This is a genomic window from Hymenobacter sp. UYAg731 (assembly GCF_054061335.1).
The window spans coordinates 403,701-459,453 of sequence record NZ_JBSSEC010000001.1 but is presented as its reverse complement, the minus strand read 5'-3'; the positions used below and the strand labels follow the sequence as shown (position 1 = coordinate 459,453).

Genomic DNA, 55,753 nt, shown 5'->3' with positions numbered 1-55,753 from the left:
ATGCGCCCCTGCCCAGCACCGGCACCGGCGTGGGCCTGAGCTACGATGCCACTACGGACGCCTACCAGTTGGTCCGCATCGTGGGGCGTGAGCTGCGCCGCACGGAGCTGAAGGTGGCGCAGTAGGTGGTGGGGTGGATTTGTGGGTTGGCGAATTCGCAAGAACACCATCAAGAACGTCATGCTCATCTGGCGTCCGCGCAGTCGAAGCATCTCTACCGCTTCGTTGCAGTCGTCATTGATTACTTGCGCGGTAGAGATGCTTCGACTGCGCGGACGCCAGATGAGCATGACGTTCTTTTAACCCGCCAACCCGCCAACCCGCCAACCCGCCAACCCATGACCACACCATCCCCCCGCACCGGCCTCATCGTTGGCAAGTTCTGGCCGCCGCACCGGGGGCACCAGTTGCTGCTCGAAACGGCCGCCTCTCAGGTTGCGGAGCTGCTGGTGCTGGTGTACGCCAATCCGGACTCGGAAACCACGCCCGCGCCCGTGCGCGCCCAGTGGCTGCGCGAGCTGTACCGGGGCGACAACCTGGCCGACGGCCCGCGCATTGGCACCACGCCGCTACGCATTTTTGCCCTCACGAAACAGGCCGACGGGGTGCCGCCCGACGCGGCCGACGACGACACGCAGCGCAAGTTTGTGCGGCAATGGCTGGTCCGGCAGGGGTTGAGGGTGGATATTATATTCAGCAGCGAGGACTACGGGCCGGGCTTCGCCGAACACCTGGGCGCGGCCCATGTGGCCGTGGATACAGCCCGCCAGCGGGTGCCCGTATCGGGCACGCGGGTGCGCCACAACCCGATGGAATATGCCCGCTACCTGCACCCGCTGGTGGCCGCGCAGCTGGGCGTGGTGCCGCCCGCCGAAGTGCCGCGCGTGGTGTTTCTGGGAGCCGAGAGCAGCGGGAAATCAACGCTGTGCGCGGCGCTGGCTGAGGTCTGCGGCACCGTGTGGGTGCCCGAATACGGCCGTACCCTGCACGAGCAGAAAAACGGCAACCTCGACTACGAAGACTTGCTATACATTGCCCGCCGCCACGCCGAGCTGGAAGACGAAGCCGCTCCCCAGGCCCACGGCGTGCTGTTCTGCGATACCAACGCGGCCACCACGGCCCTGTATTCCTACTACTATTTTCACCGCTGCGACCCGGTCCTGCGGGCTATGGCGGCCATTTGCGGGCAGCGCTACGCCCACACCTTCGTGTGCGCCCCCACCGTGCCCTTCGAGCAGGACGGCTGGCGCGGCCCCGAGGCGCTGCGCAGCTTCCAGCACGGCATGATACTGATGCAGCTGGATTACTTCGGCATCCCGTACACGCTGGTGGAGGGCACGGTGGCGGAGCGCGTGGCGCAGGTGTTGAGTCATTTAACAGTTAGCAATTAACATTTAACAGTCGTTCAAACGGCCCTGATTGAGCAGTCTGAACGGCTGTTAAGTGTTGCTTGATAATTGTTAAATGAAAAGCTACCGGTTAGTCAGCCAGCCCTTGCGATAGAAGTAGAAAAGCTGCGTGGCCACCACCAGGCACATCACGATGAGCACCACGGGGTAGCCGTAGGGGCTGTAGAGCTCGGGCATATTATGCACCAGAAAGTGGCCCTGGTCGTCGTGGCGCTGGAAGTTCATGCCGTAGAGGCCCACCACGAAGCTGAGGGGGATGAAGATAGTGCTGATGATGGTGAGCACCTTCATCACCTCGTTCATGCGGTTGCCCTGGTCGGAGAGGTAGAGGTCGGTGAGGGAGGAGATGTTGTCGCGGTAGCTCTCGGCCAGGTCCAGGGCCTGAATGGCGTGGTCGTAGGCATCGCGGTAGAAGATTTTGAGGGTTTCGGGCATGATTTCCTCGGGCAGGCGCAGGATTTCCGCGATTTTATCGCGCTCCGGATACACCAGCCGGCGGAAGCGCACCACGTCTTTTTTGATGCGCAGGATGCGGTTGAGGAGGCGGCGCGGGCGCTTATCGGCGAAGATGGCCTCTTCCAGGTCCTCGATGTAGTCGCCGATGGCGGCCATGGTGGGGTAGTAGTGGTCAAGCACCACATCGGTGAGGGCGTATGCCAGGTAAAGGACCGGGTGGCGGCGCAGGGTGCTGAAATTGGCCCGGATGCGGGTGCGCAGCGAATTGAGGCAGTCGTCGTAGTCGTCCTGAAACGTAAGCACGTAATTCGGGCCGGTGAAGATGGAGAGCTGGTCGTCGTCGATTTCCAGGTCGCGGGTGAAATCCGTCATACGCGACACCATGAAGAGGCGGTTGTCGTCGAACACGTCGATTTTAGCCCGCTGGTAGTCATTCAGCACGTCTTCCATTTGCAGCGGGTGCAGGCCGAACTCCTGCATCATGCGCTCAATCAGGGGCAGGTCGCCGTAGCCGCGCACGTCAATCCAGTGCTTGAGCTCGGGGTGCTGGCGCAGCTCGTCGAGCAGGTCGTCGTAGCGGTCGGTGTATTCGGCTTCGGTGAAGGTATTGTCGTCGTACGACATCAGGAACAGGCGCGGCTTGAGCGCCCCGGGGCGGATGTTGAGCGTGCCGGGGCGCTGGCCCACCTGCTGCTCGCGGGCCTGCCGGGTGGCCTCCCGGTCGATGATGGTGTAGGGGGCCGCCCCGGCGGGCTCGGAGAGGGCCGGCGAGCGGTTGGGGGTGGCCTGCGGATTGGAGCTGAGCGGATTCATGCAGCGGGGAAGTAGCAAAAGCAAGGCGCAATGTTGGCCCTTACGCGTGGCGATAGGATGAAGATGCCTTCACCGGGCCGGTTGAACGGGCCGTGCCGGCATCGGCCCCGGCGGCGGGCGCTCAATCTGTGCCGTACTTTGCCGGGAAAGCCACACGTTTAAGCGTTGAAAAGTACGGATTCTCTGGTTGCAATGAATGCGGGCGCGGCAGGCCACGCGGCGGCGCTGGTGGTGGCCGTGGCCGAAAGCGGCCCCCTCGGCCCGGCCGAGCCCCGCCTGCCGCTGGCCTTCGAGTCGTTCCTGTACCTGCGGCCCGCCCACCAGGCCCTGCAGGAAGCGGCCGGCCCGGTGCTCAGCTTTTACCTTGAAGACCCCGCCGCCGGCCGCACCGTAGCGCAGCTGCACGTAGCGCTGGGGCCAGCGGCCGATGCGGCCCACAGCCCCGCGCAAGCCCCCTTCGGCGGTGTGCAGCTGGTGCCGGGCCTGCCGCTGCCCGCCCTGCACCAGCTGCTGGACGCGGCCGAAACCGCGCTGCGCCAGCGCGGCGTGCGCCGGCTGGGCCTGCGCGGCTACCCCTTCGCCTATGACCCAAGCGGGGCCGCCGCGCTGGCCGAAGTGCTACGCCAGCGCGGCTACCGCGTGGCCCTGGCCGAGCAGAACTACCACCTCGACCCCGCACTGCCCTACGAAGCCCACCTGCACCCCTCCGAGCGCCGCCGGCTGCACAAGTGCCGCCGCGCCGGCCTGCACTTCGAGCAGGAGCCGCCGTTTCTGCTGCCGGCGGCTTACGATTTTATTCAGGCCTGCCGGCAGGAGCGGGGGCAGGAATTGTCCTTGCCTTTAGCGCGGGTGCAGGAGTTGTTTCGGCGCTTCCCGAAGGAGCATTTCCTGTTCTCAGTGCGCAAGCCTGGTGGCGAGTGGGCGGCGCTCACGGTGGCCATTCAGGTTGATAAGCGGGTGCTGTATAATTTCTATCCGGCCAGCCCGTTGCGCTGCAATTCCTTCAGCCCGGTGGTACTGCTGAATGAGGGCCTGCACGCCTTCGCCCGGGCCAGCGGCATGGCGGTGTTGGACCTTGGCACTTCAACGCTGGATACCGGGCCTAATGCTTCGCTGCTGCGGTTTAAGCGGCATCTGGGCGGCGTGGCGGGACTGCGCCTGAGCTGGGAGCGGGAGCTATAGGGGGGGGCGGAATGCCGTAATTAGTCGTCCATGTTCGCTTTGCAAACCTGCCTGTTCTTCCTGCTAACCATCTTCGGACTGCTGGCCCCGGCTGCTTCCGGTTGGGCGCAGGCAGCTTCGGGAGCAGCCACAGTAGCCGGTAGCCTTCTCGAAGCCACGGCTAGGGCGCAGTATGCCGCCGAAGACGAGATGGTCCGGCGGGGCATTGTCCGGCGGGCACCCGGCGAAGCGGATTCGGCCTTTTTGAAGCGAATATTCCCGGTGTCGTTTGCTGCTGAGCGCCTGGTTGCCTATGCCTGGCGGCCGAGTGCTTTCGGCAAGCAGCTGTTTTTTCCGCTCCTCGAAGTCAACGAGTACCGCCGGGAAGGGGAGGATGCCGCGCTGTTTGTGCTCGACCCCTTTCAGCCCAATACCTATGCCGTGCAGAAGCTGTTGCTGGAGTCCATTGGCGATATAACCAACCTGTCAGCCTTCTTTTTTGCCGATGTGGACCGGGACGGGCAGAAGGAACTGCTGGCCGTGGTTTATGCCGAAGTGCAGGAAGTAGCAATACTGGAACTCGGGCACGGTAAAACGGAAAGGGCTGTCGGGCGCATGTCGCACCAGCACACCTACGTGTTCCGCTGCGCTGGCCTGAGCAGTGCCGGGCGGCCCCGGTACCGGGCCGATATCGTCTCCCGTCCTTATCTCAACGAGCTGCCCACGGCCGCCGCCGTCCGGCGGGCACTGGCGCAGCATCAGGCGCAGCGGTAGCGCGCCCGATGGAATGAGCATGCCGGGCTTAGGCCGCGCACCGACGCGGCCCGTTCTTTGTGCCCTTATGTCTGCCACTTCACCAGCTCCGCCGCCCAGTACTTCCCCCATTCGCGGCTTCGTGCGGGGCTCGCTGGGCACGGGCGTGGCGGTGGCGGCGCGGGCGGCGGGCTCGCTCATCGTCAACAAGCTGTTTGCCACATACGCGCCGGCCGGCGGCCTCACCCTGCTGGCTCAGTTCCAGAACCTGATGGCCCTGCTCACCACCCTGCCTTACGATGGCGTGCAGGTGGGCCTGGTGAAATACCTCGCGCCGCTGCAGCCGGGCAGCCCCCGCTACCGTGCTTGGCTGGGCGCGGCCACCGTGCTGAATGCGGCGGCGCTGCTGGCCGGGGCCGGGGTGCTGGCCACGCGTGGGCTGCTGGGCTGGGGCTGGGGCAGCACGGCGGTATTCATGCTGGGTATTGGGCTGATTACCGGGCAGGCCATGCTGGGCAGCGCGCTGCTGGCGGCCGGCCGGCTGCGGGTCTACATTGGCCTCACGGTGACGTTGGCGGTGCTGGGCACCGCCGCCACGGCCGTCACGCTGCTGGGCGGTTGGTCGCTACGGGTGGTGCTGCTGGCCTATCTGACGGCGCAGGGCCTCACGCTGCTGCCCGCGCTGGCGCTGGCGGCGCGGGCCGGGCTGCTGCGTGGGCTGCGGCTGGCCGCGCCCGTGAGCCGGCTGGCGCTGCGGCGGCTCAGCCAGTTCCTGCTGATGTCCGTGAGCACGCTGCTCTTCGGCAAGGCCGTGGACTACGTGCTGCGCGATTACCTACTGGCCACCTTCGGCCCGGCGCGCACCGATTTGTGGCAGGCCGTGGCCAAGCTGTCGGATAACTACACGATGGTATTCGGGGCGGTGATGAGCAGCGTGTTTTATCCCCGGCTGGCGGCGCTGGCGGGCCAGCCGCTGGCGGCGCGGCGCTACCTGCGCGGCGTGCTGGCGCTGCTGGCCCCGGTGCTGGCCGGGGGCCTGGGGCTGATTTTCGTGTGCCGCAACTGGCTGCTGCCGCTGCTCTTCGCGCCCCGGCTGCTGGAGGCGCGGGTATTTCTGGCCCCGCAGCTGCTCGGCGACTGGGCCAAGCTGCTGAGCTGGCTATTCATCTTCCAGCTCACGGCCCGGGCGCGCACGGGGCCGTACGTGGCGGTGCAGGCGGGCTCGGTGGTGGTATTCGTGGCGCTGCTGGTGGGGCTGCTGCCGCGCCTGGGGCTGGCCGGGGCGGTGTGGGCACACGCGGCGCGGTATGGGTTGCTGCTGCTGGCGTGCGGGGCCTTTCACTTGATGAGGAATGAGGAATGAGGAATTAATCTTGTGCTTCCGTTTGCCGCTTGCCGTTTATGCCCAATTCTTCCTTCTTCATTCCTCACTCCTCATTAAGCGCAACGCCCAGCGTCACCATCATCGCGCTGTGCCATAACCACGCGCCGTTTCTGCGCGAGGCCTTGGATTCCATTCTGGCCCAAACCTACCCGCACCTGGAAGTGTGGCTCGTGGACGATGCCAGCACCGACGGCAGCCCCGAAATCCTGCGCGAATACGCGGCGCGGCACCCCGCCTGGCACCTGCTGCTGCTGCCCGAAAACGTGGGCAACTGCCGCGCCTTCGACACCGCTTTCTTTAAAAGCAAAGGAGAATTCGTGATTGATTTTGCCACCGATGACCTGCTGCTGCCCACGCGGGTGGCGCAGCAGGTGGCCCAGTTTCAAGCTTCTGTGCCGGAGGTGGGCATGGTGTATTCCAACTGCGAATTGATTGACGAGGCCGGTCACTCGCTGGGCCTGCACCACCGGCCCGATGGCCCCGGCCGGCTGAAGCCCGCGCCCGCCAGCGGCTGGGTCTTTGCCGAGGTGCTGCGGCGCTACTTCATAAGCACGCCCACCATGATGATGCGCCGCGTCTGCCTTCAAAGCCTGGGCGGCTACGACGAAACCCTGGCCTACGAGGACTTCGATTTCTGGGTGCGCGCCAGCCGCGACTGGCAATTCCTGTACCTCGACGAAGCGACGACTCGCAAGCGCAAGCACCCGCGCAGCATGAGCGCCAAAGCCTACCAGCGCCACGACCCGTACCTGGCCTCCACCATTCGGGTGTGCGCCAAAGCCCTGGCCCTCGTGCGTACCCCCGCCGAGCGGGCCGCCCTGGCCGTGCGCATCCGCTGGGAGCAGCGCCAGGCCCTACGCCGCCACCGCTACGCCGAGGCCCGCACCCTGGGCCAGCTGCTGGGCCAAACCACCCGCCTCACGCTGCTCGACCGTGCATTGGCTGCGTGGAGTGGGCTGTTGGCGTAGAATTCGTGTTAATTTTGACCACTCTTACCCAAGCGCAAGCCAAGAGCCCCCTCTACCACGCCATGACCCCGACCGACCCGGCCGCCGACGCCACGCCCTTCGACCGCCTGCACCTCGACGGGCAGCCCGTGGCCTACCGGGTAGAGGGCGCGCCCGTGGCCGAAACCAGCGAGAAGGTGCTCCTGGCCCACGACACCGACCTGAGCGCCCAAGCCCCGTGGGCTGCGGCAGGCTTTGCCGTGGTGCCCGGCCTGCCCGGTCCCGCCCAGCAGCAGCTGCAAGCGGGCCTGGCCAAGCTGCTGCGCGAAGCCCTGCGAGCCGCCGGCTGCCCCGTAGCCCCCGATTTCGACATCACGCAGTACCACCACGCGGTGGGCGACGACTCCGCCCGCCACCTGGCCGTCATCGCCCAAACCAAAGCCTACGACCTGGCCCGCCTGCCCGTGGCCCCGGCCCTGCTGGAGCAACTGGTGAGCGCGGCCTGCGGCCAGGCCGTGCGGGCGCACAACCCGAACGTGGATGAGGCGGTGTTCCACCTGCGCATTGTGCGGCCCCACCGCTCCGACCAAAACCCCCTGCACCGCGACGCCTGGTTGCCGCGCTACCGCAACGCGCTGAATATTTATCTGCCCGTGGCGGGCAGCACTGCGCAGTCGTCGCTGGTGCTGGTGCCCGGCAGCCACCATTGGCCCGAAAGCGCCGTGGAGCGCACGGCCGGCGGGGCCATCTACCACGGCGTGGCCTATACCGTGCCCGGCGTGCTGCGCCCGGTGCGCCCGCTACATCCCCTGCGCCCCAACCCCGGCCCCGACGAGGTGCTGGTGTTTTCGCCCTACCTGCTGCACGGGGCCGCCGCCAATCTGAACGACGACGCCACCCGCGTATCGCTCGAAATGCGGTTTTGGCCGGCCTGATGGGGCGGCGCGCTGTTTCTTAGCGGCTTCATTCGCTTGATTTCATGCCTATTCACTCCCGAACTGCCATTTTCCTGCGCGTGCTGCTACTGCCGCTGGTTTTGGTGGCAGGCACCGTGGTTGGCCTGGGCAGCTATTACGAAGCCAACGACGACGCCTCGCTGGGATGGCTCTTTGCCGGGGTGCTGTCGCTGAAGCCGGTGGTTTCGGTGCCGTTATACTTCCACGGCTACGGCCACTTGCTGGCGGCGGCCTACGCGGCGGCCCCCGGCGTGCCGTGGTTTGGGCTGCTGCTGGGGCTCGGGCTGCTGGCGGCCACGGGGCTGGCGTTTGCGGTGCTCGATAAGCTGCTGCGCCCGCACCTGCGGCCGGGAGTGGTGGCCCTGGTGCTGGTGGGCTTTTTCGGGGTGGCGTGGCTGGAGCACTGGCTGTGGTTCAGCTACGTGCGCGGTGCGCTGCTGCTGGCGGCGCTGGCAGTGCTGTTCGCGGCCCAGCGGCCGGGGCGTTGGGGGGCGCTGGGGGTGGGCCTGGCCGGCCTCCTCGCGGCCTGGCTGATGCGCCCCAGCCTGGGCGTGCTGGGTCTGGTGGCGGCCCTGCCGGGAGCGGTGTGGCTGGCGGGCGAGTGGCGGCGGGCCGTGCCGGTGCTGGCGTGCGGGGCCGTGCTGCTGGCGCTGGCCACGGCCGTAGCCGCCGCCTGGCAAACCTCCGCCCAGGCCCATACCCAGGTGCGCGACCGCTACTTTGCCCGCATCCTCGACTTCGACCAGCTGCGCCCCCGGCCCCGCACCCCGGCCGACAGCCTCGGCACCGCCGCCCTAGACCTGTGGCTCATGGGTGATGCCACGGTGGTGAACGAAGGCCTGTGCCAGCGCGCCTACGTGTTTGATACCGCCGATTTTGTGGGGCGTGAGCTGCCCGCCAAGCTGCGCCTGCGGGCCACGCTGGTAGTGCGCGACTATTTTCCGGTGCTACTGGCGCTGGCGGCCACGGCCGTGGTGGTGGCCCGGCGCGGCGGGCGCGGCCGGTGGTTTTTCTGGCTGGCGCAGCTGGGCTTTGCTGGCGGGCTCGCGCTGTTTGCGGGCCTATATAAGCTGCCGCCGCGCCTAGCTTTGCCGTTGCTCGATGTATGGCTGCTAACCAATCTGGCTTTTCTGCTGAAATCGGCCGACTATGTTCCCTCCCGCGAGCTGGGCTCTGAATCCGTCGCCGGACGTTCGGTTACGCCCCCGATGCGTCGGGTGGGAGCGGGGCTGGCGCTGGCTGTCGGGCTGCTGTACGGGTTTAAAACGTGGCACCGCCACCAGGTCCTGAACCAGGAGCAGCACCGGAATGAAAATGCCCTGCGCTACATCCGGCAGCAGGGCGACAGCCGCGTTCGCATCCTGGCCGGCACCAACGACTTCCTGAAAAGCCTTTCGCCCTTCCGCGTCTATTCCCCCGGCTCCGGCCCGGTGCTGCTGCTCAGCGGTTGGCCCTCGCACGATGACTCACAGGCCCGCCTGCGCTACGCCCTGACCGGCACCACCGACCAAACCGAATGCCTCCGTCGCCTGGCCCGGCCGCCTGCTTTTGGCCAACTGCCCCCGGCCCTGTGGGTGCTCACGCCCGAAACGGCGCATTGGCTCAGCCGCCGTTTCCGCTTCGATGGGCCGCGCCTGCTACTCGCGCCCGAACACGTTGCGCCATCCGATGGCTCCGTTTCGCGGGTGTGGGTGTACCACGTTCAGCCCTGGCCGGAGCATTGATTTTGGGGCGCTCAGGGCTTATTTATGCCCAATTGGCCCGCCCAATGCCATAATCTTATACCCGGCCCCCTACGGTTCGGGCAGACCTTTGTTGCGCGAAAAGCGTTTCTTCATAACCTCCTCACGTTTTTCCGCCTTTTAAATTATGCAAACCTCCATATCGATAACCCGCGGCGAAGTTCTGCAACAGATGGAAGGCTTCGTGAAATCGAACATGAGCACCTTCCTCAAAAGTGTGGAAGAGAGCTGGCAGCCCGCCGATTTCCTGCCCGACTCGCGCCACGACACGTTTTTTGACGAAGTAAAAGAGCTGCGCGAAAAAGCCGGCAGCCTCAGCTACGACCTGCTGGCCGTGCTCATCGGCGACACCATCACCGAAGAAGCCCTGCCCAACTACGAAGCCTGGTTTCACGAGCTCGACAACATCAACCGCGACCGCAACAATGGCTGGGCCGAATGGATTCGGGGCTGGACGGCCGAGGAAAACCGCCACGGCGACCTCCTCAACCGCTACCTCTACCTCAGCGGCCGCGTCAACATGCGCGAGTTCGAAGTCTCGACCCAGTACCTCATCAACGACGCCTTCGACCTCGGTACGGCCAACGACCCGTACCGTGCTTTCGTGTACACGAGCTATCAGGAACAGGCCACCAACATCTCGCACCGCCGCGTGGGCCAGCTGGCCCGCACCGCCGGCGACGACCAGCTCTCCAAAATCTGCGGCATGATTGCGGGCGACGAAAACCGCCACGCCCGCGTGTACAAGGCTTTCGTGACCGAAATCTTCAAGGTTGACCCCTCGGAAATGATGCTGGCCTTCGAGGACATGATGCGCAAGAAAATTGTGATGCCGGCCCACTACATGCGTGAAATGGGTGTGGAAATGGGCAAAACCTTCGGCCATTTCACCGACGCCGCCCAGCGCCTGGGCGTGTACACCAGCAACGACTACACCGACATCCTGGACTCGCTCATCGCCGACTGGGACATTGAGCACCTCAAGGACCTCACCGGCGAGGCCGAGAAGGCCCGCGACTACGTGATGGCCCTGCCCAACCGTCTGCGCCGCGTGTCCGACCGCATGCCAGTGCCCAAGTTGGAGTACAAGTTCAAGTGGATTTCGTAGCCTGAGCTTTCATCCATCGAGCAGTTTGTGCCCCACCTGGTTTCGCCGGGTGGGGCGCTTTGCGTCAAGCGGTTGCCAGTGCTTGCGGCGCAAGTACATTTACCAGCCCTACCCAAACCTTTCCAAGGCTATATGAAGCTATCCGTTACCCTGTCCACCTGCTGCCTTACTACCATTTTATCGCTGGTGGGCCTGTTAACCAACGCGCAAAGACTTACTGTAATCGGTGCGGCCCTCAGCCCGGCCCGCAATGCGCGGGCTGCCAGCCGCACCGCTCCGGTGATGGTTCCCTTTTCGCATGTTATTAATCCAGCTACGGCAGGGACCATCAAAATATTCTCCTCTCAATACGGCGGCCAACGCACGGCGGTGGCCAGTGTCAATGGAAGCACCGTCACGCTTGCGCCCACGGCCCCGGCCGGGCAGTCGGCGGCCTTCAGGCCAGGTGAAACCGTGATGGTAACCGTGCCCGCCACGGTGCAGAGCGCTGCAAACGGGGCCGGGGCCGTGCCGTTTGTGTATCAGTTTACCGGGGCTGCCACCGGCGGCTCGGGCATTTTTGGTCTAGGCTCTGAAGTAAGCGTCGTCAGTGGAATAGCACTGACAGAGGATGTGAAAATAGGCGACCTTGATGGCGACGGTGACCTGGATTTCGTTTCGACAAATTTTTACGGCAGTGCCATCAATGTGCGGTTCAATAACGGCAACGGCAGCTTTTCTGGCACTGGCAGCGTCCCCGCCGGCGCAAACGTCTCAAATGTTGCCTTAGGTGATGTAGATAGCGATGGCGACCTGGACCTGCTCATCCCCAATAGCCGCTTGGGCACCGTCAGCGTGCGTCTCAATGATGGCGTGGGTAATTTTTCGGGTAATACCGAAGTTGGGGTAGGGAGCTGCGTGAGCGTTGTGCTGGGAGACCTTGACGGCGATGGGGATTTGGACCTGCTCACGAGCGGTGGCACCCTGCTCACGGGTTTTACCTACATCAGCATACGCTTTAATAACGGCAACGGCACCTTTGCTGGCACGACCAGCACTGGTCTGGTAGCTGGAAGCGTGGCCTTGGGTGACCTTGATGGCGATGGCGATTTGGATTTGATTGCTGCCAACGGTACCAACACCGGGGTGAATGTGCGCCTGAACGATGGCGACGGTACTTTCTCGCCCTTGATGCCCATTGGTGTGCCATCTAATGGGAACATCGCCGTGGGCGACCTTGATGCGGACGGCGACCTGGATTTCGTTATCAGTAAGGGGCTTGGCGGAACGGCAGTGGGCGTGTACTTCAACGATGGAAGCGGAAGGTTTGTGGTGGCTCCCGATGTACCCGTAGGCACCACGCCCATCGTTGCCTTAGGTGACGTAGACGGCGACGGTGACCTGGATATTATCGCCGCCGATGGCCAGGGCGTATCCACGAGTGTGCGGCTGAACGATGGCAGCGGCAGCTTTGCGATGGCCCCCAATGTGCCGGCCGCAAGCAATTCTACGGGTATTGCCCTGGGCGACGTAGATAACGACGGCGACCTAGACCTACTAACAACCAATTACGGTTCTTCCACAGTAAGCATCCGCTTAAATCAAATAGGATTGGCTACCTCATCGGGACACCCCAGTGCCAACCTTGCCCTCTATCCCAATCCAGTCAATGCTACGGCCAGCGTCCGTATTCTCTTGCCCGTTTCTCTGGGCACTCACGCCGCAAGCGCTGTAGTGCTCAATAGCCTGGGCCAAACCGTGGCTGCCGCCACGCTGGTCGTGGAGGCTGGCCAGGCCGCTGGCAATCTATCTACTGCTGGCTTAACTCCCGGTATTTACACCGTGCGCCTACAAGCCGGGGGAGCCGTTGTCAGCAAGCGTTTCACCGTGCTTTAGGCCATCAATGTGGCAACCTGGCCATCACCCCGCGCCGCCTCGCAGCCCAGCAGCGCGGCCTTGCGCGTGCTGCCCCAGCGGTACTGCCCCAGCTCGCCGGTGCCGCGAATGACGCGGTGGCAGGGAATGAGGTAGGCCACCGGATTGGCCCCAATGGCCGTGCCCGCCGCCCGCACGGCTGCGCCATTTTCGGCTGCTTCGGCCAGCTGGGCATAGGTGCGCAACTCGCCTTCGGGCACCCGCAGTAGTGATTCCCAGATTTTGAGCTGGAACGGCGTGCCTTTCAGGTGCAGGTGCAGCCGGCCGGTGGACGGAAAGTCACGGGTGAAAAACTGCGCTACCTGCGCGTGTAGCGCGGTTTCCTGCGCCGTCAGGGTGGCGTGGGGCCATTCCGTGCGCAGCTCGGCCAGCGCGGCGGCTTCGTCTTCGATGAAGGCCAGCTTGCAGATGCCCTTGGCGGTGGAGGCCACCAGATAGTTTCCGAACGCGCTTTCCCCAAAACTGTAGGCAATGGCCAGCGCGGACCCGCCGTGGCGGTATTCGCCGGGCGTCATGGCCTCCAGGGTTACGAATAAATCGTGCAGGCGGCCGGTGCTGGAGAGGCCCGTTTCGTGCGCCGCTTCGGCCACCGAAACCTGCTGGCGCAACATGCGCTTGGCGTGGTCGAGGCTGAGGTATTGCAGGAATTTCTTGGGCGACACGCCGGCCCACTCCTGAAACTTGCGCTGGAAATGAAACGGGCTCCAATGAGCCTGCCGGGCCAACTCATCCAAATCGGGCTGGGTCTGGAAATGGGCCTGGGCGTAAGTGAGGGCGGCGGCGATGCGCTGGTAGTCAGTCATGAGATTGATTTTCTGATTGACTACAAAACTCGCGCTTAACCGGCAGGGCGAAAACCCGATTCTTGCGCAGTTTATAAATGGGGTAGGGAATCTATAGAAAACCAGAACGTCATGCCGAGCGCAGCATCTTGCCCGCAGCCACTAATCTTATCGATTGGGTTACTGCTGCGGTAAAGATGCTTCGCTGCGCTCGGCATGACGTTCAATTAATTCAGAGCAGCGCTTCTACTTCTCCACTTTCACGCCTTTCCAGAACGCTACGTGGCCTTTTATTTCTTGGGCGGCGTCCTTGGGCTCGGGGTAGTACCAGGCGGCATCTTTGTTTTTTTCGCCGTTCACGCTCAGCGAGTAGTAGCTGGCGCGGCCCTTCCAGGGGCAGCTGGTTTGGGCGATGCTGTCCTCAAAAAACTCCTTTTTGATGGAATCGGCGGGGAAATAGTGGTTGTTCTCGACGACAACGGTGTTGTCGCTCTCAGCGATGACGGTATTGTTCCAAATAGCTTTCATGGGTGGGCTGTAGCGCGAAGCTCCAGTTTCGCGTATCGTTGAATTAGGAGGAAAACCGACTTGGGCAGCACGGTCGAAACGCGAAGCTGGAGCTTCGCGCTACACCTGATTGAACATTGCCCGCGCCGGTGTTGTTTTCCGGGCCTATCCTGAAAGAAGAATTATATGGCCGTTGGCTTCCGCTTCCGCGATTTTGTACCCGAGGACCAGCCCGAAAAGGGCTTCGAGTCACTCTTCAAGTTATTCATGCAGCTCGTCACCATCACCTCCGGCGACGTGGGCGAGGCCCTGCAATGGCTCAATGAGCTGGACAAGCAGTACGGCCTCACCGACGATAACTACGGCATGGGCAATTTCATCGATGACCTGAAGAAAAAGGGCTACATCGATGAGAATGAGCAGCAAAAGGGTGAATTCAAGATTACGCCCAAGACCGAGCAGGGCATCCGCAAGAGTGCGTTGGAGGAGATTTTCGGCAAGCTCAAAAAGAGTAGCACCGGCAACCACCGCACGCCCCACACCGGGCAAGGCGACGAGCAGAGCACCGACCTGCGCGAGTTCCGCTTCGGCGATAGTATGGAGTCGATTCAGATGACCGAATCCATTCGCAATGCCCAGTTGAACCACGGCATGGAAAGCGACGATTTCATGCTGACCGAGGGTGACCTCGAAGTGCGCGAAAACGAGCACAAGTCCCAGACCAGCACTGTGCTGATGATTGACATTTCGCACTCGATGATTCTCTACGGCGAGGACCGCATCACGCCAGCCAAAAAAGTGGCGATGGCCCTAGCCGAGCTTGTGAAGCAGAAATACCCCAAGGATTTCCTCGACGTGATTGTGTTCGGCAACGATGCTTGGCAGATTGAAATCAAGGATTTGCCCTACCTGCAAGTGGGGCCGTACCACACCAACACCGTGGCCGGCCTGGAGTTGGCCATGGACCTGCTCCGCAAGCGCAAAACGCCCAATAAGCAGATTTTCATGATTACCGACGGCAAGCCCACCTGCCTGAAAGAAGCCGGTGGCTACTACAAAAACTCCTTCGGCCTCGACCGCAAAGTGGTGAACAAGACCCTGAACCTAGCCGCTGCCGCCCGCCGCGTCAAGATTCCCATCACTACGTTCATGATTACCTCCGACCCGTATTTGCAGAAGTTCGTGGAGGAATTTACGGAGGTGAACCAGGGCAAGGCCTACTATTCCGGCCTGAAGGGGCTGGGGCACTTGGTGTTCGAGGACTACAAGAAAAACCGCCGCAAGACGCTGTAAACCCCAACTTTCCTGTCCTGCTGACGAAGGAAGCATCTTATCACGGCTGCTTTCGTCGGTGCTACTTAATTTAACCGGTGCGAACGTGGTAAGGTCCTTCGCGCTGCTCAGGATGACAATTTAACCCTTTTCATGGCCAACAACCAGCTTCCAACCAACCATTCCGCCCACATCACCACCCTGGGCCAGCTGAAAAAGTCTGGCTACAAGCCCCGCACCGTGAAAGCCGAGCTGCGGGAAAACCTCATCCGCAAGCTCCGCCTGAAAGAGGACGTGTTTCCGGGCATTTTCGGCTACGACGAAACCGTAATTCCTGAGTTGCAGCGCGCCATTCTGGCCGGGCACCACATCAACCTGCTGGGCCTGCGCGGGCAGGCCAAAACCCGGATTGCGCGGCTGCTCATTAATCTGCTCGATGAGTACATGCCCGTCGTGGCCGGCTCGGAGCTGAACGACGACCCCTTGCAGCCGCTGTCGGTGTTTGCCAAAAACCTGATTTCCGAGCACGGCGACGACACGCCCGTGGCCTGGATGCACCGCGACGACCGATACACCGAGAAGCTGGCTACCCCCGATGTGTCGGTGGCCGACCTCATCGGCGACGCCGACCCCATCAAAGCCGCCACGCTGAAACTGCCGTATTCCGACGAGCGGGTGATTCACTTTGGCCTGATTCCGCGGGCGCACCGGGGCATTTTCGTGATTAACGAATTGCCCGACTTGCAGGCCCGCATTCAGGTGTCGCTGTTCAATATTTTGCAGGAAGGCGACATCCAGATTCGTGGTTTCAAGGTGCGGCTGCCGCTCGATATTCAGTTCGTGTTCACGGCCAACCCGGAGGACTATACCAACCGGGGCAGCATCGTGACCCCGCTCAAGGACCGGATTGACGCGCAGATTATCACCCATTACCCCAAGTCGATTGAAATCGGCAAGCGTATCACCAAGCAGGAAGCCCGCATCAAGGACGAGCAGAAGGGCATGGTAACGAGCAACGAAGTCATCCACGACTTGGTGGAGCAGGTGGCCGTGGAGGCGCGCGGCTCCGAGTTCGTGGATGCCAAGTCGGGCGTGTCGGCCCGTCTCACCATCTCGGCCTACGAGCAGGTGATTGCGGGAGCCGAGCGCCGGGCGCTGGTAAATGGCGAAAGCAATACCTATGTGCGCCTGGGCGACTTTATTTCGGCCGTGCCCGCCGTGACGGGCAAGGTGGAACTGGTGTACGAAGGCGAGCAGGAGGGCGCGGGCATCGTGGCCGAGAAGCTGATGGGCAAGGCCATCCGCACGCTGTTCCTGAACTATTTCCCCGACCCCGACAAGAGCAAGAAGCTCAAGAACCGACCCTCGCCCTACAAGGCCATTCAGGAGTGGTTCGGCAACGGCCATACGCTGGATTTGCTGCACGATGCCAGCACGGAAGACTACCGCAAGGCCCTGGACCTGGTGCCCGGCCTGCGCGACATCGTGACCGAGCTGCACCCCAACGAGACGCCCGAGCACACCTACTTCCTGATGGAATTCTTGCTCCACGGCCTGAGTGAGCACAGCCTGATTTCGCGCAACCGCCTCACGGCCGGCGCGCAGTTCAAAGATTTGCTCTCCTCCATGTTCACCATGCCCACCTTTGGGGAAGATGAGGACGACGAGGACGAGGACGAGAAGCCGAAACGCCGCCGGTAAAACCCGCGGTAGCGCGAACTTTTAGTCCGCGACCAAACCAGTAGAAGCCCCGCGTGCCGATTGGTGCGCGGGGCTTTTTTGCGTTTCAATTCAGGAAGAGGAATTTCCCGACAACAGAAAATCAACAACAATTTTGACAACTTTCACGCTTCTGACCCTGTAAGCCCTCCCATGAATAAAATCGCCCAAGTCACCCTGCTGTTCTGGATAATGAAGATTTGCGCCACTACGCTGGGCGAAACCGCCGGCGACCTGCTGGCCCAAACCATGAACGTAGGCTACGGCACCAGCTCGCTCATCCTGCTGGGCATTTTCTTGGTGGTGCTGGCCGGGCAGCTGGCCGTGTCGCACTACATTCCGGCGCTTTATTGGGCCACCATTCTGGCCACGAGCACGGCCGGCACCACCATGTCAGACTACATGGACCGCACCCTGGGCCTGGGCTACGCCACCGGCTCGCTGATTCTGGTGACGCTGCTGGGGCTGGTGCTGGGCCTATGGTGGCTGCGCGAAAAGTCGCTGTCCGTTACCGAAATCAAGACGCGCACCGGGGAGGTGTTTTACTGGGCCGCCATTCTGGTGTCGAACACGCTGGGCACGGCGCTGGGCGATTTTCTGGCCGATGATTCCGGGCTGGGTTTCGGGGGCGGGGCCTTGCTCATTGGCAGCCTGCTGGGCGTGCTGGTGCTGGCCTATTATTTCACCGGGATTTCGCGGGTGCTGCTGTTCTGGGCGGCGTTTGTGCTCACGCGGCCGTTTGGGGCCACGTTTGGCGACCTGCTCACCAAGCCCGTGGCCAAGCAGGGGCTGGGCCTGGGCACGCAGGGCTCGTCGCTGGTATTGTTCGGGCTGCTGGCGGCGCTGGTGCTGTACGAGACGCTACGCCGCCAGCCGGACGCCGGGACTGATGCCGCGTCCCCCATGACCCGCTAGGCGCTGCCGGCCGGTTTCACGCCGTACCGGCAGTCATTCGGGCAGCAGTTACGTACTGCCCCCAAAGCCCGCCTCATGCTTCCCCGTACCCAACCCGCGCCCAACTCCTTCGATGCCGACGAGCGCCTGCGCTGGGTCGAGCGTGTGGCCCGGCTCATGGACAGCCAGTTTCGGCTGCCCGGCACCCGCTTCCGCTTCGGCCTCGACCCGCTGCTGGGGCTGGTGCCCATCGTGGGCGACCTCTCGACCACGGTGGTATCGGTGGCCTTGCTCATGACCATGTTTCGGCACGGGGCCAGCGGGGCGGTGGTGGTGCGCATGGCGCTCAATATTCTCATCGATACCGTGGTGGGCGGCATTCCCATCCTCGGCAACGTGTTCGATTTCGCCTACAAAAGCAACGAGCGCAACGTGGCCCTGCTGCGCCGCCACTACGCCGAGGGCAGCCACACCGGCAGCGGCCGGGGCCTGATACTGCTGCTGCTGGTGGTGCTGGGGGCCGTGGTGGCGCTGGTGGGCTGGGGCAGCGTGGTGCTGCTGCGCTGGGGCTGGCACCAGTTCAGTTAGAACTGCCGTAGCGCGAACTTTTAGTTCGCGTCCCCGAATGAGTTGGTGCCATGGAAACAGTTGAATACAAAAACGCCCCGCGTGCCGATTGGTGCGCGGGGCGTTCTGCCTTTCTCAGATTACCTTGTCAGACCATTTTACGCACGGTTATTCTCCAAGACGTTTCATGTTCAACAACACGACCATTGAATACGACGGCCACGAATACGAAATATTCTGGACCAGCCAGGATGCGCGTCATATTTGCCAAAACTATCATGCCGCCGACAAGCTCCACGACTTGCATCATGAGGAAATAGTGACGGCGTTGGAACGAAAGAGCTTCGTGCAGGATGTTGGGAAAGGACGCTGCACATTCCTGACGAAGTACTGGGACCGGGTGTATGAAACGCACGTATATTTAAAGCAAGGCACGGCAAATCGTCCAGGGCGCTGTGTTATCAAAAGCTGCTGCCGCAGCAATAAGATAGATTATCTTCGGCTATTCGCCGCGTAGTACCTTCCTTTCAAGTCATGAATAAAACCGTCAAGAAGCCGACTATCCTTTTGCCTGACGAAGGTTCTTTGAAACCGCTCGCGGTGAAAGCTCCCCGTCAGGCCGAATACGTAGACCCTTATCTCTACGAAGTGGGCTTTTTTGAAAGCCCAGATGAACGGGCGCGGCTAGTGGCAACCACGCCCATTAAACCGTGCCAGTAAACGAAACCAGCCAGGCTTCGCAATGCCCAAAACGCCCCGCGTACCGATTGGTACGCGGGGCGTTTTGGTGACAGGCAAAAGATGTAAAGTATACCTGAAGTCAGGGTTGAATAATTTACAAATATTGTAAATTATTTTAGGTCTGTGCCGAAATAGTTTACAAGGTTTCCGGGAGTGCGGGCGGCGTGGCGCTCACGGCGTAGGCAGCATCGAGGGCGGGGGCCAGGGCCAGCAGGGCGGCCAGGCGGCGCACGAGGCGCATGAATTCCTGTACTTCGTCCATCGTCAGGTCGCGGCCCAGCACGGGGGCGGCGCGGTAGCTGAGCCACTTTTTGAGCACCGGGTAGCCGCCGAGGGTGGTGGCCCACACGGCGGCGGGCACGGCGGCCCAGCAGGCTTCGTCGTTCAGCCAGATGTCGAGGTGGCCGGGCTGGTCGGGCGTGGGGGTGGTGCGGCCGGCACCGGGCAGCACGGTGCCGTTGGTGCGGGTGCCCCAGCGGGCGCGCAGGCCGAAGTGGCCCTCGGCGGGGTGCAGGCCGGTGTCGGGGGCGCCGGGGCGGCGCTGGGGGGCACCCAGGACGCGCAGTTCGGGCCGGATGGCCCCGTGCGTGACGGTGGGCACGGGCCGGCGCACGTCGAGCAGGGCCGCCACTTCGCGGCCCAGGGCGGCCGAGGCATCGAGGGTGGCCAGCGAGGCGGGCAGGGGCAGGCGGGGCCAGTCCTGGCGCAGGGCTCCGGCGTTTTGCTCGCGGTAGGCGGGGGCGTGCAGCACCGCCAGGGCGTGGTAGAACAGGGTTTCGGGCGGGGCTCCCAAGGCCGTGAGGTACTCGCTGGCCAGGTGGCTCAGGTTCGGGCGGCGCTCCCCGGCGGAAAGCATGTCGGGGGCGAGGTAGAGGGGGAAATTATTGGTTGAAGGGTCGCATAGCACATAGTCCGTTAGTACACTCGAAACCTGAGGTGCATCATAGTCACGGCGCGGGCGACGAGCAATTGAAATAGCAATGTTTTCAAATTCAAATTGCTGTCGGTACTCAGCTCTTCGTTCAATTAACAGCTTCGTTTCTTTCGTCCAATACAACCAGCGGATATCAAACGGGCGATAAGCGTATTGCATAAATTCACCTGCTTCAATTCCGCGCGTTAACAGCGCTTTTCGAGTAGCTAACGCATTATAACGGGATGCATCAGTAAGTAGCCTTGGAGTGAATTCACGAACTGCTTCATCAGAAATAGCAGCGTCGAAATATTTTTTCATTCGCTCCTCCAATCTCCCCTTATCAATATCAATCAAGTCTTCATCTCGACTTGTCATTACTCCTGAAAAACCGGAAGGCAATAAGTCAGTTAAAGAGGGCCAACTCATAAAGTCATCCGCTACGGCGCGGGGCTTGAAGGGCAGGCCCAGGGCGGGGTTGGGCAGCAGGGCGAGGTAGGCGGGGCCGGTGGTGGGCTCGGGCTGGTCGGCGATGGCGGCCAGCTCGGCGCGTTTGTCCTTGCCCCAGAAGTCGCGGTAGTACACCACGGCATCGGAGGCGGGCGCGGCATCGGCCTCGGGGCGGTCGTGGGCGCGCACCAGCAGCGACACGGCGGCTCCCACCTGAATGCCCTCGCGGTTGAAGGGCGTGCTGAACACGCTGGGGTCGGGGCGGCCGTCGGGGGTGGTTTTGCCGGTGGCGTACTTGTCGCCGTTGAGGTTGTCAATCCAGATGCTGTCGAAGGCTTCCAGAAACCGCTCGCGCAGGCCGGGGTGGCTCAGGCCATCGAGCCAGGAATAGTTGGCCACGAAGCAAACCAAGCCCTGGCGGGTGCGCTCGGCAATCTGGCGCTCGGCCATCCGGAAAAACCGCACGTAGAGGTCGTTCAGGCCCTGGCCCTGGGGCGGGGCTGTGCGGCGGGGGTGGCGGTAGGCCTCGGCCAGCCGGTCCTCCTCCGAGCCCCCGGCGCTGAGGCCGGCGTAGCCATCGTAGGGCGGGTTGCCGAGGATGACGACGATGCGCTCGTCGCGCTTGACGTGGCGGGCGGCCTCGGCTTCCTTGCGCAGCTCGGGGTAGGTGGTGAGCTGCTTTTCGTGGCGGGCGGGGTTCCAGCCGGTGAGGGCGTTGGTGAGGTACACGGCCGCGCGGGCCTCGGGCGGCAGCGGCGCGCCAAACTCGCGCAGGGCCAGCCCCAACTGCAAGTGGGCCACCACGAAGGGCGCGGTGAGGATTTCGAAGCCAAACAGGCGCTCGGTGGCGGCTTTGCGGAGCTGCTCGGCGCGCAGGGCCCCGGCCCCCTGGGCCTCCAGGGCGGCGGCCAGGTGGCGCAGCACCTCCACCAGAAAGGTGCCGGTGCCGCAGCAGGGGTCCAGCACCACCACCCGCTCATCGGCCAGGCCGTCGGGGATGTTTAATTGGGTGCGCAGGGCCCAGTCCACGCGGGCCACCATGTAGCGCACCACCTCGGGCGGGGTGTACCACACGCCCAGCTCCTTGCGCAGCTGCGGGTCGTAGGCCTCCAGAAAGGGCTCGTAGAAGTATTGAATGGCCTCGGCCTCGGCAAACTTGCCGAAGAAGCGGGCGCGGTTCACGCGGGCCAGCACCAGGTTGGTGCGGTCGAGGAGGTCGCGCAGCTTCACGTTTTTGAGAAACGACGACGTGCCCACCTGCTCGAAGAGCACCTGCATCACGGGCAGCTTGAGGTAGTCGGAGGCGTAGTGCCAGTCGAAGGGCGCGGCGTCGGCCTCGTCGGCCGTGTCGCGGTGCCAGAGCACCCAGGCGCTGAACACGCCATAAAACAGCGTCTGGACCACGGTGGCGCGCAGGAAGCGGGCCCCCTTTTCGCCGTCGAAGCGCACGCCCAGGGTTTCTTCCAGGGCCGTGCGCAGGGGCTGGAGGTGGGCGGGGTCGGCCAGCTCCAGGCGCTGGCGGGCCTCGCGGGCGAAGGCAGCCAGGAACCAGGCCAAATCCTTGGGCTCATCGAGGGGCGCGGCGTGGCGCAGGCAGCGCTCCAAAAACGCCGTGAAGCCGGCCGCTACGGCCGGCGCGGGCGGCGTGGGGGCGTGGCACAGGGCCCAGAAATCGGCTTCGGTTTTGGCCAGCTCGAAGGAATCGAGCAGCAGGGGCTGGCCGTGGGCATCTTCGGCCACGAAGGCAAACTGGCGCAGGTTGGTCACGAGCACCTGCCGGTACTTGTCCCAGTACTTGCTCACCTGCTTTCCGGCCAGCAGCTTGTCTAAGCTTTCGCCGGGGCCTTTCACCTCGCCGGCCCCGCGCTCGGGCAGGGCCCCGGCCCGCCGCTCGGGCGAAGACACGCCATCGGCGGGCCGCTCAAACTGCCCGGCCGCGAACAAGCCGAAATCGGGCCGCCCCGCCCCCAGGTCGCTCAGCTGGAACACGGCCCGTACGGTAGGCTTCAGGCCGGCCCCCACCGCGTTGAACAGGTTTTCGAGGGGCGTGTAGTAAGAGGTTTCGGGCGTGGCGGCCCCGGTGGCCCGAATGGTAGCCAGTGCGTGGAGGTAGGTAGCGAGCATGGAATAGGGAATGGGTGCGCAAGCTACGCCGTAGGCCGATGTAGCGACGCATCCTGGCGTCTCGGCGTTGAACGACGGCGCGGCAACGACGAGCACCGAAAAGACGGCGCGCACGCAGAGACGCGAAGATGCGTCGCTACATCAGGAGGTAAATTATTCTTTGGCTGGTAGCATAATAATTTACAAAATGTGTAAATTATTATGTGTAATATCGAAAAATAAATTACGCATCTTATGCCCCGCTCCGCTGCTCACTCGACTTCCCTGCTGGCCGACGTGCGCCGCTACTACGGCCTGCAACAGCGCGAGCTGGCGGCCCTGCTGGGCATTAGCCCGGCGCTGGCCCACCAGATAGAAGCCGGCCGCCGCGCCCTCACCCTGGAGGTGAGCGAGCGGCTGGCCCCCTTCACCCAGCACATGGTGGAAGACGCCGCCCCGCTGCCCACCGCGCCCCCGCCCGGCCCCTTCGACCCCGGCCCGCTGGCCGCCCGCCGCGCCGCCTGCCTACACGAGGCCGCCAACCTGCGCTGGGCCGTGCGCGGCCTGCCCGCGCTGGCGCTGGTGGCTGCCCGCTGGGCCACCGCCCGGCCCGGCCTGCTGGCCGCGCTGCCCCCGCCACCCGCCGCCGAAGAAACTCCCGCCACTTCCGAAGCCGTGCGCCTGCGCTACGCCCACGCCTGGCTGGCCCTGCGCCCCCAGGCCCTGCCGCCCGCCGAGCTGGCCCGCTGGCACTTGGCCGAAGCCCGCGCCACGGCTCTGGAAGCCGAAGCGGCGGCCCTGGCCGCGCTGCTGGGGCGTACCCGGCAGGGCGAGTAAGGGCCTTGCCCGGCAAGGGCAGCCGGATGACTTTCCCAAAATAGGTCGGGTTTTCCCAAAAATAGTCTAATTTGATGGTGGGGGAAGGCGCGCGCCTGCTTTCCTTTGGCCGCATCATTTCAACCCTTTTAACCCCCCTTTCTTTTTGTATGGCTGCCTCCCTTGCCACCCTCACTACCCGCGCCGAGTGCGATGAAGCCCTGACGGGCCTCACCGCCGAGCTGGCTACCTACCAGCACCGCGACAGCAACCTAAGCTACGCCGACGGGCTGGCCGAAACCCGGGCCACCACCACGGCCGCCCGCCTGGCCAAAGCCACCGACGACGTGGCCCACTACACCACCGAATCCGCCCGCGCCGGCCTCACGCCCGCCGAAAAGCTGCGGGCGCAAAACAGCCTCATCACGGCCACCGCCCAGCGCGACCGCCTGACGCTGGCCACCGGCGCCCAAACCGGCTCGGTCGCCTACCTCGCCGACGTGGACGCCGACCAGATTGACGCGCAGATTGCCACCCTCACGGCCGCCCAAACGGCCGTCACGGCCCATCGGGCCACGCTGGCAGCCTAAGCGCTTCGCTTGACTGCATGGAAAAGGCTGGCCCGCACGGGCCAGCCTTTTTTTGTAGCGCGGACTTTGTAGTCCGCGAGTGAACAAAACCGAACATTCGCGGATTACAAAGTCCGCGCTACAATTTCCCCGGGCCCAGCCAGCGGGCCACCGGGTAGCGGTTGTGGCCGGCCTCGTGGTAGGCCGAACTCAGGTACACCCATTCCAGCTGGGCGGGGCCGTTGGCGGCGAAGGCGGCGTTATCTTTCTTGAGCTTCTCCAGGCGCTCGCGCAGCTGGGGGTCGTGGCGCAGCAGGTTGGCGGCCAGGTCCTCAAACACGTAGTCGGAGTAGTGCTCCTTCTGCTGAAGCACGCTGTCGAAAAAGCCCCAGGCGAAGAACGAATCGGTGGCCTGCGGCTCCAGCGTCTCCAGGAGGTAACGGGCGGGCGCGGCCTCGTTCAGGTACACCACCAGGTCGCCGGGCTGGAAGGTGGCGGTTTCCGTTCGGGTTTGCAGGCGCACCTGGCTATGCACGTAGTGGCCCTCAAAGGGCTTGGGCGTGGTCTTAAAGTCCTCGAAATAATAGACCTCCACGGGGGTGGTTACCTCGCGGGCCAGCGCTTCCAGGGTGGCCCCGTTGCGGCGCAGGCGGTCGGCCACCTCCGTCCAGGCTTTGGGAATGATGTAGGCCGTGGGCCGCGTGGCCGTGGCGGTGGGGGTGAAAGTGTTGAAATACGGCACGGGCCGGGTGAAGGGCCGGGCGCGGTCGTAGTACAGGCGGGGCTGGCCGCTCACCTCGCTGGGCTTGTGGCCCGCCTCGTAGCCCCGGAACGGCACGGTTTCGGGCGTGCTTTCGTCCAGGGTCCAAGTGAGGGGGAAGGTGGTTTGGGCGGCCAGGTCGGCGGTGGCCCGGGCGCGGGCGGCGGCCAGGGCGGACGCCTGTTGGCCCACGGTTTCCAGCATCGTCAGCAGAAAATCATAGGTGGCATGCACGCGGGGCGCGAAAGCCTTCAGCATGTGCGTCTCGGGCATGAAGCCGATGGTGTTAAACAGGGCCGCGTAGCCGGTGGAGTAGCGCGGCGTTTCGAGGAAGGCGCGCAGGCCGCTCTCGGGCGTTTCGCCTTCAAAGTCCACGTAGGGCGTCATCGGCCACTTCTTTTTCTCCATGCCTTTGTAGAGCGCCGGCAGCAACAGCCCTTGCAGGTAGGTGCCCAGTGCCGGGGCCAGCTTGCTGTGCTGGGTGGCAATGAGCGTCATGGTGTATTGGTAATCGGCCCCGTTGGAGGTGTGGGTTTCCACGAACACATCGGGCTGCCACTTCTGAAACAGCGCCGCGAAGGATTGCGCGTTGCGCGATTCCTGCTTGATGTAGTCGCGGTTCAAATCCAGGTGCCGCGCGTTGCCCCGGAAGCCGTAGGCCGCCGGTCCGTTCTGGTTCACGCGGGTGGTCGAGTTCCGGTTCAGCATCCCGTCAACGTTGTACACCGGCACGATGACGACCGTGACCTGTTCCAGCAGCTTCGCCAGCGACTTCTGCTGCATCAGGTCCCGCGCCAGCATCATGCTCGCGTCGATGCCCTCCGGCTCGCCGGGATGGATGCCGTTCTGGATGAACAGGATGCGGCGGTTTTTGCGGCGCGTGCTGGCCGGGTCGGCGTCGCCATCCGTGCTCAGCACCACTTCGTGCAGCGGCCGGCCGGCGTCGGTGGGTCCGGCCTCGGCCAGGTGCAGGTGGGCCGGGTAGGCGGCGGCCAGCTTCTGGTAGTAGCCGATGCACTCGGCGTAGGTGGCCGTGGTGTTGCCGGCGGGGTCGTTTTCAAAAGGCGTGCGCCAGGCCGGGGCCGGCTTGGGCGGGGTGGGAGCGAGGGCCATGAGCGAAGCAAGAAGCAGGGTGAGCATAGGTGCAAAAGTAGGCGGCCGGGCAAACTCCCCTCCTTGTTTAAGGCGGGGATGTTCGCGCGAAGCGCCGGCTGGGGTGGTCAGGACATTGGGTGGCGTTGGAATAATCCCGAACGAAACCTGCACGAAGCTGTTCAACGCCCTAACCACCCCAGCCGGCGCTACGCGCGAACATCCCCGCCTTAAAAAGAAGGGGAGTTTGCCCGCCATCCTACCTTTGCCCACCCCCAAACGCCCCCTGCCTATGTCCGCCGCCCTCCCGCGCCCCCTCATCCTCGTCTCCAACGACGACGGCATCACCGCCCCCGGCATCCGCCACCTTGTTGAAGCTATGGTCGCCCTCGGGGCCGAAGTTGTGGTCGTCGCCCCCGATTCGCCGCAGTCCGGCATGGGCCACGCCATCACCATCGGCCACCCGCTGCGCCTCGCCAAAAACCCGGTGTTCGGCCCCGATGTGGAAGCCTACGAGTGCTCCGGCACGCCGGCCGACTGCGTGAAAATCGCCAAGCACTACGTCCTCAAAGACCGTACCCCCGACCTGGTGGTGTCCGGCATCAACCACGGCTCCAACGCCTCGGTCAACGTGCTGTACTCCGGCACCATGTCGGCGGCCATCGAAGCTGCCATTGAGGGCCTGCCCGCCGTGGGCTTCTCCCTCTGCGAATACGGCCCGCACGCCGATTTCTCCCACACCGCCGAGTGGGTGACCCAGGTATGCCGCCACGCCCTCGACCACGGCATTCCCGCCGGCACGGCCCTCAACGTGAACATCCCCAGGAAATCCGACACGCTCATTGCCGGCCTGCGCCTGGGCCGCCAGGCCCGCGCCAAGTGGCAGGAGGAGTTCGACCGCCGCCTCGACCCCTACCAGCGCCCGTACTTCTGGCTGGTAGGCCAGTTCGTGAACCTCGACCCCGGCACCGACACCGACGAGTGGGCCCTGGCCAATAATTACGTCTCCATCGTGCCCTGCCAGTTCGACCTCACCGCTGCCCACGGCCTGGCCCACCTCAGCCAGCAGTGGCAGCTGCCACTGCCCGACGCACAGGAAGCGACCACGCCGCTCCAGCCCGTGCCTTCGGAAGACTACGGCGTGGCTAATCAGGAATAAGCGCGCTAAACCATAAAACCACAACGCCCCGGCTAGTTAGCCGGGGCGTTGTGATGAACGGGGGCCGCCGCTTTGCGCGGCCGGGCCGGCGGGGGCCGATGCACCACCACCACTACCGGCCGCACCGTTTTGGGCGGCATGGGGGCCGTCGGCGATTTGCGCACCACCACCGGCGGGGTCGTACCCGGTAGGGCGGTTTGGGCGGGCAGGGGCAGGGCGCTGCGGTGCAGGGCCACTACCTCGGTGCCCAGGGCTACTATCAGCACCAGCAGCAGGCTTCCAAGCAGGATTTTCAGCGGAGTACGCACGGAAAGTTGAATGACTGCCCGAAGCTACCATCACCCCTATGAAGCCGGCATGAACCCCACCGGCAAGTTGGCGGCCGGCTGAAAGTCGAGAATAAACGCCGTACCCCGGCCCACTTCCGACTCGGCCCGCAGCGTGGCCCCGTGGAAGCCCGCAATGGTTTGGGCAATGGGCAGCCCCAGCCCGTAGCCCTCCGGCGAGCCCGGCGAGTTGGAGTTGAAGCGCCGAAACCGGTCGAACAGATACGGGATGTTTTCCGGGGCGATGCCGGGGCCGGAGTCCTCCACCCGCAGCGTGTAGCCGCCGCCGGGCAAGGCGTGGCCCACCACTCGGATACTACCGCCCTCGCGGTTGTACTTGATGGCGTTGGAGAGCAGGTTGCGCAGCAGCGTGTGCAGCAGGCTGGCGTTGGCGTGGGGGCGGGTATCGTCGCCGGTGAGGTCTATTTCCAGTGCGATGTCGCGCTGCTGGCGGCGGTCATCCAGCTCCTCGGCTACCTCGACCACGGCCATGCGCAGGCGCACCGATTCGTTGCGCAGGTACTGCTCGTTTTCGATGTTGGCGATGAGCAATAAGGTCCGCACCGTGTTGCGTAGGCGGTAGAGCGTGCGCTGCGATTCCACGATTTGGTGGGCATGGGCCTCGGGCAAGGTGGGGTCTTGCAGCATGTTCTCGAAGCGCGATTGCAGGATGCTGGCCGGCGTAAGTAGCTCGTGGCTCACGTTGCTCATAAACTCTCGCTCCTTGGCAAAAGCCGACTGTACCTGCCGCATCAACGAGTTCAACCGGTCATCGAGGCGGCGGAAGTCAGTGGTGTCGGTATCAATCGGTTCAAACTGAAAATCGGACGGCTGCCGAATGCCCCGCAGCTTGCGCACGGTCAGCTCGCGCAAAGGCTCCAGTAGGTAGTGGGCAAAGGCCGCATCGGACAGGACGGTGAGCAGCGAGGCCGCCACCAGCACCCACAGCGCCAGGTTGCGCAGCGTGCCCGTGAGCAATTCCACCGTCTCCAGTGACGAGCCAATCTCGACCCGAAACGCGGGCTGGCCGGCGGCCTGCGCTGGCCGCGCAAAGCTCAGAATCCGGAAATCCTCCACCTGCTGGTCTACCTGCCGCGGCTCCTCAAAAATGTGCTCGGGCGGCAGCGCCTTGCCGGCCGGCAGCGGCGTGAGAGTGATATACTCCTGCTTAAAGATATTGTAGTCGGCGTAGGTTTCGGCCCGCTCGCCGCGCTCAAACGCTTGCAGGCCATCGCGAGCGATGAGGGCCAGCACCTGCTGCTTTTTGGCCCGCAGGTGCAGGTCGGTATGGGCCACGGCCACGCGCTGCACAATGGGTGGAATCACCAGGGCCCCGAGCAGCACCAGCAGCAGCTTGGAGAGGGCATTGAACAGGGCAAGCTTGGCTTCGAGTCTCATTTTGGCCATTGGGTCGGAGAGGGGCAACAAGACAAAAGAACGTCATGCTGAGCGCAGCTCAGCATGACGTTCTACTTTATTCCTTCAAGTCCTTGCCAGCTACTCCGCCGCCCGATAGCCGATGCCGCGCACCGTTTCCAGAAAATCGGCCGAGGCGAACTGGGCCAGCTTCTTGCGCACGTTCTTGATATGCACGTCGATGTAGTTCGAGTCGGAATCGTCTTCGAGTACGTTGCCCCACAGGTGCTCGCCGAGTTGCAGGCGCGTGAGCACGCGGCCCCGGTGCAGCAGCAGGTAGTGCAGCAGGTCGAACTCCTTTTTGGTGAGGGGCACTTCCTGACCGCCCTGGCGCACGATACGCGCATTGGGGTCCATGCTAAAGCCCTGGCCGAAGGTGATTTCGGGGCGCTTCAGGTTGAACTTGCGGCGCGTGATGGCCTGCATCCGGCTGGTGAGCTCCAGCAGCGAGAAGGGCTTGGGCAGGTAGTCGTCGGCCCCAAGGTCGAGGCCGCGAATGCGGTCGTCGAGCGCGCCGCGCGCCGTCAGGATGATGAACGAGGCTTCCTGGCTTTCGTTCAGGCGGGCTTCTTTGAGCAGGTCGAGGCCGTCGCCGCCGGGCAGGCCCAGGTCGAGCAGCACGAAATCGTAGCTGCTCACGTACAGTTTTTCCGACGCCTCGGCGTAGGTGTAAGCTGAGTCGACCAGGTACTGGGCTTGCAACAGAAACTGCCGCATTTCCTGGTGCAGGCTTTTTTCGTCTTCGATGAGCAGAACGTGCATGGGGCAAAAAAGAAGGTGACGGGTGAGGCTTTCGGGTACAACATACGACACTGGCATCTGAACGGTAGATGAAGGGCGTTTTTCATTCCGGCGCCAGCCAATTATTCGGCCCCTCAACCTTTGTGGCGTATCTTGCCCCCGTAACATCCTACCACCTTTTCCTTCTGCTTTCCTGATGAAAATCCGCTTTCCTTTCTGGTGCCTTTTGCTGGCGACCCTGGTCGTTCTGGTTAACAGCGTCGCCGCCCAGGCTCCGGTCAAAACCAAATCCAAAGCCAAGCCCGTTGTAACGACGGTGTACATCGTGCGCCACGCCGAAAAAGATTCGACCACCGACCGTGCCGACCCCACGCTCTCGGCCATGGGCCAGACCCGCGCCCTGGCGCTGCGCAAGACGCTGGTGGGCCACCACCCGGCGGCCCTGTTCACCACCGAAACCAAGCGCACCCGCGCCACCCTGGCCCCCCTGGCCGAGGCCCTGAAACTGGAGCCGCAGGTGTACGACCCGCGCCGGGGCCGCGACCTGACCGACCGCATCCTGAAAGAATACGCCGGCAAATCGGTGGTTATCGTGGGCCATTCCAACAACGTGCTGTCGCTTATTGATGATTTTGGCGCTACGCCACCCGTGGAGGAAGTCGGCGAAAATGACTACGAATACCTCTTCACCGTGCGGCTCGTAACCGGAGAGATGCCCACCGTCGATATGCGCGGCTATGGCCCCGAGCGCCGGCCGGGCATCAAGCTTGGCAAGGGTGCGCCGATGGTGCAAGCCGCGCCAATGGCCCCGGCCACTCCCGTTAAATAGTCGTAACGGTTCCTCAAATCCCTGACAACGTCGCAAGGCCGTATCCCCTCACGCAACGTGGCGAAGGGATACGGCCTTGCTCTTTTCTACTGGTTCGGAGGCGGCTCATTTGATTGCATCGGGGGTTTTCTCAGTCTTAAAATGGCCGGCCCCCGCACCCCGCAATGGCCCGCCGCCGTACTTTCGCCCACATCGGCCACCATGGTCGCGGATTCAGGTTGTAGCTCTATGCATTGTCACGTTAAAAAAATGCTGGTTTTCGCCGGCGCACTGTTGGTATTCACCACTTCCAGCGAGGCGCAGTCGCGCAAAAAAAATAAGGCGACGCCCGCGCCAATCGCCGCTGCCAAAACCGACCAGGCCGACTCGCTGGCCCTGCGCAAAATCTTCGATGAAGCCCTGTTGCGTGGCGAGAGCTACGATAATCTGCGCTACCTCACCGGCACCATCGGGCCGCGTTTGTCGGGCTCGCCGCAGGCCCAGATGGCCGTGGACTGGGGCAAGGCCACCATGGAAAAAGCGGGTTTCGACCGCGTGTATTTGCAGGAGGTGATGGTGCCGCACTGGGTGCGCGGCAGCCGGGAGCGGGGCGAAATCGTGGGCAATAAGGACAAAGGCATCCGGGTGCCGGTGTGCGCGCTGGGCGGCTCGGTGAGCACCGGCGGCAAGCTGAAAGCCGGTGTGGTGGAAGTCCACAGCCTCGAAGAAGTTCAACACCTGCCCGAAGCGGCCGTGAAAGGCAAGTTCGTGTTCTACAACCGGCCCTTCAACGATGCCCTCATCGAGCCCGGCGCGGCCTACGGCGGGGCCGTGGACCAGCGCGCCAACGGGGCCATTGAGGCCGCGAAGCGCGGGGCCGTGGGGGCCCTGGTGCGCTCCATGACCAGCGCCCGCGACGACAACCCCCACACCGGCACCATGCGCTACGCCGAGGGCGTGACAAAGGTGCCCGGCGCGGCCCTCAGCACCAACGCCGCCGACAAGCTCAGCCAGCTCCTCAAGGCCAACCCCGACCTACAATTCGAGCTGGAGATGGAGTGCATCACCCTGCCCGACGAAAAAAGCTACAACGTGGTGGGCGAAATCAAGGGCAGCAAATTCCCGCAGGAAATCGTCACCGTGGGCGGCCACCTCGATTCCTGGGACCTCGCCCAGGGCGCGCACGACGATGGCACCGGCTGCGTGCAAAGCATGGAGGCCCTGCGCCTGTTGAAAGCGGCGGGCTTCAAGCCCGAGCGCACGGTGCGTGCCGTGCTCTTCATGAACGAAGAAAACGGCACGCGGGGCGGCAACGAATACGCCCGCCTGGCCGCTCAGAACAAGGAAACGCACCTCGCCGCCATTGAGTCGGACGGGGGCGGGTTCACGCCGCGCGGCTTCACCGTGGAAGGCGACCCCGCCACGGTGGCCAAGTTGGCCCGCCTGGCCCCGCTGCTGGTGCCCTACCACGCCGCCGAGGTCACGGCCGGCCACTCCGGCACCGACATCGAGCCCCTGCAAGCCGCCGTGCATCCCAAAGCCCTCATCGGCTACAAGTGCGACTCGCAACGCTACTTCGACATCCACCACACGGCCGCCGATACCTTCGACAAAGTGAACCGCCGCGAGCTGGAACTGGGCGGTGCCAGCATGGCTTCGCTGATTTACCTGCTAAGCAAGTACGGGTTGTAACTGGCTTGATGCGATGTAGGGGCGGGGCTTGCCCCCGCCCGTCTTTGAACGGAAAAGCTGAAACGGCGCGAACGTTCGGGCGGGGACAAGCCCCGCCCTTACATGTTCTAACAAGACGGCCCCACCTGCGCAAGCAGGTGGGGCCGTCTTACATTACACTTAAAATCAAAATTAATTCTGCCCCAGAATCGAGAACAGCTCATCCAGCTTGGGCGTGAGAATGATGTCGGTGCGGCGGTTCAGTGCCTTGTTGGCGGGGGAGTCGTTGGCTACCACGGGCATGTACATCGAGCGGCCCGAGGGCGTGACTTGGGCGGGGTCCATGCCGGCGGTGGTGAGCAGGCGGGTGATTTCCGTGGCCCGCATCACGCTCAGGTCCCAGTTGTCTTTGGCCCCGCTGGCCGTGGCGCCTTTGATGGGCACATTGTCGGTGTGGCCTTCCACCAGCACGTTCACGTCTTTGTTGTCTTTGAGGGCGGTAGCCAGCTTGCGCAGGGCATCCTGGCCTTTGGGGTCTACTTTGGTCGAGCCCGATTTAAAAAGCAGCTGCTCGGAGAGCGACACGTACACTTTGCCGTTTTTCACGCTCACCTGCAAATCCTGCGCGTTGAAGCCCAGGAGCGCATCCGAAACGCGCTGGCGGAGGGCTTTGGTGGCGGCATCTTTTTGGGCCAGGGCATTTTGCAGGTCCGCGATGCGGGCGTTTTTGCTTTGCAAGTCGGCCTCCTTGCTTTGTAGGTCGGCGTTTGTGTTTTTGAGGTTCGTTTCGGCATCGCCCAGGTTCTGGTTGAGCTGGCTGACCTGCTGGTTTTTGTTGAGCAGCGAGTTGCGCAGCTCTTCCTCGTTGCGGGTTTTGGCCGAGGCCAGGGCGCTTTTTTCCAGCGCGAGCTGGTCGCGCGATTTGGTGAGGTCGGAGTTTTGCTGTTGCAGGGCCGCTATTTCTTTCTGGTTGCAGCCGGGCAGTGCCAGCAGCGTGGCACCTAGTAACAGGGTGGGGAAGAGGCGAAAATTCATAAGAGCGAAAGAGAAGTAAAAAAGTCAATTAGACCTCGAAATGGTCCAGCCTTAAAACGGAGCCCACCGCCCGGGGTTACCTTTGGCAAAATTCTATGCACCTTCCTTCTTTACTTACTACCGTTTGGAAACGGGTGGGGCCGGCGTACCGCGCCACTGGACTTGTTCTGGCCCTGTTGGGCGCGACTGGCCGGGTAGCCGGGCAGGTACCATCTGGTAACTCGCTGCCCGTAAATCACCCGGCCTCCTCACGTTACTGGGTGACGCTGGCCGATAAGGCGGGCGTCCGCTTCAACCCGAACCAATACTTTTCGCCCGCCGCGCAGGCCCGCCGTGCCCGCCAGCACCTCCCGGCTTTCGATGCCACCGACCTGCCCGTGCGGGCCGATTACGTGGCCGCCATCGCGGGGCGGGTCGATACCGTGACGCTCGTTAGCCGCTGGTTCAATGCCGTGGCCTGCCGCGCCACGCCCGCGCAGGTCGCCGCGCTCCGGGCGCTGCCAGGCGTGGCCAAAGTTGAGGGGTGGCCCGTTCGCAACGTTGAAATAGCCGCTCACCACTCCACCAACCCAGTGCTCCGCCAGCCCGTCGGTTCGCCCAAACCCATCACCGCCAACGACTACCTGCTGGCTCGCCGCCAAACCGCCCACCTTGACGGGGCCGCGCTGCGCGCCGCCGGCCTGGCCGGGCAGGGCCTGCGCATTGCCGTGTTCGACGTGGGCTTTCGGGGGCTGCCGGAGCATCCGGCGTTTCGGGAGCTGGTGGCCGGCAAGCGCATCGTAGCTACCCATGATTTCCTGAGAAACCGCGACGATGTATTCATCGGCGGCAGCCACGGCACTGAGGTGATGGGCTGCTTGGCAGGCCGCCTGCCCGGCGGGTTGAGCGGCGCGCCCGGCGTAGCCCTGGGCCTCGCGCCCGCCGCCGAGTACCTGCTGGCCCGTACCGAGCAGCTGCACCGCGAGCGCTACGCCGAGGAAGAAGCCTGGCTGGCCGCCGTGGAATGGGCCGACCGCCTCGGGGCCGACATCATCAATTCGTCGCTGGCCTATACCGAGCAGCGCTACTTCCCCGAGCAGATGGATGGGCACAGTAGCCTCATTGCCAGGGCCGCCAATCTGGCCGCCCGCAAGGGCGTGTTGGTGGTGAGCGCGGCCGGCAACGACGGCGACGACGACTGGGTCCGCATCGGTACGCCCGCCGATGCCGACTCGGTGCTGGCTATCGGTGGCCTCGACCCCGAAACCGGCCTGCACGTCGATTTCAGCTCCTACGGCCCCACCGCCGACCGCCGGCCCAAGCCCAACCTGGCCGCGTTTGGCATCGTGCTCACCACCACGCCGGGCGGCGGCTACGAGCGGCTGGAAGGTACCTCGTTCGCTTCGCCACTAGTGGCGGGCTTCGCGGCCTGCCTTTGGCAGCAGCACCGGGAGCTCACGGCCATGCAGGTTTTTCAGGGCCTGGAAAAATCGGCCGAGCTGTATCCGTATTTCGACTATGCTCACGGCTACGGGCGGCCCCGCTACGCGCATTTTGAGCCGCCCACACCCGAGGCTGCCGCCATGCCCACATTCGATTTCGTGCCGCATGATAGCCTGATTGCCGTCATCATTCGTCCCGAAGCCGCCCTGCGGCCCGCTGAAATGCTGCCCCTCATGGCCGACCAGAGTGAGCCCGTGCTGCCCGTCGCCATGCCCGCCCCGGAAGCCAAAAACCCCACCGACAACGTGCCCCGCGTGGGCCGCGAGCAGCCCGTGGCCCCCAGCCCCGCGCCGCTGCCCGAGCCCAATTACCCGGCCTACCTCTACTGGAACCTGGCCGACCGGCGCGGCGTATTGCGCCGCTACGAGACCCGCGCCGTCACCCAGCGCCTGGTCGTGCAGGTGCCGCGCCGCTTCTTCAGCGGGGGCAATGTGCTGCGCGTTCATTTTAAAGGCTACACGGCCACTTATTCAGAATAATGCGGCCCGCGAAATTGAACAGGCAATCAATGGTTGGGGCGAAGCGCCGGGGGCTGGTGCTGCTGGGGGTGTTGGGCGGGGCGCTGCCCGCCGCCCATGCCCAGCAGGTGCTGGTGCAGGCCAACGTGGCCGATGACACCGTGAAAACGACTTTCGGCCCTAATCGGCGCTATTTCGGGCATGCCTATTTGGGCTACGGGCTGCTGGCGGGCCCGGCCGGAGCTGGCGCGGCCGTGCGCTACGGGCTGGGCTCGGCGGAGTTGCGCGGTGGCGGGCGGCTCAAGGTCCGGTTTAGCCAGACGCTGGCCCTCAATGCCGACTTGGGCTACGCCTACCAGCGCTACAGCCTGGCCCAGAACGGCCAGAAAACAGTGCCAACCTCCGGCCTGCACCTTAGCGAAAGCCTGGGCCTGCACCAGTTGTATTCCGAACTCAGCCTGCGCCTGAATTATGGCCGCCGGGGCAACGCCGTGGGCTCCTACGTCGACCTGCTGGGCGGCGGCGGCTGGGTGGCCGCTACCGCCCACACCGCCGCCGATGCCCCCGCCCCGGGCATCGGCTCCGTCGAAACCACCGAGCGGAGCCTGCCTTACCTGCGGCGCTGGTGGGGCGGGGTGGGCGGGCGCGTCGGCATCGACCGCTACGCCCTCACGGCGCGCTACCGGCTGTCGTCGGTGTTTACGCCGGGCTACGCAGCCTGGCCCGAACTGCCCCGCTGGACCCTGGGGGTCGAAGTAGGCTTGTTCTGAGCCGTTAGGAGGCCCGCGTCAAACCCAATGTGGTGCTTTTGCCGTAAAATCAACACGCAGGCCAGTTGTATGGGTTTTCTATATAGCAGCGACCTCATTTTCTATCTTACCTTCGTGCGCCGGGCCTGTAGGCCGAGCTTTATTATATGAAAATCAAACGTCTTCGACTTTCTGCCTTGGCGCTGCTGGCGGCCGGCCTCACTCTGCAATTGGCTTCCTGCGTGAGCACCGAGCGCGAAGTAAGCAATTCTGCCACCGACCCTCGCTCGACGTACACGCCGCCGCCCGCCGGTAATCGCGTACGTGTGAACGGCAAAACGGTGCTCAACACCGTAAGCGCCACCCACGCATTTTCGGACCCGGCCACCAAGGACAATTTCATCTTGCAGCTGCGCGGCCCCCGCGTGCTCACGGCTCAGGCCCACCTCATTGTAACCAGCAGCACCGGCGATACCCTGCGCCACGAAGTGCTGCCCGCCCGCGCCCTGCTCAGCCACACCGATATCTCGGACCCGCAGTCGGCCAGTGTGCGCGACCAGGAAATTGCCATTTTGCAAGGCATGAACAGCTTCTTTGCCGATGCCCGGTTCCTGCAGCCGGCCATCCCGGCCGGCACCGAGCAGCCCGCCGAAGTCGATGCCAAAACCTGGTCGGCCCTGCGCGAAGACCCCACCACCGTGGGCTTCGACTACACTGGTGCCGGCGGGGCCGAACGCCGCATGACGTACGCCCGCAAGCTGCGCAAAGCGGTGGTCATTAGTCAGTAATCACATCTAATCTAACGTTCTGCCTTAAGCTGGATGCCTAGCCAATTGGCGCGACATCCTCGTATTCGTTTCAATTTCCCACCTCCTGAATAATGAAATTCCTTCTCTCTTTCGCTGGCGTGCTGGTCGCGATTCTGCTGCTGCTGAAATTCTTTCCTTCGGCCCCTATCAACCCCGTGCTGCCGATACCCCAGGGCCAGCAGGAAGTGAACGGCCACGACTCCGAGGTGCCTAAGGGCGCGGGTGCCAATGCCGAGGGCGAAGAGGAAGAAGAGGGCGAAGCCCCTGGCAACACCAGCATTGCCCCGGCCACTCCCGGCCAGACCTACGGTACGGCCATTACCCCGGCTGGTGCGGTGCCCATGAGCGCCCTGGCCACCGCCCTGGGCAGCCGCGATTCGGCCCAGGTGAAGCTGGTAGGCACGGCTTCGGCCGTGTGCCAGGCTAAAGGCTGCTGGATGACCCTGCCCACCGCCGACGGCCAGCAGATGCGCGTCCGCTTCCGTGATTACGCCTTTTTCGTGCCCAAAGACCTCAGCGGCCATACCGTAGTGGTGAGCGGCTGGGCGCACCGCGAAACGGTGAGCGTGGCCGACCAGCAGCACTACCTGCGCGATGCCGGCAAGCCCGAGCCGGAAATTGCCGCCATCACCCAGCCCCGGCAGGAGCTGAACTTTATGGCGGACGGTGTGCTGGTGCAGAACTAACGGTTACCCCTTGAATCTGAAACCGGTAGAAAAGCCGCCCATCGGGCGGCTTTTTCTGTTTTACAGCTTGTTTTGGCGCGCCGCCGTAGCTTGCGCCTCTTGTTCTAATTGACCCCGATTTGCCGCGTCCGGCACTCCCGCCATGCCCGATACTCCCGCCATTCAGCCCCGCATTCAGGCCCTCACCGAGCAGCTGCACCACCTCAACCACCAGTATTACCAGCTCGATATTTCCGAGATTTCCGACCAGGAATTCGATAAGCTTTTGGCCGAGTTGCAGCAACTCGAAGCCGCGCACCCCGACCTGGTGCTGCCCAACTCGCCCACCCGCCGGGTGGGCGGCACCATCACCAAGCAGTTCCCAACTTCGGCACACCGCTTTCCCATGCTCAGCCTGGGCAATACATACTCCGAAGACGACCTACGCGAGTTTGATGAGCGGGTGCAGAAAGGGCTGGAAGGCGCGCCCTACAGCTACGTTTGCGAGCTGAAAATTGACGGCGTGGCCATGAGCCTGCGCTACGAGCACGGCCAGCTCACCCAGGGCGTGACCCGCGGCGACGGCACCCGCGGCGACGTGGTAACGGCCAATGTGCGGACCATCAAAACCCTGCCATTGGCCCTGCGCCCCGGCCCCGACCAGCCCGCCGACTTTGAGGTGCGCGGCGAGGTCTTTCTGCCGCTGCCCGTGTTTGAGGAACTGAACGCCGAGCGCGAACAGAACGGCGAAGCCCTGCTGGCCAACCCCCGCAATGCCGCTAGCGGCACCCTCAAGCTCCAGAACTCGGCCCAGGTGGCGGCCCGCAAGCTGCGCTTCTACGCCTACTCGCTGCTCACGCCGGGCCGGCACTTCGCGAGCCACAGCGCCGCCCTGGAGGCGCTGACGGCCTACGGCCTGCCCGTATCGGATACCTGGCGGCGGGCTTCCACCATTGAGGAAGTGCTGGATTTCGTGCATTATTGGGCCAAAATGCGTTTCGACCTGCCCGTGGCCACCGATGGCATTGTTATCAAAGTCGATAATCTGCGCCAGCAGGACCAGCTGGGCTACACTGCCAAAAGCCCCCGTTGGGCCATCGCCTACAAGTACCCCGCCGAGGCTGCCCGCACCCGCCTCAACGACGTGCTCTACAACGTGGGCCGCACGGGGGCCGTCACGCCAGTGGCCGTGCTCACGCCCGTGCCACTGGCCGGCACTGTGGTGAAGCGTGCCACCCTGCACAACGCTAACCAAATAGAGCTGCTCGACCTGCGCCTCGGCGACTTGGTTTACGTGGAGAAAGGCGGCGAAATCATCCCCAAAATCACCGGCGTGGACCTGGCCGCCCGTCCCGCCGACGCTGTGCCCATCCAATACCCAACGGCCTGCCCGGCCTGCGGCACCCCGCTGGTGCGGCCCGAGGGCGAAGCCCATTTCCGCTGCCCCAATGAGCGCGGCTGCCCGCCCCAACTCAAGGCCCGACTGGAGCACTATGTATCGCGCAAAGCACTAAACATCGATGGCCTGGGTGCCGAAACAGTGGGCCGACTCTTTGACCTGGAGATGGTGCGGACGCCGGCCGACATCTATGACCTGCCCGCCCGCCGGCCCGAGCTGGTGACGCTGGAGCGCCTCGGCGAAAAGAGCATCGACAACCTTATTGCCGGCATCGAGGCCAGCAAGCAGGTACCGTTTCCGCGCGTGTTGTTCGGCATGGGCATTCGCTACGTGGGCGAAACCGTGGCCCAGAAGCTGGCCGCCCACTACCGCAGTATCGATGCGCTCATGGCCGCCACCGCCGAGGACATGGCCGCCGTGCCCGAAGTGGGCGGCGTGATTGCCGTGGCCGCCGCGCACTGGTTTCAGCAGCCTGAAAATCGCGAGCTGGTGGAGCGCCTGCGCCAGGCCGGCGTGCAGATGGAAGTGACCGGTGAGGCCCCCGTGCCCGCTTCCGACCGGCTGGCCGGCCTCACGTTCGTCATTTCCGGCGTATTCGAGCAGCACAGTCGTGAGGAATTGCAGCACCTCATCACCTCCAATGGCGGCAAAATCACGGGTTCTATCAGCAAGAAGCTGAGTTACCTCGTGGCCGGCGACAACATGGGACCCGCCAAACGCGAGAAGGCCCTGGGCTTCAAAGTGCCCATCATCTCCGAAACTGACCTGATGGGGATGCTGCCCGCGGCCGATGGTGGCGGACCAGTAGATGCTGCTGCCGCTACCGTCGTACCGCCCGCACCTGCTGCGGCACCCGGCAAGCAGGGCTCCCTTTTCTAAAGCCGGGGGCCGGGAAAATAAAGAAAAGGAAGCCGGAAGGCCAAAACCCTGCATTTAGTGTAGCTCGATGCAAATAAATCGGCTAAGTTTTTGTCTATGGCCTGAAATACCGACCTTTGACATCCATTTTCCCACCCATGCGCGCACTTCTTGTTTTTGCATTCCTCGTTGGCTCGGCCATTTGTGCCCCGGTAGTGCGTGCGCAGTGCGTAAGCCTGGCCGACCTGCTCGCCATCGGAGCCGAACCCACGGCCCTCACAGCCCCCAAAGTAGTGACGGACCACCTCACCTTCGAGTGGACCTATGCCGGCCCCACGGCCACCGTGCGCGAGGCCACCTGGACGTTTATGCCGTCCGGCACCACCGCACCCACCGCCCGCCTGCAAATGCGTGCCCAGCGCCCCGGCCAGGACGTGGTGCTGAAAACCACCCAGGCCAGCTGCGTGCGCGACCTGAACCGGGAGCTCAAAAGCCGCAAGCTCACCGCCCAGCCCGTGACCTGCCCCAGCTGCGAAGCCGTACGCTACCAGGGCCCCGATTTCGAGGCCACCATCTACAGCCAAATGAAGGGTGAATTCCCCTTTGTGGTGGTGGTGCATCAGGTGCCGCCCGGCATGCCGCCCGCTGCCAGCGGCACCGGCGGCGTGAAAGCTCCGTGAGCATTCAAGTATAAAAAAAGCCCCCGCCAGTAATTGGCGGGGGCTTTTTTTATGCAAAGTAGTATCGGTTAAAACGACTGCACGATGTTATTCCGCAACGTCTTGGGGCTCCAGTAGCCGCTGGCGATGATGCGGCGAATGGTAAAGAGTGGGTCCTGCTGGTCGCGCTTTTCGGCCAGCGAGAAGGCGGCCACGAAGCCGCGCTTCTTCAGCTCGGGGAAGGCCTGGGTATTCCAGAGGCCGAAGGGGTAGGCGAAGTAGTTGATTTTCTTGCCCGTGATTTCCTCCAGCGTTTTGGTGGGCTTGTCGATTTGGGTTTCCCAGTCCTTGCCCTGGTATTTCTTCACGTTGTGGTGGTCCCAGGTGTGCGAGCCGATGATGTTGCCTTCGTCGGAGAGCTGCTTCACCATGGCCTTGGTCATGTAGTGGGGGCGGCCCAGGCTCACGGTCATCACGAAGTACATGGCCTTGTAGCCGTACTGCTCCAGCGTGGGCCGGGCAATGGTGAACTGGTCGAGGTCGGTGTCATCAAACGTGAGCATGATGGGCTTGCTCGGCAGCTTGGCCCCGGTAGTCATGTAGGCGTAAAGCTGGTCGGGCGAAATGGTGTGGTAGCCCGAGTCGGCCAGCATTTTAATCTGAGCCTTGAAATCGGCGATGGGCACGATATAGTCCTTGGCACCCTTGGAATCGCGGGCCGTCCAGTCCCGAATCTGGTGGTAGCAGAGGATGGGCACCTGCGGGCGGGCCAGAACGCCGGCCGCGTCGCCGGCCTTGCTGGCTGGGATGCTGCCGGGGGCCGGGGCGGGCGTGGCGTTGGCCTCGTCGGTGGCGGTGGCGCGGGTGCCGGAGGTTTCGGCGGCGGCGGGGTCGGTGGCGGGCGGGGCGGCCTCTACCGTGGCGTTGCTGGTGGCGGCTTCGCCGGTGGTGGCGGTTTTAGAGTCGCAGGCGGCCATGGCGAGGGCCGCCAGCAGGAGGGAAGCAGAAGAAAATTTCATGGAAACACGCACGAAGCCGGGCTTCGCAACCGGGGGGTAATGAGGGGTGATGAGAGACGGGCGAACAAAAGACCCGCGCAAAGCGGGCCGGTCTGCTACTTTTGCAGCCCACAAAACTAACGCTCAAACTCCCGGCATGAACAAATCAGCCTCCCGTCTTCCCGCGTTTCATGGCACTGGCGTGGCCCTGGTCACCCCATTCACCCCGGAACAGGCCGTGGACTACGCCGGCTGGTGCCGCCTGCTCGATTTCTGTATTGAGGGCGGGGTCGATTACCTCGTGGTGAATGGCACCACCGGTGAGTCGCCCACCACCACAGACACCGAGAAAACCGAGCTGCTGCGAACAGCCGTTGAGCACGTAGCCGGCCGCGTGCCGCTGGTCTACGGCATTGGCAGCAATGACACGGCCGCTGCCGAAGAAGCCCTGCGCACCACTGACCTCAGCGGCGTGGCCGCCATCCTCTCGGCCAGCCCGGCCTACAACAAGCCCAGCCAGGCCGGCCTCGTAGCCCACTACACCCGTCTGGCCGATGCCAGCCCGCTCCCCATCATCCTCTACAATGTACCCGGCCGCACGGCCTCCAACATCACCGCCGAAACTACGCTGCGGCTGGCCCTGCACCCCAACATCATCGGCATCAAGGAAGCCAGCGGCTTCATGGAGCAATGCCTGGCCATTGCGGCCCGCAAGCCGAAAGATTTCCTGCTGCTCTCCGGCGATGACCTGCTCACGCCCGCCCTCATTGCCTGCGGTGGCGAAGGCATCATTTCGGTGCTGGGCAATGCCTTCCCCAAGCGCTTCGCCGACCTGACCCGCGCCGCCCTGGCCGGCAACTTTGCCGCCGCCCGCGAGGGCCTGTTCCACCTGTTGCCCCTCAACCCGCTCATGTATGAGGAGAGCAACCCCGTGGGCGTGAAAGCCGTGCTCGAAGCCCTTGGCGTGTGCGGCGCGGCCGTGCGCCTGCCCCTATTGGAAGCTTCTGAGGGGCTGAAAGACCGGATTCGGAAGGCGCTGTAAGGCGCATCAGCGAGGCCTAGTGTGTTAGGCTGCCAGCCCTTGGGTAGCCTGGCGCTCGCCGGCCACCACCAGAAAGCCGTAGCCGAACACGAACAGGTTCAGACCCAATTGCAGGTCCAGCGGCGCATCAACGAGCATGCTGGTGGCCTGCATCAGCAGGAAAAGGCCGATGGCCGGCTGCCGCCGCGCCCAGGGCTGGGTAAGCGGCCAGAACATCACGGCCAGCAGCAGGGCCAGGCCCAGCACGCCGCCGCCCACCATAGCTTGCAGGAATTGATTATGCACCTCGATGCGGTTTTCGGGCCGCAGGCCGAAGCCCTGCCAGTCGTACTGCTTCATCATGGCGGCGCGGGCATCGGCCGGGGCCACGCCCACCAGCCAGTGCCGGCCAATGACCTGGCCGGCCGTTTGAATGGCGGCCAGCCGGCGCGACAGCGAGGTGTCGTTGATGTCTTTGCCATCCCGAAACTGGTACAGGTCCCAGAGAGTGGCATCAACCCGCCGCTGCACCGAGGCCAGCCCTTGGTAGGCCGCCCAGGGGCCCAGCGCCAGCAGCAGCAGCAGGCCCAGGCCCAGTATCAGGTTGCGGCGCACCAGCAGGCGCAGTATCATGGCCAGCAGGCTGGTGTAGAAAACCAGCAGCCCCGTGCGGTAGGCCAGGATGTGCAGCGCCAGCACCGCCACGGCTGCCGCCACCAGCAGGGCCGCCCGCAGCAGCGGGAGAGCCAGCGCGTGGCGGCGCAGCAGCATACTCCAGAAGGCCGCCAAGGCCAGCATCACCCCAAAAGTGAGGTGGAAAATATGGGTGAAGGGCGGCATATTCCGCCCGAACAGGATGTCCTCGTTGGCCGCGCCGGGGTTTTGCCAATACTGTACCAGCGTGGCCAGGCCCACCGCCGCCACGCCCAGCCCAAACGCGCTGCCCACCGCCAGGCGCTGCCCCCGCGTGAGGGGCACGGCCAGCGTGAAGGCCAGCGGCACGGCCAGCCAGGTGAGGTCGCGGAACAGCTCGTGCCGCCACACGAGCAGCTCCGTGGTGTAACAACCGCTAATCAGGAGAAAGACAACTACCGCCGCCGCCCGCATGGCCGCCCCGTTGCGGAAGTAGCCCGGCACGGCGCGCCGCAGCTGCGGGTTGGCCAGCGCCGCCACCACGCCCACAATGGGCGCATTGGCAATCAGTGCCCGGGAAGCCAGCAGGCCCGTAATTCCCGCCAAACAAGCCAGCAGCAGCAGATACTGCGAGAGCCGGCCGGATAAATAATGCTGCACGAATAAGATTAGGAGGAGGAAACAGGGATAATGCCAACGACTAATTACCAGCCGCTGGCCAGCACGTCGGCTACGTGCAGGCACTTCAACGGCAGCTTCTCCTTTTTAATATAGGATTCGAGGTGCATGAGGCAGCTCACGTCGGTGCTCACGATGAAGTCGGCCCCGGTGTCGAGGGCGTGCTCTACCTTCTGCTGGGCCATGGCCACCGAAATGGCTTCAAACTTCACCGCGAACGTGCCGCCGAAGCCGCAGCAGGTGGTGGTTTCGGTCATTTCGAGGCGCTCCAGGCCGGCCACCGCGTCCAGCAGCTGGCGCGGCTGCGCCCGGATATGGCACTCGCGCAGGCCCGAGCAGGAGTCGTGGTAGGTGTATTTGCCGGCCAGGCGCGCCCCCGGCACGGCCGTAATGCCCAGCACGTCCACCAGGAATTCGGTCAGCTCGTACACGCGCCCCTGCACGCTCCGGCAGGCGGCTTGCCCGGGCTGGCCCGCGTACAAATCGGAGTAGCTGTTGCGCACCATGCCCACGCACGAAGCCGAGGGGCTCACGATGTAGCGCTGCGTGTCCGTAGCGGGCGCAGCAAAATCGGCCAGAAATTTGTCGGCCACGGCGCGGCTCTGGTCCACGTAGCCGGCGTTGTAGGCCGGCTGGCCGCAGCAGGTCTGGTTGGGGTTGTAGTTGACCGTGACGCCCACCCGCTCCAGCACGCGCACCATGTGCATGGCCGTGGCCGGGTAAAGCTGGTCGACGAAGCAGGGGATGAAAATATCGACGGTAGTCGGCATCAGCACGAAGTTTTAATGAAACCCAAAAACCTGGCCCGCCGCCGCCCGGGCCTGCCCGAACGCCGCCGCGTTCAGTCCCGAATCTACTCCCTTTTCAGCCAGAAAAGCCAGTAAATTCTCGGTGGCCATGTTGCCCGTCAGCTCATCGGCCGCCATGGGGCAGCCCCCAATGCCGCCAATGGCCCCATCGAAGCGGCGGCAGCCGGCCGCGTAGGCGGCGGCCACTTTCTCGTGCCAGGTAGTGGGCGTGGTGTGCAGGTGCGCCCCAAACTCAATGGCCGGAAAAGCCGGAATCAGGGCCGCGAACAGTGGCTCAATCGTAGCCGCCGTGGAGGCCCCGATGGTGTCGGACAGCGCCACGATGCGGATGCCCAGCGCCGCCAGCTTACTGGTAAAATCGGTCACGATTTCGGGGTTCCAGGCATCACCGTAGGGGTTGCCGAACCCCATTGATAGGTACGTGACCAGGGTTTTGCCGTGCTGCTCGCAGCGCTCGTGCATGGCAGCTACCTCGGCCAGGGCTTCGGCCGGGCTTTGGTTGGTGTTGCGCCGCTGGAAGGTTTCGGACACCGACAGCGGGAAGCCCAGGTAGCTGATTTCGGGGTGTTGCAGGGCCGCTTCGGCCCCGCGCAGGTTGGCCACAATGGCCAGCAGCTTGGTGCGCGTGGTGCTCAGGTCGAGGCCGGCCAGCACTTCGGCCGTGTCGCGCAGCTGCGGAATGGCTTTGGGCGACACGAAGGAGCCAAAGTCCAGGGTATCGAAGCCCACCTGCAGCAGCGTGTTGAGGTAGGCGGTTTTGGTGGCGGTGGGGATGAAGTCGGGCAGGCCCTGCATGGCGTCGCGCGGGCATTCAATTAGCTTCATGGGCAGGCAGGGGGGAGTGAGGGGGCGGGTTTGAAGGCCCCAAAGGTAGCAGTAAGCGCCGCCGTGGGCCATGCGCCGCGCCGCCATGCCAGCCGGCGCGGCCCGTGGCTACCGGCCTGCTGGACGGGCCGGAAAGCGCCGCCCTGGCCCGTGGGGCACCGGCAGCGCCGGGGCAGGCGGCGCAGCACTATCGGCGGCGGGGCTTGCAGGGCCAAACCAGCCGGGCCATTCGGTAAGCCCGGGGCGGGCCGCTGCCGGCTGGCGTAGCAATCCGGCGGCCGGATAATAGCCTCTCTGCAGGCCAAAGGGACGGGCGTGACTGGCAGCAGGAGCGGGGCTGCCGGGCGCAAAGCTGAGGTCGGCAAGGTCGGCCACGCGGGGATAGCGCAAGGCATCGGCTGAGGGCTGGGCGTGGCCGGGGGCCGCCATCAACAGGAAGCAGGCCGCCGCACCGAGGAAGCGGGCAGGAGGAAAGGGCATTGATTGGAAAGAATAAGGGCGGGTGAAAGGGCAGTACGCAGGATTGCGGCGGGACGGATGAAGTGGCAACCCCGGCCTGTGCATTGCGTTAGCAGGGGCAATGGTCGTACTTTGCGGCCGGCCGGTCCGTTTCGGCGGGGGCTGCGGCCGCCCGGCTTTCACCTTTCTCTTTGCTGATTTTATGCCTGATTCCTCCTCTCCCAACTGGGCCGATATGGCCGCCTCGCTGCTCGGCAAGCTCTCGGGCGGCGTCGAGCTAAGCTGCGCCTTCGACCAAATGGAGCTGCAAGTGCCCAACCCCCAAAACCCCAACGCCCCCGCCGCCACATGGAAGCTGAATGGCTCACTGCGCATCCGCACGCGGGGCGAGCAGCCCGCCGCCGCTCCGGCCGCGCCCCAGCCCCAGCTCCCGGCCAATCGCCCCGACGCCGGTGCCTAGCACGCTCGAAATAGAAGCGCAGCTGGTCATCACCTGGAATGGCCACGCGCTGCAATTGGCCGCCGCCGGCACCTACCTCATCCTGAACATCCCCAGCCAGCAGGTGCTCGATGAGCTCACGGCCGGCCCGCCCCGGCCCCCCGGCGCGCCCAAGCCGCCCAAATCCGGCGGCCCCGACCCACTCCAGCAAATCAACGACCTGGCCCGGCGGCTGGGCTGGGTGCTCGACCTGCGCGTGGGCGGCAAAACCTACGTGACCTTTGGCGTGCAGCGCACGCCCAAAATCACGCTCAATGCCGTGCTGGGCAAAATCGGGTCGTTTTTTAAGTAGCGCAACTTTCGGGCAAATCCGGGCGGCTGTGCAACTAATTATCACTGCATTAGTTTGGGTAGTATTCACTTTGGTGCTACCCCATGAACTCCGAATACGAACGTAATAAGCAGGTTGGAGCCCGACGGAACTCGTCGTCGTTTGGCCGTATCGAACGCATGCCCCCGTTGCTGGTGGCGGGCTATCTGGCCATGGTGGCCATCACCATCATGTTCGTCATGCTGGTGGCGGCCTACGTGGCCACCCGCCTGCGTAGTGGGGTACCTACCGGGCTGCACGCGCTGCCCCGCTTCTTTTCCCTGAGCACCATTGTGCTGCTGGTGAGCAGCTACACCATGGGCCAGGCCCGGCGCCTCTACGCCCAGGACGACCTGGGCAGCCTGGCCCGTTGCCTGGGAGCTACGTTGCTGCTGGGCTGCATATTCGCCGGCCTGCAAGTCCTAGGCTGGCGCGACCTGATGACGCAGGGCGTATTATTTCAGGGCAGCACCAGCACCAGCAGCGGCCAGTTTGTCTACCTGATTTCGGCTCTGCACGTAGCCCATTTGCTGGGCGGCATGCTGTTTCTACTGGCCCTGCTGCTGCGCGTGACCCATGCCGACCGCGACGCCGTACGCGCGCTCGTGTTCATTCGCAACCCGTATTACCGGCGGCAGCTCCAGCTTCTGGGCACCTACTGGCACTTCATTGATGTGCTGTGGGTCGCGCTGTTTGCCGTCTTTCTTTTTATGTATTAAAATTAAAAGCGCCGAAGGTTGAGCATTGATTTTCAACGCAAAGGGCCGCTCCAGCTGGAGCGGCCCTTTGCGTTGAAAATGGGGCAGCAATAAAGCTGCTTCAAGGCTTGACCTCCAGCCAGCCTTTGAAAGAGCGCCCATCGGTGTAGGTCACAAAGTAGTAGTACACGCTGGCATTGCCTTCGCCGGACCAGCGGAATTCCCGGTCGTGCGACTCGAACAACTGCTGCCCCCAGCGCGAGAAAATCCGGACGCTGGCAAACTGCTCGTCGCAGAAGTTGAGCGGTAGCCCGGGCAGGCGGAACTCATCGTTTACCCGGTCGCCATTGGGGGTGATGATGTTGTAGAGCTTCAGTTCCGGCGAGTCGGGCCGGATTATTTCGAAGCGCACGGTCTGCCGTTGGGCGGCGGGCCGGCAGGTAGCATCCACCAGCTGAAAGGTTACGTCCAGCGGGCGGTGCAGCACCACGGCATCGCAGCTCACATCCCAGCGAAACGTACCGGCCGCCACGCCCATGCCATTCTGGGCCGTGAAGCGCATCCCCGCCTCGGCCAGCGAGAAATTTTCGCTGGTGGCCGTCAGCGTCAGGCCGTCACGGTCGGCATCAACCCCCGCCAGGGTCGAGGTGAACGTGGCTCCCAGCGGCAGGCGCACCACTGGCAGCAGCCCCGCGCCAGCGGGCAGCGGGAACAGCGGGCTGGCCGTGAGCACCGGCGGGGTATTGGCGTAGCGCATGATAACGGGCACCGAAATCGTCGTCGCCTGCCGCGCCTCGCAGGGCGAAGTGGCCGCCGCAAACTGGAACACCAGCAGCGAATCCGGCCCCACGGCCCGGCAGTCGACGCGCCAGCTGAAGCGGCCTAGCTGCTGGTTGCCCGCGGCGGCCTGCGTGAGCGTGGCCCCCAGGCTGCTGGGAGAAAATCCTTGCCCGGTCATTTCCAGCTGAATGGGGTCGTTGTCGGGGTCGGTTCCGGTTAAATTGAATGTTACCAGGTCGCCCACGCGCACATGCAAGGGCAGGCCCGGCCCGGCCGTGGTGGTGAGCGTCGGCGGCGAGTTGGGCGGCGGCACTGAAGTGAAGGCCACGCGCACGGTATCGCGCTTGGGCAGGCTGCAGCCGTCGTCGCCCACCACCACATCCAGCAGAAAAACCTTGCCGTGGGTATTGATGCATTCGGGAAAGCAGAGGGTGGCCGTGAGCGTATCGGGCTGGCCGGGGCTGCGCACCGCGCCGCTGGTGGCCGTGGTGAACGCCGGCAGCAAACCCGAAAAGTTGACCGGGCTCAACGACAGCGAGAGGCGCGAGTTCGGGTCGGGGTCGGTGAAACGCAGGCGCACGCAATGGTTGCTGCCCGGCACCAAGCGCAGGGTATCGCGGCCCGGCCGGTAGGGTACATTGCCAGCGGTGGCCGGCAGCAGCACCATGCTGGGCTTGGTATTGGTGGGGCAGTTGAGGACCATCAACTGGAAATCGCGGCGGGATTCCCCGATTTTTTCGCCCTTCCGATATTCCGAGCAGCTCACGCCGAACACGAACAGGCCCAGGTTGCTGGGCCGCACCGTGAGCCGCCCCGTGAAGCGGTTGATTTGCAGCGTGGGCGTGCCCGGAATCTGGTTGAGCGTGCCCAATGGCGGTAGCACCGGCTGGCCCGGTAGGGCCGGAACCGGCAGCTGCCAGGTGATGGCGGAGTAAGGCCCGGGCGCGGCCGAAGCCGGCTTGGGGGTAGCAGCATTGGAATGCCCATTGAGCGGTGTCACCAGCTCGTATACCAGCGAGTCCTGGTCGGCATCCTTGCCCCCGAAATCGTAGTAAAACAGCTCGTCGCGGCAGGCATAATCGGCCAGGGGCGGGAAGATGCGCGGCGTGGAATCGTAAAAAGGCTGGCCGCGCCGCACCACCGAAGGAAACTCAAGGTAGAAAGTCTGGGCCGCGCCGCCGGGGTCCACAATGTTGCTGATGGAGTTGTTGCGGCAGCAGCGCTCCACGGCTGCGTAGTACCCCTGAGGGGCATTGTAAGTGCCGGGCGGGAGCATAATCAGCTTGCTGTACACCAATTTGCGGGTGCTAAGAGTGGGCTTGGCGCAGGCTGGGTTGGTGTAGCTGACGAAGGTGTTGCTGGTGAGCGGCAGCAGCACGTTCATCATCCGGTTGTTGGTGGCCTTGTCAAATATGCTGGCCGTCAGGTCGGCATCGAGGGCGCTGGGGCTGCCGTTGTAGGCATCAAAGTAAAGGTTGAGCAGCAGGGTATACGAGTCGCCGGAATTATGCACCAGCTCCATTTCGCCTCCTACAATGTGGGTGGCCCGCGCCGGCCCCGCCAGGCCTAGCCATCCTGTTATAAACAGCAGAAAGCCAGCCAGAAAGCGGGGAAGCTGAAGGGAGCGGTAGGGCATGCTAAAAGGAAAAAAGCAAATTAAATCCTGATAAAGCCGAAATATACGCCCGGCCAAGCCAACATATCGGCCGCCCGGCCGCTGGTACTTTAATCGCGAATTCGTCGGTGCCGGGCAAGTCATTTGTAACTCAGCTACCGTATCTTCGGATGCTTATTGCCCAACCGGCACCAGCCGGCTCCAACTCCTCCACTTTTCCACATTTATCCTTATGCGCCGTCACCTCTACGCGCTAATTACCAGTGCCTTGCTCAGCGCACCTGCGCCGCTGCTGGCCCAATCTACGTCCTCCGCGCCCCAGCAGATTGCGGCGGGGCCGGATGCCGGCCTGGTCTGCGCGGCGGGCCGCATTGCCAATGCCCAGCGCACGGCCACTTCCTCGGTGGCGCACCGCGCCAAAATGAACCGCTACGATGTCAAGTACTACAAGCTCGACCTGAACCTGGAAAATACCTCGCTGAACATAGCCGGCTCGGTGCTGATGCGGGTGCGGGTGGGCAACCAGGCGCTCGACTCGCTGGCGTTTGAGCTGTATCAGGCCCCGGCGGGCTCGCCCACGGGGACGGCCACGCTGCTCATCGATTCGGTGGTGGTGAACGGGAAACGCTCGCCCGGCACCCGGCGGGTAGGGCAGGATGTGACGGCCCGGCTGGCCCAGGTGGCCCCCGCTAATGCCCTGGCCGATGCCCGCATCTACTACCACGGCACGGCTCCGAGCGGTAACTCGGCCGCCATTGGCAACGGGCTGAGCAACCACACCCTGGGCCAGATTGGCAGCACGTACATTCCCTACGACATCACCTACAGCCTGTCGGAGCCGTTTTCGGCCCACGAGTGGTTCCCGTGTAAGCAGGTGCTGACCGATAAGGCCGACTCCAGCGACGTGTGGGTGACCACCACGCTGCCCAACAAAGTGGGTTCCAACGGCGTGCTCACGCGCACCGTCACGCTGCCCAACAACAAGGTGCGCTACGAGTGGAAATCGCGCCATCCCATTGATTATTACCTGATTTCGGTATCGGTAGCGCCTTACGTGGAGTACGTTAACTACGCCCATCCCACGGGCGGCCCCACGGTGCCCATCGTCAACTACCTCTACAACCAGGCGGCGCTGACCTACTACCAGGCCGAGATTGACCGCACGCCGGGCTTCATCGAAAACTACTCCAGCCTGGTGGGCCTCTACCCGTTTGCCAACGAGAAATACGGCCACAGCATGGCCCCGCTGGGCCTGGGCGGCGGTATGGAGCACCAGACCATGACCACGCAGGACGGGTTTTTCTTCAACCTCACCGCCCACGAGCTGTTCCACCAGTGGTTCGGCGACAACGTGACCTGTGCTTCCTGGGAAGATATCTGGCTGAACGAAGGCTTCGCTTCCTACGGCGAATACCTTTCCTACCAAGCATTTAGTACCCCCGCCACCGCCCGCACCTGGATGGATAACGCGCACGGCACGGCCCAGCAAAATTCCGGCAGCGTGTACGTAGCCGACACCACCAACGTCAACCGCATCTTTAGCACGGCCCTGACCTACAAGAAGGGTGCGGCCGTCATTCACATGCTGCGCTACCTGCTGAATGATGACGTGAAGTTTTTTCGCGCCCTGCGCACGTACCAGACCACCTACCGCGCCAGCACGGCGCGCACGGCCGATTTGCAGCGCATTTTCGAGGCTGAGGCCGGCCGGTCACTGACCTACTTTTTCCAGCAGTGGTTTCGGGGCAACGGCTACCCCACCTTCATCGGCCGGTGGAACCAGGTGGGTAGTACCGTCGTGCTGCGCGTAACCGAAACGGCTTCGGCGCCCACCCTCACGCCGTTCTTCGACACCGAAGTCGACTACCGCCTCAATTTCACCAACGGCACCAGCCAAACCGTGCGCCTGCACCAGACCCAGGCGGTCCAGCTGTTTCAGTTCGCGGCCACTGGCACGGTGTCCAACATCACCGTCGACCCCGACCAGTGGATTCTGGACCTGCCCACCACCGCACCCATCCGCGACAATGCCCTGGCCCTTGCTACCCGCGCCACCGCCGGCGTGGTTCCGCTCACGTTGTTCCCCGTGCCCTGCCACGACCAGCTGCAGCTCGCCGCCGTGCCCGCCACCACCGCCCGCGTCGAAGTAGTGGATGCCACCGGCCGCGTGGTGCTGCGCCAGGCCCTGCGCACCGCCCAGCCCCAGCTCGACACCCATACCCTGACTCCGGGCCTGTACTACCTGCGCCTGCTCGGCCCGGCCGGCGATATGCTGGGCCGGGGGCAGTTTGTGCGGGAATAGCTTACCGATTTCCTCACACAAAAATGCCGCCCCCGGACTGGGGGCGGCATTTTTGTGTGAGGAAATCGGTTCTTAGCCCTTAAAACTGGCTGTGGTATTCGGCTATCAACGCCTGCGTGGCCGGCGTGGGCGGCGGGGCATCGAGCAGGTGCTGGAGCAGCTCATCAAACGAGCTGGCGGGTGTGAAACCGGGTTGCAGCACTGCGTTGCTGGTAAGGCGGATGAACATGGGCTGTCCATTCACTGCCACCAAATCAATGGTAACCAGCCCAAAGCGTTGGTTACAGTGGCCGGTTTGGGGGCAGTCGGTCGGGTTGGGCTTAAAGAGTTGCCGGAGCACCGTTTCGCGCAGGTGCTGCTTGCGCTGGGTGCATTGGTCGGCGCAGGCGCGGTGGTAGCCCAGCCCGAGCAGGCGCTCGCCCAGGTGCTCGTAGAAATGCCGGAAATTGCCCGGCCCGATGGTGGGGTCGAAGAAAAACATGGCCCCCTGGCGGCCCGGCTCGTGCAGCAGCTGCACTTGCAGGCCCCGGCTGCCACCGGCCCCGCCCTTGCGCAGGTGGTAGGCCTTGTAGTAGGGTTCCAGCCAGTTCAAAAATACGTGCTGCTCAACCCAGCGGGCGTGTCGCCGGGCTTGCGCCGCCGTGAAGGCCACGGCGTGCCAGGCAGCCGGGGCGGCCGCTTTAGGACGAAACAATTGCTGGATAAAATCGAACAAAACAAGGGACGTTATTGGAGTCGAAACACCGGCTCAAGCAAATAGTTTGGGAGCAGCGGGCGGCCGAAGCCTTCAAATGTGCCCAAATTGGCCCAATTCGCTGCTGCAGTGCCGATACCATGCCACAAAAAAACGGCCGGCTCTCTGGGGAGAAAGCCGGCCGGGGCACTGGCGAAGCAGCAAGCCGCCAGGGTTATTTCACCCGCGTCCAGGACTGCGATTTGCCGATGAGCGAAAAGCCGATGTAACCTTTCACTTCCATCGTATTCTGGCTTTCCATTTTCATGTAGCAGGAGTAGGTTTTGCCGCTTTCGGGGTCGTAGATTTTGCCATCGTCCCACTTATTATCGTCGTCGTACTTGAAACCCTGCATGAAGACCAGGCCCAGGCGGGGACGGCTGCGCAATTTGGGGTCGGGGTTCTGCGAGTCGGTTTTGGGCTTGCCCGTGGCGGGGTCGTTGGGAATGGTCAGGCTCACGATTTTGCCGCACAGCTTGTCGCCGCACTTGTAGATTTCAAAGGTGGCTTTTTTCTCCGCATTGGTCCAGATGCCCAGCGGCGACATGGTTTGGGCGGAGGCCATGCCAGCGAGGCCCAACACGAGGGCAACCAGTAAGAGCAGGGTTTTTTTCATTTCTGAAGGTTGGATGAGGTGGGTTTGAGTGGAAAAGGTAAGCAAAAATTTCACAGACCAAGCCGGCTGGCTCTCTATTGGCGGTATGGCAAGTTTACGGCCAAGTTTACGCAGTGGGTCAATCCAGAAAAACCCGGCGCGCAACTGAAAAAATAATGCGGCTGTGAATCAGTCGTAAAGCCACTTTTTGGGCCGTATCGCCCCAAAAAAGCCCGGCATATTTTGAACCTTAGCCCCGGCTATTAACTTTACCGCTCAGTAGTGAGTGCTACGACCCCATTTAAGCGGCCCTAAGGTGCTGGGCTGCGCAAATGAGGCAATGTCGAACGTAAAGAAAGGAGGTACAAAATGTCAAGTAGTCCCAAACAAATCCTGCCAAGCCTGTCGAATGTCGTACGCTTCACCGCAGTACGCGCCTAACAACAGCTTCGTGGGGTAGCTCCTAAGGCTGCCCACATTCGGCCAGGTCTTATCTGAAAGACGCCGGAACTGCACCCCAGTTTCGCCGCTTGGTAAGATTTGAAGGATTAGATGCCCGGTTTGCCCAGCCGCCCTTTAGTGGGACGGCAGAGGCAGGCCGGGCATCGCTGCGTTTAAGCGGTTTGGTAGAAACTATTTTTTGGCGCTGGTAGCCGGATGCTTCTTCGACGTTGTGTGAACGGGCCTGGCCGGCAGCCTGCGCCTGGTGGTGGAAGGCGACTTTTTTTTAGCTGTGACGGAAGTTTTAGCCGGCGCTTTTTTCTGCTTCGCGGTGGTCGTTGCGAATGGGTATTTCTTCGCCGCCAGTCGCTTGGGGATTTCGGGCACGGGCGCGGTTACGTCTGCCACGGCCACCCGGCGGGCGGGCAGTGCGGCCACCGGTGGCGTGCTGGCCGGGGATACCACCGGATTCGGCCGCGCCGTGGCGATGATGCCCGTGCCCGGCCCCAGCACCCGCCGCACCTGCATAAAGCGCCGCTCATAGTCGGAATTCTCGACCTGGCTCACTTTCACAAACGGCTCGCGGCGCGACGACGAGGCGTGGACGAAGCGCAGCGGCAGCTCGCCACGGCCGGATACCACGATGCCGGCGTGGCCCGGCGTGCTGCTGGTGGTAGCCGTGCCCGTGAACACGACAATATCGCCGGGCTGGGCCTCGGCGCGGGCCACGGGCCGGCCCACGTCGATGAGCAGGGCGGTGGAATGCGGCACCGGCACCCCAAAATGGGCAAACGTGTACATGATGAATCCCGAGCAGTCGAACCCGGTGAGCGGCGAGGTGCCCGCGTACACGTAGGGCGTGCCGCGCTGGGCCAGCCCAAAGGCCACCACGCTATCGGCGCGGGCCGTGAGGGCGGCGCTGGATGCCGTGCGCAGAGAAGCGGGCCGGGCACGCAGCGCGGAAGCGGCTGAGCGGACTGCCGTGGGCTGAACGGGCTTGCGCTTGCCCAGGCGCGGCAGAATGGCCACCATTGCCACTAGCAGTCCCACAAAAATCATCCAGATATATCGCATACAAAAGTCCGGCAAAAGGGGCGGGGCCGCCGGATAAGCACCACGCTAGCTCCTAACGGCGGGGCTGCCCGCTAGGTTGGAGGCAACCCGTAGGGCTTACTTTGTGCCCTTGCTTCCAATTTAGTCATTTTTCGAATGCTTATAAACTCAAACGTATTACTGCGCGCCGCAGCTTTGGCGGGAATGTTGATGGCAACTGAGGGCGCAAGTGCCCGCCCGGCTGCCGCCGTGGTGCCCACGCTGCGCTACACACTGGCTATGCCGCTGCCCCAGTCCCACTACTTCGAGGTGAAGATGGAGCTGGGCGGCTTCCCGGCCGATTATACCGACGTGAAAATGCCCGTGTGGGCACCCGGCTCGTACCTGGTGCGCGAATACGCCAAGAACGTGGAGGGCTTCGAGGCCCAAACCAGCGGCGGGCAGGCGCTGGCGGTGGAAAAAATTAACAAGAATACTTGGCGGGTGCGCCACCCCAAGCAGGCCAGCTTCCGGGTGAGCTACCGGGTGTATGCCTTTGAGTTGAGCGTGCGGACATCGTTTATCGACGCCGACCACGGCTACCTCAACGGCAGCAGCGTGTTCATGTATCCGGCCGATAATAAGATGCTGAGCAGCTCGCTGACCGTGCAGCCCGCCACCGGCTGGGCGCAGGTGAGTACGGCCCTGCGCCCCGGCCCCGCCAGGTTCACCTACAAGGCCGCGAGCTACGACGAGCTGGCCGATTCGCCGATTGAAATCGGTAACCAGAAAGTGCTGGAATTCACCGCTAACGGCACCCCGCACCAAGTGGCCATGTACGGCACCTACACCGCCGACGACACCAAGCTGGTGGCCGACATGAAGCGCGTGTGCGAGGAGGCGCACCGCGTGGTGGGCCAGAATCCGCTCGACCATTATGTGTTCATCGTCCACAACCTGGAACGCGGCGGCGGGGGCCTGGAGCACTTGTTTTCGACCACTTTGGAAGTGAGCCGTACTGCCTACGGCACCGATGCCGGCATGAAGTCATTCCTGGGGCTGGTGGCGCACGAATACTTCCACCTTTGGAACGTGAAGCGCATCCGGCCGGTGGCACTGGGGCCGTTCAACTACGACCAGGAAAACTACACCCACATGCTGTGGGTGAGCGAGGGCATGACCGAATACTTCTCCAAACAGATTCTGGCGCGTGCCGGGGTGCTGACAAAGGAGGAGTATCTGGGCAAGCTGGGCAATACCAT

At 63.7% G+C, this 55,753-nt stretch carries 51 protein-coding genes (2 of these 51 only partly in view); 33 read left to right on the top strand and 18 right to left on the bottom strand.

Translation table 11 applies throughout. The features are described 5' to 3' along the window. Positions 1 to 125, top strand: the 3' end of a protein-coding gene (locus ACVWYF_RS01930; protein WP_457064063.1) for a hypothetical protein. The gene continues 2,638 nt to the left of window position 1, outside the view; only the last 125 of its 2,763 coding nucleotides appear in the window; the start codon falls outside the window, past its left edge; its stop codon occupies positions 123 to 125. Positions 126 to 338: 213 nt separating this feature from the next. Next, positions 339 to 1,391: an AAA family ATPase gene (locus ACVWYF_RS01925; protein ID WP_457064061.1), complete on the top strand. Its 1,053-nt coding sequence runs from the start codon at positions 339 to 341 to the stop codon at positions 1,389 to 1,391. 81 nt (positions 1,392 to 1,472) lie between these two features. On the opposite strand, the gene corA is transcribed toward ACVWYF_RS01925, so the two are convergent. Next, positions 1,473 to 2,678, bottom strand: a complete 1,206-nt coding sequence (gene corA, locus ACVWYF_RS01920) for a magnesium/cobalt transporter CorA (protein ID WP_457064059.1) — start codon at positions 2,676 to 2,678, stop codon at positions 1,473 to 1,475. Positions 2,679 to 2,870: 192 nt separating this feature from the next. On the opposite strand from corA, the gene ACVWYF_RS01915 reads away from it, so the two are divergent. The 8 genes from ACVWYF_RS01915 (at position 2,871) to ACVWYF_RS01880 (ending at position 12,604) form a co-directional block, all read left to right on the top strand. Next, the gene (locus ACVWYF_RS01915) at positions 2,871 to 3,860 is read left to right on the top strand and encodes a hypothetical protein (RefSeq protein WP_457064057.1); all 990 of its coding nucleotides are present in this window, start codon (positions 2,871 to 2,873) and stop codon (positions 3,858 to 3,860) included. Between the two features lie 30 nt (positions 3,861 to 3,890). Then, positions 3,891 to 4,613, top strand: coding sequence for a hypothetical protein (locus tag ACVWYF_RS01910; RefSeq protein ID WP_457064055.1), 723 nt, complete (start codon positions 3,891 to 3,893; stop codon positions 4,611 to 4,613). Positions 4,614 to 4,680: 67 nt separating this feature from the next. Then, entirely contained in the window at positions 4,681 to 5,955 is a 1,275-nt protein-coding gene (locus ACVWYF_RS01905; RefSeq protein WP_457064053.1) for a hypothetical protein, read from the top strand. A 38-nt stretch (positions 5,956 to 5,993) separates the two neighbouring features. Then, on the top strand, positions 5,994 to 6,944 hold the full coding sequence (locus tag ACVWYF_RS01900; protein WP_457064051.1) for a glycosyltransferase family 2 protein: 951 nt from the start codon (positions 5,994 to 5,996) through the stop codon (positions 6,942 to 6,944). A gap of 62 nt (positions 6,945 to 7,006) precedes the next feature. After that, a complete protein-coding gene (locus tag ACVWYF_RS01895; RefSeq protein ID WP_457064049.1) occupies positions 7,007 to 7,858 on the top strand; it encodes a phytanoyl-CoA dioxygenase family protein in 852 nt (283 codons plus the stop codon). Between the two features lie 44 nt (positions 7,859 to 7,902). Then, positions 7,903 to 9,603, top strand: a complete 1,701-nt coding sequence (locus tag ACVWYF_RS01890; protein ID WP_457064047.1) for a hypothetical protein — start codon at positions 7,903 to 7,905, stop codon at positions 9,601 to 9,603. 145 nt (positions 9,604 to 9,748) lie between these two features. Continuing rightward, a complete protein-coding gene (locus ACVWYF_RS01885) occupies positions 9,749 to 10,729 on the top strand; it encodes an acyl-ACP desaturase (RefSeq protein ID WP_457064045.1) in 981 nt (326 codons plus the stop codon). A gap of 132 nt (positions 10,730 to 10,861) precedes the next feature. Next, positions 10,862 to 12,604, top strand: a complete 1,743-nt coding sequence (locus ACVWYF_RS01880) for an FG-GAP-like repeat-containing protein (RefSeq protein ID WP_457064043.1) — start codon at positions 10,862 to 10,864, stop codon at positions 12,602 to 12,604. On the opposite strand, the gene ACVWYF_RS01875 is transcribed toward ACVWYF_RS01880, so the two are convergent. Both ACVWYF_RS01875 and ACVWYF_RS01870 read right to left on the bottom strand, forming a co-directional pair. After that, positions 12,601 to 13,446, bottom strand: coding sequence for a methylated-DNA--[protein]-cysteine S-methyltransferase (locus ACVWYF_RS01875; protein WP_457064041.1), 846 nt, complete (start codon positions 13,444 to 13,446; stop codon positions 12,601 to 12,603). The genes ACVWYF_RS01880 and ACVWYF_RS01875 overlap by 4 nt on opposite strands. Before the next feature lie 225 nt (positions 13,447 to 13,671). Then, positions 13,672 to 13,953: a DUF427 domain-containing protein gene (locus ACVWYF_RS01870; protein WP_457064039.1), complete on the bottom strand. Its 282-nt coding sequence runs from the start codon at positions 13,951 to 13,953 to the stop codon at positions 13,672 to 13,674. 165 nt (positions 13,954 to 14,118) lie between these two features. On the opposite strand from ACVWYF_RS01870, the gene ACVWYF_RS01865 reads away from it, so the two are divergent. The 6 genes from ACVWYF_RS01865 (at position 14,119) to ACVWYF_RS01840 (ending at position 19,104) form a co-directional block, all read left to right on the top strand. Beyond that, positions 14,119 to 15,225 (top strand): vWA domain-containing protein, encoded by a 1,107-nt coding sequence (locus ACVWYF_RS01865; protein WP_457064037.1) that lies wholly within the window; start codon positions 14,119 to 14,121, stop codon positions 15,223 to 15,225. Between the two features lie 132 nt (positions 15,226 to 15,357). Further along, a complete protein-coding gene (locus ACVWYF_RS01860) occupies positions 15,358 to 16,905 on the top strand; it encodes a sigma 54-interacting transcriptional regulator (protein WP_457064035.1) in 1,548 nt (515 codons plus the stop codon). Between the two features lie 171 nt (positions 16,906 to 17,076). Continuing rightward, complete coding sequence (locus ACVWYF_RS01855; RefSeq protein ID WP_457064033.1) at positions 17,077 to 17,838, top strand: COG4705 family protein; 762 nt, start codon at positions 17,077 to 17,079, stop codon at positions 17,836 to 17,838. 75 nt (positions 17,839 to 17,913) lie between these two features. Beyond that, complete coding sequence (locus tag ACVWYF_RS01850) at positions 17,914 to 18,405, top strand: DUF4112 domain-containing protein (RefSeq protein ID WP_457064031.1); 492 nt, start codon at positions 17,914 to 17,916, stop codon at positions 18,403 to 18,405. A gap of 166 nt (positions 18,406 to 18,571) precedes the next feature. Then, complete coding sequence (locus ACVWYF_RS01845; protein ID WP_457064030.1) at positions 18,572 to 18,901, top strand: hypothetical protein; 330 nt, start codon at positions 18,572 to 18,574, stop codon at positions 18,899 to 18,901. 17 nt (positions 18,902 to 18,918) lie between these two features. Further along, on the top strand, positions 18,919 to 19,104 hold the full coding sequence (locus ACVWYF_RS01840) for a hypothetical protein (RefSeq protein WP_457064028.1): 186 nt from the start codon (positions 18,919 to 18,921) through the stop codon (positions 19,102 to 19,104). Positions 19,105 to 19,261: 157 nt separating this feature from the next. Here ACVWYF_RS01840 and ACVWYF_RS01835 read toward each other — a convergent pair whose 3' ends face one another. Further along, complete coding sequence (locus ACVWYF_RS01835; RefSeq protein ID WP_457064027.1) at positions 19,262 to 22,612, bottom strand: type ISP restriction/modification enzyme; 3,351 nt, start codon at positions 22,610 to 22,612, stop codon at positions 19,262 to 19,264. Between the two features lie 234 nt (positions 22,613 to 22,846). On the opposite strand from ACVWYF_RS01835, the gene ACVWYF_RS01830 reads away from it, so the two are divergent. Further along, positions 22,847 to 23,428 carry a helix-turn-helix domain-containing protein gene (locus ACVWYF_RS01830; RefSeq protein WP_457064025.1) on the top strand — a complete coding sequence of 194 codons (582 nt, stop codon included), beginning with the start codon at positions 22,847 to 22,849 and terminating at the stop codon, positions 23,426 to 23,428. Positions 23,429 to 23,577: 149 nt separating this feature from the next. Next, positions 23,578 to 23,997, top strand: coding sequence for a hypothetical protein (locus ACVWYF_RS01825; protein ID WP_457064023.1), 420 nt, complete (start codon positions 23,578 to 23,580; stop codon positions 23,995 to 23,997). Between the two features lie 118 nt (positions 23,998 to 24,115). Here ACVWYF_RS01825 and ACVWYF_RS01820 read toward each other — a convergent pair whose 3' ends face one another. Further along, entirely contained in the window at positions 24,116 to 25,876 is a 1,761-nt protein-coding gene (locus ACVWYF_RS01820) for a M14 family metallopeptidase (protein ID WP_457064021.1), read from the bottom strand. Between the two features lie 244 nt (positions 25,877 to 26,120). Between ACVWYF_RS01820 and surE the strand changes: the two genes are divergently transcribed. Further along, complete coding sequence (surE, locus tag ACVWYF_RS01815; protein ID WP_457064019.1) at positions 26,121 to 26,987, top strand: 5'/3'-nucleotidase SurE; 867 nt, start codon at positions 26,121 to 26,123, stop codon at positions 26,985 to 26,987. 32 nt (positions 26,988 to 27,019) lie between these two features. Here surE and ACVWYF_RS01810 read toward each other — a convergent pair whose 3' ends face one another. From ACVWYF_RS01810 to ACVWYF_RS01800, 3 genes are all read right to left on the bottom strand, one after another. Further along, the gene (locus ACVWYF_RS01810) at positions 27,020 to 27,295 is read right to left on the bottom strand and encodes a hypothetical protein (RefSeq protein WP_457064017.1); all 276 of its coding nucleotides are present in this window, start codon (positions 27,293 to 27,295) and stop codon (positions 27,020 to 27,022) included. A 36-nt stretch (positions 27,296 to 27,331) separates the two neighbouring features. Beyond that, positions 27,332 to 28,720: a sensor histidine kinase gene (locus ACVWYF_RS01805; RefSeq protein WP_457064015.1), complete on the bottom strand. Its 1,389-nt coding sequence runs from the start codon at positions 28,718 to 28,720 to the stop codon at positions 27,332 to 27,334. Positions 28,721 to 28,810: 90 nt separating this feature from the next. Continuing rightward, positions 28,811 to 29,491 (bottom strand): response regulator transcription factor, encoded by a 681-nt coding sequence (locus tag ACVWYF_RS01800; protein WP_457064013.1) that lies wholly within the window; start codon positions 29,489 to 29,491, stop codon positions 28,811 to 28,813. A 175-nt stretch (positions 29,492 to 29,666) separates the two neighbouring features. On the opposite strand from ACVWYF_RS01800, the gene ACVWYF_RS01795 reads away from it, so the two are divergent. Together ACVWYF_RS01795 and ACVWYF_RS01790 are read left to right on the top strand one after the other, a co-directional pair. Next, positions 29,667 to 30,299 carry a phosphoglycerate mutase family protein gene (locus tag ACVWYF_RS01795; protein WP_457064011.1) on the top strand — a complete coding sequence of 211 codons (633 nt, stop codon included), beginning with the start codon at positions 29,667 to 29,669 and terminating at the stop codon, positions 30,297 to 30,299. 249 nt (positions 30,300 to 30,548) lie between these two features. Then, complete coding sequence (locus ACVWYF_RS01790) at positions 30,549 to 31,970, top strand: M20/M25/M40 family metallo-hydrolase (protein ID WP_457064009.1); 1,422 nt, start codon at positions 30,549 to 30,551, stop codon at positions 31,968 to 31,970. 171 nt (positions 31,971 to 32,141) lie between these two features. On the opposite strand, the gene ACVWYF_RS01785 is transcribed toward ACVWYF_RS01790, so the two are convergent. After that, positions 32,142 to 32,984 (bottom strand): OmpA family protein, encoded by an 843-nt coding sequence (locus ACVWYF_RS01785; RefSeq protein ID WP_457064007.1) that lies wholly within the window; start codon positions 32,982 to 32,984, stop codon positions 32,142 to 32,144. 95 nt (positions 32,985 to 33,079) lie between these two features. Here ACVWYF_RS01785 and ACVWYF_RS01780 point away from each other — a divergent pair, with 95 nt between their 5' ends. The 6 genes from ACVWYF_RS01780 to ACVWYF_RS01755 all read left to right on the top strand — a co-directional run bounded on the left by ACVWYF_RS01780 (position 33,080) and on the right by ACVWYF_RS01755 (position 40,084). After that, positions 33,080 to 34,945 carry a S8 family serine peptidase gene (locus ACVWYF_RS01780; RefSeq protein WP_457064005.1) on the top strand — a complete coding sequence of 622 codons (1,866 nt, stop codon included), beginning with the start codon at positions 33,080 to 33,082 and terminating at the stop codon, positions 34,943 to 34,945. Between the two features lie 29 nt (positions 34,946 to 34,974). Next, on the top strand, positions 34,975 to 35,694 hold the full coding sequence (locus tag ACVWYF_RS01775; RefSeq protein ID WP_457064003.1) for a hypothetical protein: 720 nt from the start codon (positions 34,975 to 34,977) through the stop codon (positions 35,692 to 35,694). A 146-nt stretch (positions 35,695 to 35,840) separates the two neighbouring features. Next, a complete protein-coding gene (locus ACVWYF_RS01770) occupies positions 35,841 to 36,461 on the top strand; it encodes a hypothetical protein (protein ID WP_457064001.1) in 621 nt (206 codons plus the stop codon). Positions 36,462 to 36,553: 92 nt separating this feature from the next. Next, a complete protein-coding gene (locus ACVWYF_RS01765; protein ID WP_457063999.1) occupies positions 36,554 to 37,168 on the top strand; it encodes a DUF4920 domain-containing protein in 615 nt (204 codons plus the stop codon). Between the two features lie 142 nt (positions 37,169 to 37,310). Continuing rightward, on the top strand, positions 37,311 to 39,425 hold the full coding sequence (ligA, locus tag ACVWYF_RS01760; RefSeq protein WP_457063997.1) for an NAD-dependent DNA ligase LigA: 2,115 nt from the start codon (positions 37,311 to 37,313) through the stop codon (positions 39,423 to 39,425). 137 nt (positions 39,426 to 39,562) lie between these two features. Then, a complete protein-coding gene (locus ACVWYF_RS01755) occupies positions 39,563 to 40,084 on the top strand; it encodes a hypothetical protein (protein WP_457063995.1) in 522 nt (173 codons plus the stop codon). Between the two features lie 68 nt (positions 40,085 to 40,152). Here ACVWYF_RS01755 and ACVWYF_RS01750 read toward each other — a convergent pair whose 3' ends face one another. Beyond that, positions 40,153 to 41,082, bottom strand: a complete 930-nt coding sequence (locus ACVWYF_RS01750) for a polysaccharide deacetylase family protein (protein WP_457063993.1) — start codon at positions 41,080 to 41,082, stop codon at positions 40,153 to 40,155. Between the two features lie 136 nt (positions 41,083 to 41,218). On the opposite strand from ACVWYF_RS01750, the gene dapA reads away from it, so the two are divergent. Then, a complete protein-coding gene (dapA, locus tag ACVWYF_RS01745) occupies positions 41,219 to 42,103 on the top strand; it encodes a 4-hydroxy-tetrahydrodipicolinate synthase (protein WP_457063991.1) in 885 nt (294 codons plus the stop codon). Between the two features lie 24 nt (positions 42,104 to 42,127). Here the strand turns inward: dapA and ACVWYF_RS01740 are convergent, their stop codons facing one another. From ACVWYF_RS01740 to ACVWYF_RS01725, 4 genes are all read right to left on the bottom strand, one after another. Beyond that, positions 42,128 to 43,375 (bottom strand): O-antigen ligase family protein, encoded by a 1,248-nt coding sequence (locus ACVWYF_RS01740; protein ID WP_457063989.1) that lies wholly within the window; start codon positions 43,373 to 43,375, stop codon positions 42,128 to 42,130. A 44-nt stretch (positions 43,376 to 43,419) separates the two neighbouring features. Beyond that, positions 43,420 to 44,163, bottom strand: a complete 744-nt coding sequence (locus ACVWYF_RS01735) for a (Fe-S)-binding protein (protein WP_457063987.1) — start codon at positions 44,161 to 44,163, stop codon at positions 43,420 to 43,422. A gap of 12 nt (positions 44,164 to 44,175) precedes the next feature. Continuing rightward, positions 44,176 to 45,027, bottom strand: coding sequence for a hydroxymethylglutaryl-CoA lyase (locus ACVWYF_RS01730; RefSeq protein WP_457063985.1), 852 nt, complete (start codon positions 45,025 to 45,027; stop codon positions 44,176 to 44,178). A 108-nt stretch (positions 45,028 to 45,135) separates the two neighbouring features. Beyond that, on the bottom strand, positions 45,136 to 45,507 hold the full coding sequence (locus ACVWYF_RS01725; RefSeq protein ID WP_457063983.1) for a hypothetical protein: 372 nt from the start codon (positions 45,505 to 45,507) through the stop codon (positions 45,136 to 45,138). A gap of 181 nt (positions 45,508 to 45,688) precedes the next feature. On the opposite strand from ACVWYF_RS01725, the gene ACVWYF_RS01720 reads away from it, so the two are divergent. The 3 genes from ACVWYF_RS01720 to ACVWYF_RS01710 all read left to right on the top strand — a co-directional run bounded on the left by ACVWYF_RS01720 (position 45,689) and on the right by ACVWYF_RS01710 (position 47,014). Continuing rightward, the gene (locus tag ACVWYF_RS01720; RefSeq protein WP_457063981.1) at positions 45,689 to 45,946 is read left to right on the top strand and encodes a hypothetical protein; all 258 of its coding nucleotides are present in this window, start codon (positions 45,689 to 45,691) and stop codon (positions 45,944 to 45,946) included. Next, positions 45,939 to 46,277 (top strand): hypothetical protein, encoded by a 339-nt coding sequence (locus ACVWYF_RS01715; RefSeq protein WP_457063979.1) that lies wholly within the window; start codon positions 45,939 to 45,941, stop codon positions 46,275 to 46,277. Before ACVWYF_RS01720 ends, ACVWYF_RS01715 begins: the two co-directional genes overlap by 8 nt. 83 nt (positions 46,278 to 46,360) lie before the next feature. Beyond that, positions 46,361 to 47,014, top strand: a complete 654-nt coding sequence (locus ACVWYF_RS01710) for a cytochrome c oxidase subunit 3 (RefSeq protein ID WP_457063977.1) — start codon at positions 46,361 to 46,363, stop codon at positions 47,012 to 47,014. Between the two features lie 100 nt (positions 47,015 to 47,114). On the opposite strand, the gene ACVWYF_RS01705 is transcribed toward ACVWYF_RS01710, so the two are convergent. Beyond that, positions 47,115 to 49,409, bottom strand: a complete 2,295-nt coding sequence (locus ACVWYF_RS01705) for a T9SS type B sorting domain-containing protein (protein ID WP_457063975.1) — start codon at positions 49,407 to 49,409, stop codon at positions 47,115 to 47,117. Positions 49,410 to 49,620: 211 nt separating this feature from the next. On the opposite strand from ACVWYF_RS01705, the gene ACVWYF_RS01700 reads away from it, so the two are divergent. After that, a complete protein-coding gene (locus tag ACVWYF_RS01700; protein ID WP_457063973.1) occupies positions 49,621 to 51,690 on the top strand; it encodes a M1 family aminopeptidase in 2,070 nt (689 codons plus the stop codon). 79 nt (positions 51,691 to 51,769) lie between these two features. Here the strand turns inward: ACVWYF_RS01700 and ACVWYF_RS01695 are convergent, their stop codons facing one another. The 3 genes from ACVWYF_RS01695 to ACVWYF_RS01685 all read right to left on the bottom strand — a co-directional run bounded on the left by ACVWYF_RS01695 (position 51,770) and on the right by ACVWYF_RS01685 (position 54,533). Beyond that, positions 51,770 to 52,405, bottom strand: a complete 636-nt coding sequence (locus ACVWYF_RS01695; protein ID WP_457063971.1) for a hypothetical protein — start codon at positions 52,403 to 52,405, stop codon at positions 51,770 to 51,772. A 193-nt stretch (positions 52,406 to 52,598) separates the two neighbouring features. Next, positions 52,599 to 53,039 carry a DUF2147 domain-containing protein gene (locus ACVWYF_RS01690; RefSeq protein ID WP_457063969.1) on the bottom strand — a complete coding sequence of 147 codons (441 nt, stop codon included), beginning with the start codon at positions 53,037 to 53,039 and terminating at the stop codon, positions 52,599 to 52,601. Positions 53,040 to 53,651: 612 nt separating this feature from the next. Next, positions 53,652 to 54,533, bottom strand: a complete 882-nt coding sequence (locus ACVWYF_RS01685; RefSeq protein WP_457063967.1) for a C40 family peptidase — start codon at positions 54,531 to 54,533, stop codon at positions 53,652 to 53,654. Positions 54,534 to 54,716: 183 nt separating this feature from the next. Here ACVWYF_RS01685 and ACVWYF_RS01680 point away from each other — a divergent pair, with 183 nt between their 5' ends. Next, positions 54,717 to 55,753, top strand: partial view of a M61 family metallopeptidase gene (locus tag ACVWYF_RS01680; RefSeq protein ID WP_457063965.1) — the 5' portion only. The gene runs 739 nt beyond the window's last position; only the first 1,037 of its 1,776 coding nucleotides appear in the window; its start codon is at positions 54,717 to 54,719; its stop codon lies beyond the right edge, outside the window.

What these genes read in the sequence shown, in the direction of transcription:
- ACVWYF_RS01865 (WP_457064037.1), top strand. Translation starts at nt 14,119, where the DNA reads ATGGCCGTTGGCTTCCGCTTCCGCGATTTTGTACCCGAGGACCAGCCC.
- ACVWYF_RS01775 (WP_457064003.1), top strand. Translation starts at nt 34,975, where the DNA reads ATGGTTGGGGCGAAGCGCCGGGGGCTGGTGCTGCTGGGGGTGTTGGGC.
- ACVWYF_RS01910 (WP_457064055.1), top strand. Translation starts at nt 3,891, where the DNA reads ATGTTCGCTTTGCAAACCTGCCTGTTCTTCCTGCTAACCATCTTCGGA.
- ligA (WP_457063997.1), top strand. Translation starts at nt 37,311, where the DNA reads ATGCCCGATACTCCCGCCATTCAGCCCCGCATTCAGGCCCTCACCGAG.
- ACVWYF_RS01730 (WP_457063985.1), bottom strand. Translation starts at nt 45,027, where the DNA reads ATGAAGCTAATTGAATGCCCGCGCGACGCCATGCAGGGCCTGCCCGAC.
- ACVWYF_RS01805 (WP_457064015.1), bottom strand. Translation starts at nt 28,720, where the DNA reads ATGGCCAAAATGAGACTCGAAGCCAAGCTTGCCCTGTTCAATGCCCTC.
- ACVWYF_RS01685 (WP_457063967.1), bottom strand. Translation starts at nt 54,533, where the DNA reads ATGCGATATATCTGGATGATTTTTGTGGGACTGCTAGTGGCAATGGTG.
- ACVWYF_RS01735 (WP_457063987.1), bottom strand. Translation starts at nt 44,163, where the DNA reads ATGCCGACTACCGTCGATATTTTCATCCCCTGCTTCGTCGACCAGCTT.
- ACVWYF_RS01770 (WP_457064001.1), top strand. Translation starts at nt 35,841, where the DNA reads ATGAAAATCAAACGTCTTCGACTTTCTGCCTTGGCGCTGCTGGCGGCC.
- ACVWYF_RS01875 (WP_457064041.1), bottom strand. Translation starts at nt 13,446, where the DNA reads ATGACTGACTACCAGCGCATCGCCGCCGCCCTCACTTACGCCCAGGCC.
- ACVWYF_RS01840 (WP_457064028.1), top strand. Translation starts at nt 18,919, where the DNA reads ATGAATAAAACCGTCAAGAAGCCGACTATCCTTTTGCCTGACGAAGGT.
- dapA (WP_457063991.1), top strand. Translation starts at nt 41,219, where the DNA reads ATGAACAAATCAGCCTCCCGTCTTCCCGCGTTTCATGGCACTGGCGTG.
- ACVWYF_RS01900 (WP_457064051.1), top strand. Translation starts at nt 5,994, where the DNA reads ATGCCCAATTCTTCCTTCTTCATTCCTCACTCCTCATTAAGCGCAACG.
- ACVWYF_RS01830 (WP_457064025.1), top strand. Translation starts at nt 22,847, where the DNA reads ATGCCCCGCTCCGCTGCTCACTCGACTTCCCTGCTGGCCGACGTGCGC.
- ACVWYF_RS01925 (WP_457064061.1), top strand. Translation starts at nt 339, where the DNA reads ATGACCACACCATCCCCCCGCACCGGCCTCATCGTTGGCAAGTTCTGG.
- ACVWYF_RS01765 (WP_457063999.1), top strand. Translation starts at nt 36,554, where the DNA reads ATGAAATTCCTTCTCTCTTTCGCTGGCGTGCTGGTCGCGATTCTGCTG.
- ACVWYF_RS01905 (WP_457064053.1), top strand. Translation starts at nt 4,681, where the DNA reads ATGTCTGCCACTTCACCAGCTCCGCCGCCCAGTACTTCCCCCATTCGC.
- ACVWYF_RS01860 (WP_457064035.1), top strand. Translation starts at nt 15,358, where the DNA reads ATGGCCAACAACCAGCTTCCAACCAACCATTCCGCCCACATCACCACC.
- ACVWYF_RS01885 (WP_457064045.1), top strand. Translation starts at nt 9,749, where the DNA reads ATGCAAACCTCCATATCGATAACCCGCGGCGAAGTTCTGCAACAGATG.
- corA (WP_457064059.1), bottom strand. Translation starts at nt 2,678, where the DNA reads ATGAATCCGCTCAGCTCCAATCCGCAGGCCACCCCCAACCGCTCGCCG.
- ACVWYF_RS01700 (WP_457063973.1), top strand. Translation starts at nt 49,621, where the DNA reads ATGCGCCGTCACCTCTACGCGCTAATTACCAGTGCCTTGCTCAGCGCA.
- ACVWYF_RS01825 (WP_457064023.1), top strand. Translation starts at nt 23,578, where the DNA reads ATGGCTGCCTCCCTTGCCACCCTCACTACCCGCGCCGAGTGCGATGAA.
- ACVWYF_RS01780 (WP_457064005.1), top strand. Translation starts at nt 33,080, where the DNA reads ATGCACCTTCCTTCTTTACTTACTACCGTTTGGAAACGGGTGGGGCCG.
- ACVWYF_RS01705 (WP_457063975.1), bottom strand. Translation starts at nt 49,409, where the DNA reads ATGCCCTACCGCTCCCTTCAGCTTCCCCGCTTTCTGGCTGGCTTTCTG.
- ACVWYF_RS01795 (WP_457064011.1), top strand. Translation starts at nt 29,667, where the DNA reads ATGAAAATCCGCTTTCCTTTCTGGTGCCTTTTGCTGGCGACCCTGGTC.
- ACVWYF_RS01845 (WP_457064030.1), top strand. Translation starts at nt 18,572, where the DNA reads ATGTTCAACAACACGACCATTGAATACGACGGCCACGAATACGAAATA.
- ACVWYF_RS01790 (WP_457064009.1), top strand. Translation starts at nt 30,549, where the DNA reads ATGCTGGTTTTCGCCGGCGCACTGTTGGTATTCACCACTTCCAGCGAG.
- ACVWYF_RS01850 (WP_457064031.1), top strand. Translation starts at nt 17,914, where the DNA reads ATGCTTCCCCGTACCCAACCCGCGCCCAACTCCTTCGATGCCGACGAG.
- ACVWYF_RS01785 (WP_457064007.1), bottom strand. Translation starts at nt 32,984, where the DNA reads ATGAATTTTCGCCTCTTCCCCACCCTGTTACTAGGTGCCACGCTGCTG.
- ACVWYF_RS01725 (WP_457063983.1), bottom strand. Translation starts at nt 45,507, where the DNA reads ATGCCCTTTCCTCCTGCCCGCTTCCTCGGTGCGGCGGCCTGCTTCCTG.
- ACVWYF_RS01895 (WP_457064049.1), top strand. Translation starts at nt 7,007, where the DNA reads ATGACCCCGACCGACCCGGCCGCCGACGCCACGCCCTTCGACCGCCTG.
- ACVWYF_RS01915 (WP_457064057.1), top strand. Translation starts at nt 2,871, where the DNA reads ATGAATGCGGGCGCGGCAGGCCACGCGGCGGCGCTGGTGGTGGCCGTG.
- ACVWYF_RS01710 (WP_457063977.1), top strand. Translation starts at nt 46,361, where the DNA reads ATGAACTCCGAATACGAACGTAATAAGCAGGTTGGAGCCCGACGGAAC.
- ACVWYF_RS01855 (WP_457064033.1), top strand. Translation starts at nt 17,077, where the DNA reads ATGAATAAAATCGCCCAAGTCACCCTGCTGTTCTGGATAATGAAGATT.
- ACVWYF_RS01870 (WP_457064039.1), bottom strand. Translation starts at nt 13,953, where the DNA reads ATGAAAGCTATTTGGAACAATACCGTCATCGCTGAGAGCGACAACACC.
- ACVWYF_RS01890 (WP_457064047.1), top strand. Translation starts at nt 7,903, where the DNA reads ATGCCTATTCACTCCCGAACTGCCATTTTCCTGCGCGTGCTGCTACTG.
- ACVWYF_RS01800 (WP_457064013.1), bottom strand. Translation starts at nt 29,491, where the DNA reads ATGCACGTTCTGCTCATCGAAGACGAAAAAAGCCTGCACCAGGAAATG.
- ACVWYF_RS01880 (WP_457064043.1), top strand. Translation starts at nt 10,862, where the DNA reads ATGAAGCTATCCGTTACCCTGTCCACCTGCTGCCTTACTACCATTTTA.
- ACVWYF_RS01690 (WP_457063969.1), bottom strand. Translation starts at nt 53,039, where the DNA reads ATGAAAAAAACCCTGCTCTTACTGGTTGCCCTCGTGTTGGGCCTCGCT.
- ACVWYF_RS01755 (WP_457063995.1), top strand. Translation starts at nt 39,563, where the DNA reads ATGCGCGCACTTCTTGTTTTTGCATTCCTCGTTGGCTCGGCCATTTGT.
- ACVWYF_RS01720 (WP_457063981.1), top strand. Translation starts at nt 45,689, where the DNA reads ATGCCTGATTCCTCCTCTCCCAACTGGGCCGATATGGCCGCCTCGCTG.
- ACVWYF_RS01835 (WP_457064027.1), bottom strand. Translation starts at nt 22,612, where the DNA reads ATGCTCGCTACCTACCTCCACGCACTGGCTACCATTCGGGCCACCGGG.
- surE (WP_457064019.1), top strand. Translation starts at nt 26,121, where the DNA reads ATGTCCGCCGCCCTCCCGCGCCCCCTCATCCTCGTCTCCAACGACGAC.
- ACVWYF_RS01820 (WP_457064021.1), bottom strand. Translation starts at nt 25,876, where the DNA reads ATGCTCACCCTGCTTCTTGCTTCGCTCATGGCCCTCGCTCCCACCCCG.
- ACVWYF_RS01750 (WP_457063993.1), bottom strand. Translation starts at nt 41,082, where the DNA reads ATGAAATTTTCTTCTGCTTCCCTCCTGCTGGCGGCCCTCGCCATGGCC.